A 56,216-nucleotide genomic window follows, 5' to 3' on the forward strand; every position below is an offset into this window, starting at 1 on the left:
GACCGCCTATCCGGGTCTCACCTTCGACTCCGCCCGCGCCGCGCAGGACTGGCTCTACTCCGAGGCCAACTGCCTGATGGCCTGCGTACGGCAGTCCGCCCACGACCGGAGTCTGCGGCGGGCCGTCGACCTCCTGTGGGCCACCAAGGATCTCGCCGAGTCGGGCGCCAACGCCCGCGTGTACGAACTGGCCGCGCTGACCGTCCGGGACGCCGCCCACGAGGTCGGCAACGCCCACGCGGAGGGCCGCGCCCGCACGGTGCTGACGACCGTCCACCTCATCGCGGGCCGCTTCAAGGAGGCCGACGAGGAGGCCCAGCTCGCCATGGCCCTGGCGGCCGACGCGAACGACCCGCTGCCGAGCTGCTGGGCCCCCAACGACCGGGGCATCATCGCCCTCTACGAGAACCGGCACGCCGACGGCGAGCGCTATCTGCAGCTGGCGATCGACAACTTCCGGGCGGACGGCAGCGATGTCGGCGAGGCCAGCGCGCTGTGCAACCTCTCCCGGATCCGGCTCGCCATGGGCCGCACGGCGAGCGCCATCGAACTCGCCCAGCAGGGCATCGACATCTACGACCGGATGGGCCTCACCCTGCGCCTGGCCAACGGCCGTTACGCCCTGGGCATCGCGCTGACCGAGGCCATGCGCCTGCCCGAGGCGCTCCACCAGCTCACCGAGGCACTGGCGTTGTTCCACGAGCACCGCCAGCCGCTGTGGGAGGGCGTCACCCACTTCCGGATCGCCGAGATGCACCTCGCGGCCCAGCAGCCCACCCTCGCCGCGAGCCACGCGGAACAGGCGATCGCGCTGCGCGGGATCGGCGGCGAGTGGCGGCGCGGGACGGTCCTCACCGTGCTGGGCAGGGCCCTGGCCCGGCTCGGCCAGTCCGACCGCGCCCAGGCCTGCTGGCAGGAAGCCCTCAGCATCTACGAGCAGTTGGGCTCGGCCGAGGCCGTCGAGGTCCGCGCGCTGCTGTCGTCGAAGGCCGCCGCATAGTGCGTTCATCGTTCGTTTATCGCCGCGCGCCAGTCTTGCCTCAGTCGATCCGTCGCGTCGGGGGGCAGACGGATCTCGATGAGGGCGCCCCATTAGGGTGAACGGCCCGCGACGGCCCGTCCGACAGCCCCCGGGGGAGCAGTCGGGCGGGCCGCTCAGATTTCGTGCACCGTCTCGCAGGAGTTGATGATCATGACCCAGCCCGAGCAGAACGACGACGTCGTCAAGCCACTCGACAACCACGCCTCCCTGGTGGAGGAGAACCTCATCACGGCCGCGAAGGACAAGGCGCCGCAGGCCACGGCCCAGACCCCGGGGCAGGTGACCACGCTGGACAACCACGCCTCCAGCGAGGAAGCCCGTCTCCTGGACAACCACGCCTCGGACGAGACCGTCTGACCCAGTACACGCGAGGTCCCGACGGGGGACCCGGCCGCGGTGGCACCGAGGGGGAGCCACCGCGGCCGAGCCATGTCCGGCGCCGGTCCACAGGGCCCGGCTAGCGTGCCCGCAGCTCCCGCTTGAGCACCTTCCCGCTCGCGTTCCGCGGCAGCCCCGCCACGAACTCCACCGACCGCGGCACCTTGTAGTTCGCCATCTCCCGCCGCGCCCACGCGATCAGGTCCTCGCCCGTGGTGACCGCCCCCGCGCGCCGCACCACGTACGCCTTGCCGACCTCGCCGAGCCGTGCGTCCGGGGTGCCGATCACCGCCGCGTCGGCCACGTCCGGGTGCAGGCCGAGGAGTTGCTCTATCTCCGCCGGGTAGGCGTTGAAGCCGCCGACGATGAACATGTCCTTGATCCGGTCGGTGATACGGAGGTTGCCCGCGCCGTCCAGGACGCCGACATCGCCCGTGCGCAGCCAGCCGTCCGGCGTCACCGCCTCCGCGGTCGCCGCCTCGTCCTCGTAGTAGCCGCGCATGACGTTGAAGCCGCGGACCAGGATCTCGCCGGGCTGTCCGGGGAGCGCGTCGACCCTCACCTCCGTGCCGGGGATCGCGCGGCCCGAGGTCGAGGCGATCACCTCGGGCGGATCGCCGCGGCGGCACATGGTGACGATGCCGCTCGCCTCGGACAGGCCGTAGGCGGTGAGGACGGTGCCCACGCCGAGTTCGCCGCGCAGGCGTTCCACCAGGCGGAGGGGGACGACGGCCGCGCCGGTCACCACCAGGCGCAGGGCCGAGAGGTCGTGGGTGTCGCGGGCCGGGTGGTCCAGCAACGACTGGTGCAGCGTGGGCGGGCCGGGCAGGACCGACACCCGCTCCGCCGCGATGTTCGCCAGCACCGTGTCGATGTCGAAGACCGGCTGCGGGATCATCGTCGCGCCGCGCATGAGGCAGGCGATCACCCCCGCCTTGTAGCCGAAGGTGTGGAAGAACGGGTTCACGATCAGGTAGCGGTCGCCGTGCCGCAGGCCCGCCAGCTCGCTCCAGATCTCGTAGCCCCGCAGCGTCTGCCCGTGGGTGATCACCGCGCCCTTGGGGCGGCCCGTGGTGCCGGACGTGAAGACGATGTCCGACGGCGCCGAGCCGTCCAACGCCGAGGCCCGGGCGGTGACTTCGGCCTCCGGCACCTTGTCCCCGCTCGCCAGGAAGTCCTTCCAGGAACGGAAGTCGGCCGGAGCGTCGTCCGAGAGCACCACCACCTGCTCAAGGGCAGGCAGCCCCGGCAACGGCCCGTCCCCCACGCCCTCCCCCGCCGCCCGCCGCAGCGCCGCCACGTACGAGGTCCCGAGGAAGGTGCCGGTGACGAACAGCAGCCGCGTCCCGCTGCGGCGCAGCACGTCCGTCGCCTCCGTGCCCTTGAAGCGGGTGTTGAGCGGGACCAGCACCCCACCGGCCGAGACCGCGCCCAGCGCCGCGACCATCCAGTCAAGGGAGTTGGGCGCCCAGATGCCGACCCGGTCCCCCGGCGTCACACCGTTCGCCACACAGGCCGCCGCGGCCCGCTCCACCCGCGCGCCCAGCTCGGCGTACGAGACGCGGGTCCGCCCGTCCACCACCGCCTCGGTGTCCGCGTACCGCTCCGCCGCCGCACGGACCAGCTCCGGGATGCTGCGCCACTCCACAATCGGCCTCCCCGCACCTGAACTTCCAACGTCCGACGCATTAGCTGACTACCCGTCAGATTAGCTGTAGCCTGACGGGCTGTCAGCAGGCCTCACAAGGTGCGGAGGTGCGTGCAGCGTGACCATCAAGGACGCCACGGCGATCGTCGGCATCGGCCAGACCCCGTTCGCGAAACACCTCGCGGACGACGAACGGACCCTGGCCTGCCGGGCCGTGCTCGCCGCGCTCGACGACGCCGGCATCGACCCCGGCGAGGTGGACGCTCTCGCCTCGTACACGATGGAGGAGACCGACGAGGTCGAACTGGCGAAGGCCGTCGGCTTCGGCGACCTCACCTTCTTCAGCAAGGTCGGCTTCGGCGGCGGCGGTTCGTGCGCCACGGTCGCGCATCTCGCCGGTGCGATAGCCACCGGCCAGGCCACGGTCGGCGTCGCCTGGCGCTCCCGCAAACGCGGCAGCGGGCCCCGGCCGTGGAGCAACACGACCCGCCAACTCCCCACCCCGGGCCAGTGGACCCGCCCCTTCGGCCTGCTCCGCCCCGCCGACGAGATCGCCATGCTCACCCGCCGCTACCTCCACGAGTACGGCGCCACCCGCGACCACCTCTTCAACGTCGCCCTCGCCTGCCGCAACCGCGCCAACCAGAACCCGGCCGCGATCATGTACGAGCGCCCGCTGACCCGCGAGATGTACATGACCTCCCGCTGGATCAGCGAGCCCCTCTGCCTCTTCGACAACTGCCTTGAGACCGACGGGGCGTTGGCCTGCGTGGTCGTCAGTGCCGACCGGGCGCGGGACTGCCGGCAGCGGCCCGTCCTCGTCCACTCCGCCGCCCAGGGCCTGCCCGCCCAGCACCACGGCATGGTCAACTACTGGAACGACGACCCGCTGACCGGACCCGCCTGGGCCGCCGCCCGACACCTGTGGAAGCACGCCGACTTCACGCCCCAGGACGTCGATGTGGCCCAGATCTACGACGCGTTCAGCGCGCTGGTCCCGCTCTCCCTGGAGGGCTACGGCTTCTGCGGGCGCGGCGAGGGCGGCGCGTTCACCGAGCAGGGCGCCCTGGAGATCGGCGGCCGGCTGCCGCTCAACACCGGCGGCGGCGGTCTCAGCGAGGCCTATGTGCACGGCTTCAACCTCATCAACGAGGGCGTCAAGCAGCTCCGCGGCACCAGTACCGCCCAGGTCCCGGGCGCCGCGACCTGTCTCGTCACCGCCGGCGAGGGCGTCCCGACCTCCGCGCTGCTGCTCACCAACAGGAGCTGATCCATGCTGACTCCGGTCACCGACGCCGACGGCGCCCCCTTCTGGCAGTACGCGGCCCAGGGCGAACTCCGCGTCCAGACCTGCGCCGAGTGCGCCGAACCCCGCTTCCCGCCGCGCCCCTGCTGCCCGCACTGCCACTCCTTCGCGAGCGAGTGGCGCCGGGTCTCGGGCCACGGCCGCGTCTGGTCCTACGTCGTCCCCCACCCCCCGCTCCTGCCGGACTACGCCGAGCAGGCCCCGTACAACGTGATCGTCGTCGAACTCGCCGAGCACCCACGGATCCGGCTGGTCGGCAATCTGGTCGCGGAGGCGGGGGCGCGGCTGGACTCGGTACCGCCGGAGCGGATCCGGATCGGGGCGAAAGTGCAGGTCGTCTTCGACGGTTCCGGGTTGCCGCAGTGGGTTCTGGAGCGGGCATGAGCACTGTGCGGGTCAGCGCCGACAAGGACACCGGGGTCGCCGTCGTCACCCTCGACCGGCCGGAGCGGCTCAACGCCATCGATCTGGCGATGCGGGACGAACTCCAGGAGGTCTGGCGGGAGTTGCGGTTCGACGACTCGGTGCGGGCGGTCGTGCTCACCGGGAGCGGGGACCGTGCCTTCTGCACCGGGCTCGACCGCGACGCGGACGTCCCCCAGCCCAACTCCCCGTACATGGCGGACGATCCGCTGCTGCGCGTCGGCCCCAAGGCCAACGACCTGTGGAAGCCGGTCGTCGCCGCCGTGCGGGGCATGGCGTGCGGGGGCGCGTTCTATCTGCTCGGGGAGTCGGAGTTCCTGATCGCCGAGCCCAGCGCCTGCTTCTTCGATCCGCACACCACGTACGGCATGGTCAGCGCGTACGAGTCGGTGCTGATGGCACAGCGGATGCCGTACGGGGAGGTCGCGCGGATGATGCTGATGGGGACCGCCGAGCGGATCGGGGCGCAACGGGCGTACGACATCGGTCTGGTCTCCGAACTCACCGAGCCCGGTGGGGCGTTGGCGGCGGCGACGGCATGCGCGACCGTGCTCGCCGGGTATCCGCCCGAGGGCGTCCAGGGGACCGTGCGGGCGCTGTGGGCGGCGCGGGAGAGTGCGGTCGCCGCCGGGTTCGCGCAGGCACCGCACCTGGTCTCGCTGGGGAATCTGCCGGGGGAACGCCAGGCGGAGCTGTTCGCGCACCGGGGGCGGGAGTTCCGTATCCGCTGACCCCCGGCACTGACCCCCGCCATGGATCCGCTGACCCCCGGCACCGACCCCCGCCATGGATCCGCTGACGTCCGCTACGACGTCCGCGCCGTCCCCGTGCCCTTCTCCGCGTCCAGCGCGTACACGCAGCGGTCCTTGCTGCACGCGTACACCACACCGTCCTTGACCACCGGGGAGCCGGTGATCTCGCCGCCGGTGGCGAGTTTCCAGCGCAGGCGGCCGTCGTCGGCCTTGAGGGTGTAGAGGAGGTGGTCGGTGGAGCCGAAGTGGATCCGCCCCTCGGCGACCGCCGGGGCGCCCACGATGTCGCCGCCCGCCTGGAACCGCCATTTGGGTGTCCCGGTGACCGCGTCCAGGGTGTAGAGGCCCTTGCCGGACCCCACGTGGACATGGCCCGCGGCCACCAGCACCGGCTCGATGGAGGCCCGGGACTCGGTGGCGATGCGCCAGCGGTCGCGGCCGTCGGTGGCGTCGAGGGCGTAGACCGTGCCGAGGTAGTCGGCGAGGTAGATGCCACCGCCGGTGACGGCCGGGCCCGGCGCGAAGGTGGGCGCGCACAGGAAGGCTGCGGGGGCCTCGAAGTGCCACTTCACCCGGCCGCTCGCCACGTCGATGGCCAGCACGCGGGTGCCGGCACTGGCGTACACGAAGCCGTCGGGCGCGTACGTCAGCCGGACCGGGACCCCGCCGCAGGAGGCCGCGTCGCCGATCGGGTAGGACCAGCGCTCGTCACCCGTGCGGGCGTCCAGCGCGCGCAGCCGGGCGTCCTGCCAGACGAACACCGTGCCCTCGTGGACGGCGGGCCCGGCCTCCGGGGACTCGAAGTCCGTCTGACAGCCGTTGAGCTCCCAGAGTTTCTGACCGTTCGAGGCCTCCCAGGCCTGGACGCCGCCGCCGCGGGTGCCGGTGACGACCGTGCCCCGGTCGGCCTTGAGGGAGTACACCCAGGCGTCCAGGGACAGCCGCCACAGATCCCCGCCCTCGCGGGCCTCCAGGGCGTACAGCGTGGGCCCGTCGGAAGCGTGGATGCGGCCGTCGGCGACCGCCATCGACCAGGCCACGTCCCGCGTCTTGAAACTGCGCCGGCCGGTGGCCACGTCCAGGGCGTGCACCTCGAAGGAGGTGACGTAGACGAGCGTGTCGGAGACGGCGGGCGTGCCCCAGACGTCGTTCGACATGCGGAATCGCCAGGGGCGCCAGCCGCCGGCGCTCTCCGCGGGCAGGGGCGGCGGGGCGGGCACGCCCAGGCCGGGGTCCGCGCCGTTGACGCCGGGTCGGGCCTTGGCCCAGGAGGCGGCCAGGGCGGTCTCGGGGCGCGGGGCCTGTACGGCGGCGGCGCGGACGTCGGAGACGCGGGGCCCGGGGCCGATGGGCACCTGGGCGCCGGCCAGCCGGACCGGGCCGGTGTCGGGGGCGCCGACCGGGGCCGGGATCACCGGATCGTGCGGGGGCGGGGGCGGCAGGGCGCCGCGTCCACCGCTGCGGCCGCCGCCGGGACCGCCGGGGCCCGGCTTGGCCGGCGGGCGTCCGTTGCGGCGGGCCTCGATCAGACTGACCGCCCGCTCGGGCAGCCAGGCGGAGGCGGTGCCGCTGTCGTCGGAGCCGGAGCCGAAGAGGTGCGGGGCGAGCTGGGACTGGAGGTCGGCGGGGTTGGGCCGGCCGGTCGCCTCCATCTGCATGCAGGACTCGATCAGCGGGCGCAGCTCGGCGGGCAGGCCCTCCAGGTCCGGGCCCTCGCGCAGCAGCATGAAGACCGTCTCGACGGGGTTGGCCCCGTGGAAGGGCGGATGCCCGGTGGCGGCGAAGACCAGCATCGAGCCGAGCGAGAAGACGTCACTCGCGCCGGTGACGCTGCGGGAGTCCTTCGCCTGCTCGGGAGACATGTAGGCGGGCGTGCCCACCGCCACGTTCGTCATCGTCAGACGCGTGTTGGACACACCGGAGGCGATACCGAAGTCGATCACCCGGGGGCCGTCCTCGACGACGAGGACGTTGGAGGGTTTCAGGTCCCGGTGCACGAGCCCGGCGCCGTGGATGGACTGCAGCGCCTCCGCGACCCCCGCCGCGAGCCAGCGCACCGCCTGGGCCGGCATGGGTCCGCACTCGTTCACTATCTCCTCGAGCGAGGGCGCGGGCACGTACGCGGTGGCCAGCCAGGGCACGGCCGCGCGGGGATCGGCGTCGACCACGGCCGCCGTGTAGAAGCCGGAGACCGCCCGGGCCGCCTCCACCTCACGCGTGAAGCGGACGCGGAAGAGCTGGTCCTCGGCGAGCTCCGTGCGGACCGTCTTGATCGCCACACGCCGGCCGGACGCCGAGCGCGCGAGATAGACCAGCCCCATGCCGCCCGCACCCAGCCGTCCCAGCACCTCGAACGGACCGATCCGCCGCGGATCGTGCTGCGTCAGCTGATCCACCACTTGCCTGCCACCTCCCCGTACGGGCCGCGCCACCCACATATGTACGCGACCCCGTGCAGCGTCTCACCACCGCACCGCCCTGGCGGCACGCACCCTGATTCTTCCTGTCCGGGCCACAGGTTGCGAACCCGGGAACATATCGGGATGTCTCGCGCCAAAACGGCATGATCCAGCACCGATCCGCCCCGGACGTCACCCCGATTCCGTGCCGATACCGCCCCGATCGACCCCCGACTACCCCTGGACCCGCTCCAGGACAGCGAACGACGCCCCTTGATTGTCCGTGACGACCGCCACTTTTCCGTACGACGTCTCGAATGGCGGAGCCTGCACCCGACCGCCCAGCCGCCGCACGACCTCGATCACGGCGGCGCAGTCCTCGACGGCGAAGTGGACCAGGAAATGCGGCGGCATCTCGGCCGGGAAGACGTCGGAGACGGCCGCGCGGCCGAAGTCGGGCTCGGCGTCGGGACCGAACAGGGCGTCGTGGAAGAGCCCGCCGTAGAAGTCGTTAGCGGCCTCGGTGTCCCGGGCGTACAGCTCGGCCCAGGCGAAGGTGCCCGGCTCGTGGCGGCGCCCGAAGCCGGGGTGCCCGGCCGGTTCCCACAGCCCGAACACGGCCCCCTCCGGGTCCGTGACCAGCGCCGTCGTGCCCAGCTCGGCGACCGGCAGGGGCGCGGTGACGACCTGGCCGCCGGCCGCCCAGACCCGGTCGGCCAGGGCCTCCGCGTCCGGGGTGGCGAAGTACACCGTCCAGACGGTGGGCATCCGCCCGTCCGTCTTGCGCGCGAGCGCGGCGACGGGCTCCCCGTCCTGGCGGGCCCACACCGACCCCCCGTACGCCGCTTCGAAGGTCCACCCGAAGAGCCCACCGTAGAACCGCTTGCCCGCCTCGACGTCCGGCAGCTGCGCGTCCACCCAGCAGGGGACGCCCTCTCCGTACGCGGATGCCCTGTTTTCGGCCATACCGCCAAGCTAACGGCGACTCACGCACCCCGCAGACCAGGCACACCCGCCTCTGAGCACCCGTGCACCCCATTTGCAGTCGGCCGAATCGCGCTCCGATCACCCCTCGGTAAGCTGACGGCATGACAGGACAAGTGCGTACCGTCGACGGCCGCGTGGCCGGCCGGCGTGGGCAGGCGACCCGGCAGAAGCTGCTCGACTGCCTTAGCGAGATGCTCAGCTCTTCCCCCTACCGGGACGTCAAAGTCATCGATGTCGCCCGGAAGGCGGGTACTTCACCCGCGACCTTCTACCAGTACTTCCCGGACGTCGAAGGTGCCGTCCTGGAGATCGCCGAGCAAATGGCCACGGAGGGCAGCCAGTTGACGGCGCTGCTCGACGGCCGGTCGTGGGTCGGCAAGGCCGGATGGGCCACCTCGCAGGAACTCGTGGACGGTTTCCTGGAGTTCTGGCGAAGGAACGACGCGATCCTGCGCGTCGTCGACCTCGGTGCGGCCGAGGGCGACAAGCGCTTCTACAAACTCCGCATGAAGATCCTCAACTCGGTGAACAACTCCCTCGCGGACGCGGTCACGGAGCTGCAGGCCAAGGGCAAGGTCGACAAGGACGTCAGCCCTGCCGCGATGGCCGGTTCGATCGTGGCGATGCTCGCCGCCGTGGCCTCGCACCAGAAGGGCTTCCAGACCTGGGGCGTCAAGCAGGCCGAACTCAAGCCGAACCTGGCGCTGTTGGTGCACCTCGGCGTGACCGGCAAGAAGCCGACCAAGTAGTACTCGACCAGTACTCCGGCTCAAGTCCTGTCTGACAGGCGGTGGTTCACCCCGGTGGACCACCGCCTGCCGCGTCATTCCCTACGATTCTGAAGTCCCGACGATCCTGAAGACCCGGATCTCCCGGTCGACGCGTTTCTGATAGGTCGCGTACGGCGGCCAGAACACGAGCAGCTTCTTCCAGACCTCCGCCCGTTCCTCCCCCTCCAGCAAGCGGGCCGTGACCGGGATGTCCGTGCCCTTCCAGCTGATCTCGGCATCGGGGTGGGCGAGGAGGTTGGCGGTCCAGGCGGGATGACCCGTGCGGCCGAAGTTGGAGCCGATGAGGATCCAGGTGCGCGCCTTCCCCTCCGCCCCCTCCTCCGGCATGCAGGCCAGTGGAGTGCGCCGGACCCGTCCGCTCCTGGCACCGGTCACCGTGAGAATCACCCCCGGCAGCATCTGCGCGCTGAGCAGCACTCTCCCCCGCGTCAGCCGGTGCACGGCCCGGTCGAGGGCGGGGATCACATGCGGGGCGACCTTCGCGAACCCCCGCGTCGACGACACCTTCTGCACCACCCGGACGCCGATCACACCGCCACCTCCCGTCCCTCGAAGAGCCGCGCCGCGTCCGCCGCGTGCGCCCGCAGCCGGTGCGCGGGACCGAACAGCAACTCGTCGCCACAGGCCCGCTTGAAGTACAGATGCGCCTCGTGCTCCCAGGTGAACCCGATGCCCCCGTGCAGCTGGATCCCCTCGGCGGCCGAGTCCCGCAGCGCCTCCAGGGCCTGCGCGAGCGCGACCCCGCCCACCCGCTCCCCGTGCACGGTCGCCCAGGCCGCGTAGTAGGCGGCCGAACGAGCCGCCTGGACCTGCACGTACACATCGGCCAGCCGGTGCTTGACGGCCTGGAAGGACCCGATGGCCCGCCCGAACTGCTCGCGCTGCTTCACGTACTCGACGGTCCGCTCCAACGCCCGGTCGGCCGCCCCCACCGCCTCACAGGCCAGCGCGGCGGCGGCCCGGTCACCGACGGAGGAGAGCGCGGGGAGCACGTCGAGCCCGTCCCCCTCCCCCAGCAACTCGGCGTCCACATCCCTCAGTTGGACGCGGGCCTGGGGCCGGGTGGCGTCCAGGGTGGTCTGCCGCGCCCGCACCACCCCGTCCGCCTCCCCCTCCACCAGGAAGAACAGCGTCCGGGACCGGGCGAACCCCCCGGTGTGCGCGGCGACCAGCAACAAGCGCGCGCTGTGCCCGTCCAGCACCTGGTCGGCCTGCCCGTACAACCGCCAGCCGTCCCCCACCCGCCGCGCCTGCACCCCGCCCGCCCGTCCGCCGCCGGCCCACTCACCGCCGTTGTCGCCGGTCAGGGCGAGGGCGGCGGCCAGGGCGGTGCCGGGGACGGCGAGGGCGGCGGTGAGGTCGCCGGCGGCGAGGCGGGGCAGCAGGTCGGCACGCTGGGCATCGGTGCCGAGAGCGAGGACGAGGGGCGCGGCGAGCACGGCGGTCGCCAGCAGCGGCGAGGGGGCAAGGGCCCGGCCCGTCTCCTCGCAGGCGAGGGCGAGTTCGGTGGCCGAGCAGCCGACACCGCCGTAGGCCTCGGGCAGGGCGAGGCCGGGCAGGCCGAGTTGCCGGGCGAGCGCGGTCCACAGGGCGGGGTCGTGCCCGCGGGGCAGGTCGACGGCGGCCCGCAACTCCTCGTAGCCGCACCGCTTGTCGAGGAGTTCGCGCAGGGTACGGCGGATCTCGTCCTGTTCGGCGGTGAAGCTCGCGTCCATGGCACTTCCCTCCGTATCTGACGGTCCGTCATATTAGGAGTCCGGGAACGATATGCACAGAGGAAGGCGGGCACCTCATGACACCGGTCGGGACATCGGTCGGCACTTCAGCCGTGACACCGGTCGGGACAGGGGGGAGCCGGAAGGTCGCCGTGGTCGGCGTGGCCCTGTCCGACTGCGGCCGGGTCGACGAGGCGACCCCGTACGCGCTGCACGCCCAGGCGGCCCGGCGCGCGCTGGCGGACGCGGGCCTGGAACGCCGGCACGTCGACGGCTTCGCCTCGGCGGGCCTGGGCACGCTCCCGCCGGTCGAGGTGGCCGAGTACCTGGGCCTGCGCCCCACCTGGGTCGACTCGACGGCGGTCGGCGGCTCGACGTGGGAGGTCATGGCGGCCCACGCGGCGGACGCGATCGCGGCGGGCCACGCGAACGCCGTCCTCCTGGTCTACGGCTCCACGGCCCGCGCGGACATCAAGGCGGGCCGCCGCACCGGCAACCTCTCCTTCGGCGCGCGCGGCCCGCTCCAGTTCGAGGTCCCCTACGGCCACACGCTGATCGCCAAGTACGCGATGGCGGCCCGCCGCCACATGATCGAATTCGGTACGACGATCGAGCAGTTGGCGGAGGTGGCGGTGCAGGCCCGGGCCAACGCGGCGCTCAACCCCGAGGCGATGTTCCGCGACCCGGTCACCGTGGACGACGTCCTCTCCGGCCCGATGATCGCCGACCCCTTCACCAAGCTGCACTGCTGCATCCGCTCCGACGGCGGCGCGGCGGTGCTGCTGGCGGCCGAGGAGTACGTACGGGACTGCCGTACCGCGCCCGTGTGGGTGCTCGGCACCGGGGAGCACGTCTCGCACGCCGCGATGTCCGAGTGGCCCGACTTCACGGTGTCGCCGGCGGCGGTGAGCGGCCGCCTTGCCTTCGAGCGGGCCGGGGTCACCGCGGCGGAGATGGACTTCGCCCAGCTCTACGACGCCTTCACCTACATGACCCTGGTGACGCTGGAGGACCTCGGCTTCTGCGCGAAGGGAGAGGGCGGGGCGTTCGTGGAGAAGGGGCGGCTGCGGGTGGAGGGCGGGAAGCTGCCGGTGAACACGGACGGCGGCGGCCTCTCGGCCCAACACCCGGGGATGCGGGGGCTGTTCCTGCTGGTGGAGGCGGTACGGCAGCTGCGCGGGGAGGCGGGGGCGCGGCAGGTGCGGGGGCGGGACGGGGAGGTCGCGCGACTCGGGGTGGCGAGCGGGACCGGGGGGTGGTTCTGCTCGGCGGGGACGGTGGTGCTGGGGCGGTGAGGGCGGCGGGCGGGTCCAGGTTGGGTCGACGAGGGGACGAGCCGGTGTGAGGGACAGGCCGGTAGGAGGGACAGGCAAGCCCGTCTAAGCTCGCCGGATGACCTTGGAATGGGAACAGGTAATCGTCCACTCGCTGGATCCGGCGGCCCTGGGACAGTGGTGGGCGGACGCGCTCGGCTGGGTCGTCGTGTACACGTCCGACGACGAGTTCGAGATCCGCCCGGCGCCGGACCGCCTGCCGGGGCTGGACTTCGTACGGGTCGAGGAGACCAAGAAAGCCAAGAGCCGACTGCACCTCGACTTCCGGCCCGACGACCAGGCCGCCGAGGTGGCCCGTCTGGAGGCGCACGGGGCGCGGCGCGTGGACATCGGTCAGGGCGATCAGTCGTGGGTCGTCCTGGCGGACCCCGAGGGCAACGAGTTCTGCGTGCTGGGCGGGCGGAGCCAGTAGGGCGACACTGAAGGGGGGACACGGGGAGGGAACACGGAGCTGATCGTCGTCCGTTGTACGGATGTACGCGACGCCGAGCCGCTGGAGGAATCCGCATGGCCCTCACCCGCGAAGAGCGCGAACAGTTCCTGGCCGAGCCGCACGTCGCCGCGCTGGCGGTGGACGCGGGAGCGGGCCGGGCCCCGCTCAACGTGCCGATCTGGTACCAGTACGAGCCCGACGGCACCGTCTGGATCATGACCGCGCTGGACTCCCGTAAGAACGAGCTGATCCAGGCGGCGGGGCGGTTCTCCCTGATGATCGACCGGCTGGAGCCCACGATCCGGTACGTGTCGGTGGAGGGCCCGGTGATCGCGACCGAGCCCTCCACGATCGACCGCCTGCGGGAGATCAGCGCGCGTTATCTGCCCGCCGAGAAGGTCGACGGCTACGTGGAGTTCGCCTCGAAGAACCACGGCGAGCAGGTGCTCGTCCGGATGCGCCCGGAGCGGTGGCTGTCGTCGGACCTGGGGTCGGTCTGACCCTGCCCGGTCCGACACAGTGATCCGCGGGACAATCGACCCATGGGAACGGATCTGCACGAGCTGCTGAGGTCACTTCGGGTGTGGGACCCGGAGGTCACCTCGCTGCCGCCCCTCGACCCGACGACGGCCCCCGCGACCCCGCTCGCCCTCTTCACGGCGTGGTTCGCGGAGGCGGTCGCGGCGGGTCAGCCGGAGCCGCACACCATGTCCCTGGCCACCTCGGACACCGCCGGCCATCCCGACGTGCGGATCGTCATGCTGCACGGCGCGGACGAGGACGGCTGGTCCTTCGCGACCCACGCGACCAGCCGCAAGGGCGCCCACCTGGCCGCCCACCCGCACGCCGCGCTCGCCTTCTACTGGCCCCTGCTGGGCCGCCAGGTCCGCGTCCGCGGCCCGGTGACCGCGGCCCCGTCCCAGGACGCCCAGGCCGACCTCCACGCCCGCTCCACCGGCGCCCTGGCAGCCGCCCTGACCGGCCGGCAGAGCGAAGTCCTGGGCTCGTTGGAGGAGTTGGCGAGCGCGTCGCAGGCCGCGTGGGAACGGGCCCAGCGGGAGCCGGACGCCCCGGTCCCGTCCTGGACGCTCTACCGACTGCGGCCGGACGCGGTGGAGTTCTTCCAGGGGGACGAGCGGCGACAGCATGTACGGGTGAACTACCGCCGCACGGACGAGACTTGGGAGCGCGAGCTGTTGTGGCCGTAGGGAGCGTCGGGGCCGCGGAGACCGCAGAGCGGTTCACGTCTGCGCACTACGGCCCCGCCGGATCCGTCGCCAGCCGTCCGTGCAAGTGGCTGTCGCGGAACGTGTCGTGCCGGCCCGCCTCGAACATCGCGCCGCGCAGGGTGCCTTCGTAGCGGAAGCCGCAGCGTTCGGCGATGCGGCAGGAGGCTTCGTGGCCGAGGGCGTGGCCGAGGTCGAGGCGGTGCAGGCCGAGGTCGGTGAAGGCCCAGTGGGCGGCCAGGCGCAGGGCACGGGTGGCGACGCCCTGGCCGCGGGCCTCGGGCAGGACCCAGTAGCCGACGTGGGCGTTGCTGAAGACATGGCTGATGGAGTTGACGCTGATGTGCCCCAGCGTCGTACCGCTCGACTCGTCCGTGATGCAGTACGACGCCGTCGTGCCCTCCGCCTGCTGCCGGACCCGGTCGCGCAGCAGCCCGCGGGCGCCGTCCAGGTCGCTGATCAGTGTGAGCGGGGTGTTCCAGCGCTGGAACTCCGGGTCGCTGACCCCGCGCAGCCAGTCCTCGGCGTCGGCGTCCGAGTCCGCGTCCCAGGAGCGCAGGCGGAGGCCTTGGCCTCGCAGGTCGGGGAAGGGGGACGAGGAGGGGACGGGGTCTGTCGTGTGATGGGCTTCTGGTGGGGCCATTGGGCCATTCAAGTCGTCGGCGCCGTTTCGTGCGGCCGGAATTTCGGGACACCGTCCGGGAAGGTCGCCGTCAGGGGCATGCCCGCCCGCAGTTCGCCCTCACCGCACTCCACGATCTCCGTCATCATCCGCGGCCCCTCCGCCAGGTCGACCACGGCGGCGATGTACGGGGTGCGGGCGGAAAAGGGCGGGAGGTCGTTGCGGTGGACGGTCGACCAGGTGTACAAGGTCGCTCGGCCTGTCGCCGGCTCCCAGGTCACGTCCTCGCTCCAGCAGTGCGGGCAGAACTCGCGGGGGTAGTGGTGGGCGCGGACGCAGGTCGTGCAGCGACGGATCAGGAGGCGACCCTGTGCCGCCGCCTCCCAGTAGGGGCGGGTGAAGGCGTCCGGTTCCGGGACGTCGTAGCCGTGGGGGGATCCTGTCGCCTTCATGCGCCGAACCATCCCAACGCGCCGTCGATTGACCACGTCTGCCAGGCCATCCCGAACAGGGCGACCAGGGAGATCAGCGCCATCATCGCGTTCTGCCCCTGCTCGGCCCAGTCGTGGATCATGAGGGTGAAGTAGAGGACGTTCAGGAGCAGTCCGCCGATCAGGGCGACGGGGGTCAAAAAGCCGGCCACCAGGCCCAGGCCCAGGGCCAGTTCGGCGTAGACGACGACGTACGCCATCGTGCGGGGGCGTGGGCGGACAACGACGTCGAAGCCCGAACGGACCGCGTTCCAGCGGTGTTTGGCCGCCACGCCCGCCGCCCACTCGATCCCGGTCCCGCGCTCGAACCAGCCCTTCTTGTCCTTGTGCCGCCAGCTCTCCAGCCACCACAGGCCGAGTCCTACGCGCAGGACCGCGAGCCATTCCGCCCCGCTGAGCCAGATCGTGTCCATGGCATCTGACGGTACGTCAGATATGTGCGGAAGCCGAGGGGAGCGTCGGAAAAACCTGTGAGTCCAGCAGCGGGCCGTGGGGTGCCCATGAAGGTGTCGCAGATTGTTGACGATTTTGTTGTCGCTCGCCTACGTTTGCAAGCGCAAGGCCAGGAAGTCAGGGCAGGACATCGGAACGGCGAGAGGCAGCACGGTGAAGCACAGGGCAGTGAAGCGCAGGACAGTGGTCATGGGGCTCGGCGCCACCGCCGGTGTCGCGGCGGTCGGCGGCATCGCGCTCAGCGCGAACGCGAGCGACGCGCAGTCCTCGGCGTCCTCCTCATCCTCGTCGTCCTCCTCCTCGGACGCCCTGGTCTTCGACCCGGACGCCTACACGAAGCTGACCAAGACCGTCACGGACACCGACGGCGACGAGCACACGGTCGTCTACCACTTCTGGAAGGCGATCACCTACGTCGCCCACCCGGTGGACGCCACCTACCAATCCCTCATCGTCAGCGCCCCGGTCGAGATCGACGGCACGACGGTCGACCCTGCAAACGCCCCGATTCTGCTCGCGAACTCCATCGGCGGCTACCTGCCCGCCTCCGTGGCGGACGCGACCGAGGTCGGCGCCGGGGGTCCGGCGATGGGCGGGGGCGGCGCGGCACCCAGCGGTGCGCCCAGTGCCGCGGCTTCGGCCTCCGCCTCCGCCTCGGCGCCCGGCGCCAACGGCAACACCAACGCCTCCGGCGGCGCGACCTCCAGCAACCAACTCCTCGCCCTGGCCGCCGGCTTCGTCGTCGTCGAGCCCGGCGCCCGCGGTCGTACGCTCAAGAACTCCAGCGGCGAGTACTACGGCACCGCCCCCGCCGCGATCGTCGACCTCAAGGCCGCCGTCCGGTACGTGAAGGCCAACAAGGGGCGCATCCCCGGCGATGTCGAGCGGATCGTCTCCGCCGGTACGAGCGCCGGTGGCGCCCTGTCCTCGCTGCTCGGCGCGTCCGGTGACAGCCCGATCTACGACAAGTACCTCAAGGAGATCGGCGCCGCCGACGCCTCCGACGCGGTCTTCGCGACCGGCGCCTGGTGCCCGATCACCGATCTTGAGCACGCCGACGGCTCCTACGAGTGGAACTGGGGCGGCAACGACCTCAGCACCGGCAAGCAGGTCGACCAGACGGTGTCGAAGGCACTGCGAGCTCAATTCGCCGAGTACCAGGCCTCGTTGAAGCTGCGCGGCCTCGACGGCTTCGGACCGCTGAGCGCCCGCAACCTCGACGAGTACCTGGTCGAGCAGTACCTGGAGCCGTCGGCGACCACATATCTCGCGGCTCTCTCGGACTCCGCCCGCGAGACGTACCTCGCCGCCAACCCCTTCATCACCTGGTCCGGCGGCAGGGCCACCTTCACCTGGGCCGACTTCCTCTCCCATGTCGGCGCCCGCAAGAAGGACGTCCCCGCCTTCGACGCCTTCGACCTGTCGGCCGGCGAGAACAACGAGTTCGGCGCGGGCACGACGTCGGCCCGGCACTTCACGGCGTACGGCGCGAAGAACGACTCGACCGGCCTGAGCGGCAAGCGGGTCGCGAGCGACATCCCCGAGCTGCTGCACCTCATGAACCCGATGTACCACCTGGTGGAGAAGGTCAACTCCAAGCGCTCCAGGCACTGGTGGATCCGCCTCGGCACCAAGGACTCGGACACCTCACTGGCGGTCTCCGCGAACCTGGCCGCCCGCCTGGACAACCTCGGCGACGACGTGAACCACCTCTACTACTGGGACGAGGGTCACGGCGCCAACACCGACCCCGGCGACTTCATCAAGTGGATCGCCCAGGTGACGGGGCATCGGGGCGCGAAGAAGTAGCCCTTCCGCACGGCGCCTGCCCTAGTACCCTCCCGGTGGGGGTGGTGCACAAGTGGAGGAACTGCGGGTGTCGGTCACGGCGACGAGCGATCGCTTCGCCGCCGATGACGACAGATGGCTGTCCCAAGTACGGGTCCTGCACGGGGACTTGGGGCGGGAGACTCGGGTGGTGACCGGGCGGCCGACCGCTGCCCGGCCCGGCACCAAGGGCGGCTGGCTGCCGGACGTGGCCGTGCTGCTCAGTCCGGCCGTGGTGGCCGGTGTGGTGGCGGTGGTGAAGGCCTGGCTGGTGCGCGACCGCGACCGCACGGTCCACCTCGCCTGGGAAGTGAACGGCCGGAAGGGCGAGTTCACGGCGACGGCGTCCACCGCGGACAACGCCACGTTGCAGGCGGCGCTGGAGCACGGGTTGCGGGCGGCGGCGGGGACGGACGCGGTGGCAGGGACCGATGCGGGGGCGGTGGCCGAGTCGGCGGAGCCCGGTGCGTCAGGGGGCTCCGAGCCGGACGGCAACTCCGTTGGCTGAGACCCCCGTCGTCTACCGCGCCCTGCTCATCGGCAACGCCGAGTTCCCCGACGAACCGGCACTGCACCGGCTGCGCGGCCCGGCGAACGACCTCCCGCAGCTGCGCGCCGCGCTCAACGATCCCGAGGCCGGGCTGCCGTGGGAGGTGACCTCGGTACTGAACGGGACGGCCCAGCAGGTCCAGGAGGCCCTGTTCACCTTCTTCCACCGGGCCACCGCACGCGAGCAGTTGCTCCTCTACTACAGCGGCCACGGCCGCCTCGACCTGCACAACCGGCTGCACCTGTGCACCCACGACACCACCCTCGACTGGCTGCGCACCCGCTCGGTCCGGCAGTCGTACGTCACCGAGCTGATGGACGACTGCGCGGCCCGTGCGATCGTCGTCGTCCTGGACTGCTGTTTCAGCGGACGGGCGGCCACGGCCAAGGGGGGTGAGGCGGCAGCCCGGTTCGCCGGTCGGGGTCGGTTCGTGATGACGGGGTGCGGGCTGCTGGAGACGGCGGCGGACGCGTCCGGGGAGGACGAACCGAGCCCGTTCACCGCCGCGTTGGTGGCGGGGTTGCGGCACGGGACGACGGGCGCGGACGGGTATGTGACGGTCGAGGACGTCTATCGATACGTGGACTCCCGTATGCGCGGGTCCGGTCAGCACCCGGAGATGAAGGCGGAGGGGCGGGCGGGTCATGTGGCGCTCGCGCGGCGGGTGGGGGCGGCTTCGGTCGAGGGAACGCCGGATTCGACCGCCGTCCCCGGATCGCCGGACCTGCGGCCCCTGTTCACCGACGCCCACGGCGTGAGCGAACGACCGCGGATCGAGAGCCATTTCAGCGGAGTGCTGCACGTCCTGCTGACCGAACCGGCGGGGACGCTGACCGTGCACCGGGACGACCTGGTCGCGGCCGGGGGTGACGGTGAGCGTGTGGTTCAGGGCTGGTGGTTCGCCCACGGGCAGTTCGGGATCCGCCGAAAACCCGTACGGCCGACGGCCATCACGACCCCGGCGCGGGACGTGCGGTTCGAACTGCCCGACGGTGCCGGAACGTTGGTCTGGTCGGCGGAGCAACTGGCCGCCTTCGACCGGGCGCGGCTCGCCGGCCGCTGGCCCACCGCGACGCGGCCCACCCTGACCGAAGCCACCCACACCGTCCTCAAGTCACGTGACCCGGTCTACCGCAGACTCACGCGCGAGGCGTGGTTCGTGCTGGCGGCACTGATCGGCTGCGCGGTGTCGGTGAGCCTGTTCGTGTGGCTGCTGACAGCGGGCGGGGACGGTGTGTGGCGGGGCACCACGTTGGTCGTCCTGTTCCTCCTCGCGGTCTTCTCCCTGACACTCCTGAGCGCCTCCGCCGGCGTCTTGTGGGTCTTCCTCCGCCTGCGCCGCTTCCTCCGGCTCCCCTCCCTGCCGGTCACCCCCATGCTGCTGAAGGTCCATAACCCGCCCCCGATCACGGGCATGGACGACGCCGGACTGGTGACCGTCCACCTGAAGCGGAGCATCGTGCTGTGGTCCGAGGACCTCAGCCTGACGCTCCCCCACTCCTACTACGCCAACCGCGTCCAGAGGAGCGACCCGCCCTTCAGCACCGGGTCCCCGACCCCCGTCGAGGTCATCGGCCTCCCCGCCCCCGGCCAGTGGGTGGTCGTCCGCACCCCCGACGGCCTCCTCTGGCCGAGCGGTCGCGCCAAGTCCGTATCGGCGTCGACCCTCGCCGCGGTGACCGGTCGCTCCTAGCCGAGTGTCCTGGTCTCCTGGCGCCCTGGTGTCCTAATGCTCTACGCCACGCATCCCACCCGCTCCTCCTCCACCCGTGATCAATCCGCAACCAATTCCCCTCTTGACCGAGACCCATCAACGAGGGGTGTGATTACGCTCGCGCTCATGGCCGACTCCACAGCGACCGCACCAGCCGCCGCATCCACGCAGACGAACCGCCCCGTATACGTCATCGGGGGCGGTCCAGGCGGCCTGGCCGTCGCGTACGCGCTGCGTGCTCGGGGCATGCGCGCGGTCGTGCTGGAGAAGTCCGACAGCGTCGGAGCGTCCTGGCGGCGGCACTACGACCGGCTGCACCTGCACACCACCCGGCGCCTGTCGTCCCTGCCGGGGCTGAAGATGCCGCGCCGGTTCGGGCGCTGGGTGTCACGGGACGACGTGGTGCGATACCTGGAGAAGTACGCCGAGCACCACGAGCTGGAGATCGTCACCGGCGTCGAGGTGTCCCGCGTCGAGCGTTCCGCGGACGGCGACGGCTGGCTGCTGCACGCCACCGGCGGTCGCGAACTGACCGGCGCCGCCGTGGTCGTGGCCACCGGATACAACCACACCCCGAACGTCCCGGACTGGCCCGGACTCGACACGTACAAGGGCGATTTCCTGCACGCGGGCGCGTACCGCAACGCCGAGCCGTACGCCGGTCGTGACGTGCTGGTCGTCGGTGTCGGCAACACCGGTGCCGAGATCGCCGTGGACCTGGTCGAGGGCGGGGCCTCGCGCGTGCGGCTGGCCGTGCGCACCACCCCGCACATGGTGCGCCGTTCGACGGCCGGCTGGGCCGCCCAGTACACGAGCGTGCTGGTACGACGGCTGCCGGTCCGCCTGGTCGACCGGCTGGCCCGGCCGATGGCGAAACTCAGCATCCCGGACCTGTCGGCGCACGGGCTGCCCAGACCGGACACCGGGCTCTACAGCCGGGTCAAGGAGGGCGCCGTGCCGATCCTGGACGTCGGTCTGATCAACGCCGTGCGCAAGGGCCAGGTCGAGGTCGTGGCCGCCGTCGCCGGTTTCGAGGACGGCAAGGTCGCGCTCGCCGACGGGAGCCTCATCTCGCCGGACGCGATCGTCGCCGCCACCGGTTACGCCCGTGGTCTCGAAGACCTCGTAGGCCATCTCGACGTACTCGACGAGCGCGGCAAGCCCGTCGTCCACGGCTCGCGCACCCCGGACCAGGCGCCCGGCCTGTACTTCACCGGCTTCACCAACCCCATCAGCGGCATGCTCCGCGAGATGGCCATCGACGCGGAGAAGATCGCGAAGGCCGTCGTGAAGGACCGCCGGCGCCGACGGTCGTGAGAAGCCGGTCCCGTACCGAGAAGTAGTTTCCGTCAACTCCCCCACCTGCGACTCCTGTTACGTCCGAGACGGATGTGGCCAAGGAGCTGTACCGCGCCCCGCCATGGGTCCAGAATGTGAGCGCTGCTCAGCTTTCTGCGCCCGTTCCCCCACCCGGTGCGCATCTTTCAGCTCCGCCCACCTCTCGCTCATCGACGGAGGACGCACGTGGCACGTGAAAGACAGCTCTCGCTCTCCCGACGCTCCCTGATCGGCGGCGCGGCCGCCACCGCCGGAGCCGTCGCCCTCACCGGCACCGCCGCCGGCACGGCCGCCGCCGCCACCCGTGACGTGGACGTCGCCATCGTCGGCGGCGGACTCGCGGGGCTGACGACGGCCCGCGACCTGGTGGCCGCCGGCAGGACCGTGGCCGTCCTGGAGGCCCGGAACCGCGTCGGCGGCCGGGTGGTGAACCTGGCCCTGGCGAACGGCGGGGTCACCGAGGGCGGCGGCGAGTTCATCGGCCCCACCCAGGACCGCATCAAGGCGCTGGCCGACTCGCTCGGCGTCGCGACCTTCACGACGTACAACACCGGCAAGAACCTGCTCTACAAGGACGGCAAGAAGACCCCGTACGCCACCGACGGACTCCTCGGCTCGGTCCCGCCGATCGACGTGGCGGGCCTGGCCAACGCCGCGATCGTGCAGGCGTCTTTGGACGACATGGCCAAGCAGGTGCCGGTGGGCGCCCCCTGGACCGCGCCGAAGGCCGCCGAGTGGGACAAGCAGACCTTCGAGAGCTGGCTGAACGCCAACGCGATCGTGCCGTCGGCCAAGTTCCTGCTCGACGTGGCCACCACGTCCATCTTCTCGGCCCAGCCCCGCGAACTCTCCCTGCTCTTCGTGCTGTTCTACATCGCGGCCGCGGGCAACGAGTCCACCCCCGGCACCCTGGAACGCCTCACCGACACCGCGAACGGCGCCCAGGAGTCGCGTTTCGTCGGCGGCTCCCAGCAGGTGCCGATCAAGCTCGCGGCCACCCTCGGCGACCGCGTGGTGCTGAGCGCGCCGGTGCGCTCGATCACGAAGTCCGGCGCCAAGTACGTGGTGACGGCGGACGGCGTGACGGTGACCGCGAAGAAGGTCGTGGTCGCGGTGCCGCCCCCGCTGGCCGGCCGCATCACCTTCGACCCTCTCCTCCCGGCCGCCCGCGACCAGTTGGGCCAGCGCCTCCCGATGGGCTCCATCGGCAAGGCCATTGCCGTCTACGACACCCCGTTCTGGCGCGCCGACGGCCTCAACGGCCAGGTCGTCAGCGACACCGGCGCCGTCCGCTCCACCTTCGACAACTCCCCGCCCGACGCCTCCTACGGCGCCCTGATGGGCTTCATCGAGGCCGATGAGATGCGCGAGTTCGACGCCGCCTCGGTCGCCGACGTGAAGGCGGCCGTCCTCAAGGACTACGCCACCTACTTCGGCGACAAGGCCAAGGCCCCGACGTCCTTCGTCCTCCAGCGCTGGGACAACGAGGGCTTCACCCGCGGCGGCCCGGTCGCCTACGCCCCGCCCGGCGTCCTCACCGAGTACGGCACCGCCCTGCGCACCCCGGTGGACGGCATCCACTGGGCCGGCACGGAGACGTCGACGTACTGGAACGGGTACATGGACGGAGCGGTCCGTTCCGGGGAGCGGGCGGCCAAGGAGGTGCTCGCGGCGCTGTGAGTCGACACGCCCGCCTCGGCGGGAGCCGTTGCGTGAGCCTCCGGGGGCGCTGACCCACACCACTTAGTTCAACTTTGCACGCACGCCCGTTCCTGACACCGCGTCAGTTCAGTAATCTGACAGAGCGTCAGTTATTTTGGCTGTCTCACAGGAGCGGGCGGACGATGCTTGGATCAACCCACGGCACTCTCACCACCGACTCCCGCCGGGCCAGGGTCATCGCCTGCGGCGAGCAACCCGCGCCTGCCGTGCACGGCAGGCCCGCCGAGGTGGACGACCTCGATGTCGGCGGGCGGCCGCTGTACGCGGGCGTACCCGATCTGGACCGGTTCTTCCGGCCCGAGTCCGTCGCCGTGATCGGCGCCTCGGACACGGAGGGACGGCCCAACACCGGTGTCACCCGGCAACTGGTCGCCTGGGCGGAGCGGGTGGGGGCGCGGCTGCACCCCGTGCATCCCACGCGCCCGTCCGTCTTCGGCCTGCCCTGCGTCCCGGCCGTCGCCGACCTGCCCGAACAGGTCGACCTCGCCGTCCTGCTGGTCGCCGAGCCGCTGCCCGTGATCGAGGAACTCGCCGAGGCCAAGGTGAAGTTCGCGGTCGTCTTCGCCTCCGGGTTCGCGGAGACCGGCGCCGAGGGAGCGGCCGCACAGGCCCGACTCGCGGCCGCCGTACGGCGGTCGGGGATGCGGCTGCTGGGGCCCAACACCAACCTCAACGCCTTCGAGCGGTTCCGGGACGACCTCGACGGTCCCGCGATCGCGCTGATCACCCAGTCCGGGCACCAGGGGCGGCCCGTCTTCGCGCTCCAGGAGCTCGGCATCCGCCTCTCCCACTGGGCGCCCACCGGCAACGAAGCCGATCTGGAGACCGCCGACTTCCTCTCCTACTTCGCGGAGCTGCCGGAGGTCGGCGCCATCGCCTGTTACGTCGAGGGCCTCAAGGACGGCCGTTCCTTCCTGCTCGCCGCCGACCGGGCCGCCCGCCGCGGGGTCCCGGTCGTCGCCGTCAAGGTCGGCCGCACCGAGACCGGCGCCCGCACGGCCGCCTCCCACACCGGCAAGCTGACCGGCGCGGACACGGTGGTGGACGCGGCGATGCGGCAGTTCGGGGTGATCCGGGTCGACGGTCTCGACGAACTCCAGGACACCGCGGCCCTGTTGGCCCGCGCCCGTCCACCCGTCGCCGACGGAGTCGTCGTCTACTCCATCTCCGGCGGCACGGGCGCCCACTTCGCCGACCTGGCGACCGGCGCGGGCCTGACCCTGCCGGTGCTGTCCGAGGCCAAGCAGGCCGAACTGCACCAGTGGATACCCGAGTTCCTGAGCGTGGCCAACCCCGTCGACAACGGCGGCCACCCGGTCGGCGACCACCGCGGCCGCAAAATCATCGACGCGATCCTCGACGACCCCTCGGTCGGGGTGCTGATCTGTCCGATCACCGGCCCGTTCCCGCCGCTCAGCGACCGGCTCGTACGGGACCTGGTGGACGCGGCCGAGCAGACCGACAAGCTGGTCTGCGTGGTCTGGGGCTCCCCCGTCGGCACCGAACCGGCCTACCGCGAGGTGCTGTTGGGCTCCTCCCGGGTCGCCACCTTCCGCACGGCCGGCAACTGCGTCACCGCCGTCCGCGCCTACCTCGACCACCACCGCTTCACCGCCCGCTACCGCTCCCCCTTCGACGAGGCCCCCCGCACCCACTCCCCGTCCTTCCGCAAGGCACAGGCCCTGATGCGCCCGGGCCAGCAGCTGAGCGAACACGCGGCCAAACAACTGCTCCGGGCATACGGCATCCGCGTCCCCCGCGAGCAACTCGTGACCAGCGCGGCAGCGGCCGTCCGCGCGGCAGGCCTGGTCGGCTACCCGGTGGTGATGAAGGCCTCCGGCGCGCAGATCGCCCACAAGACCGAGCTGGGCCTGGTGAAGATCGGCCTCACCTCGGCCAGCCAAGTACGGGACGCCTACCGCGAGTTGACGGACATCGCCCGCTACGAAGGGGTCACGCTGGACGGTGTCCTGGTCTGCCAGATGGTCGAGCGGGGCGTCGAGATGTTCGTCGGCGTCACGCACGACGAGCTGTTCGGACCGACGGTCACGGCCGGGCTCGGCGGGGTGCTGGTCGAGGTCCTGCACGACGCGGCCGTACGCGTGCCGCCCTTCGGCGAGGAGCAGACCCGGGACATGCTCGCGGAGCTGCGCGGACGCGCCCTGCTGGACGGGGTGCGGGGACGGCCGCCGGCCGACCTCGACGCGCTCGTCGAGGTGATCCTGCGGGTGCAGCGCATGGCGCTCGAACTCGGGGACGATCTCGCGGAGTTGGACATCAACCCGCTGATGGTGCTGCCCCGGGGACAGGGCGCGGTGGCGTTGGACGCGCTGGCGGTGTGCCGATGACGGAGGGCATGCGAGCACCGGCCGACCAGACCACACCACCGACGGCCGACCTCGTCCACACGGTCACCGACCACGTCACGTACCTCACCCTCAACCGCCCCGAGGCCCTCAACGCCCTCACCCCGGACCAACGGGACCGGCTGATCGGCCTGTTGGCGGAGGCGTCGGCCGACCCGTCCGTACGGGCGGTGGTCCTCACCGGCACCGGGCGGGGCTTCTGCGCGGGCGCGGACCTGCGGGCAGGCGGGGCGGCGACCGGCGAACGGCTGCCCGGAGACGTGGCCCGCACGATCCGCCTCGGCGCCCAACGCCTGATCGCGGCCGTCCTGGACTGCGAGAAGCCGGTGATCGCGGCGGTCAACGGGACGGCGGCGGGCCTGGGCGCGCACCTCGCCCTCGCCTGCGACCTCGTACTGGCGGCGGAGTCGGCGCGGTTCATCGAGGTGTTCGTGCGCAGGGGGCTGGTCCCGGACGGCGGCGGCGCGTATCTGCTGCCGCGGCTGATCGGCCCGCAACGGGCGAAGGAGCTGATGTTCTTCGGCGACGCGCTGGGCGCGGCGGACGCGGAACGCCTCGGCCTGGTCAACCGGGTCGTCCCGGACGAGGAGTTGGCGAAGACGGCTCAGGAGTGGGCGATCCGTCTGGCCACCGGCCCCACCCGCGCCCTCGCCCTCACCAAACAGCTGGTCAACGCCTCCCTGGACAGCGACCGCGCCACCGCGTTCGCCGCGGAGGCGGCGGCGCAGGAGATCAACATGACGACGCGGGACGCGCAGGAGGGGGTGCGGAGCTTCGTGGAGCGCAGGACTCCGGACTACCAGGGCCGCTAGCCCTTTCACTCTGATGAACCGTCAGCTCTAATGGGAACGGTGATGGAATCGTGATGGGACACGCAGGGGCAGCAGCGGCAGCCGTTCGCTACCTCAAGTCGGCCGGGACCCCGGCCGGCGTGGAGGCGCTGCCCCGACCGGAGTTGCGCTGCGTCGGCGAGGACGAGCGAGCGCCACTGGACCCGACCGAGTTCCGCCGCGTCCTGGGCACCTTCGCGACGGGCGTCACGGTCATCACCGCCACCGACACCGAGACCGGCCCCGCCGGCTTCGCCTGCCAGTCCTTCTCCTCCCTCTCCCTCGACCCGCCCCTGATCGCCTTCATGGTCGGCCGTACGTCCACCACCTGGCCTCGCATCGCCCGCGCCGGCTCCTTCTGCGTCAACGTACTGGGCGCCGGCCAGGGCGAGTTGTGCCGCGGCTTCGCGGTGCGCGGGGCGGACAAGTTCGCGGGCGTGGAGTACGACGCGTCCCCGGTCTCCGGCTCACCCCGCCTCGCGGGCACCGTCGCGTGGATCGACTGCGCGATCCACGCGGTCCACACCGGGGGCGACCATCTCATCGTGGTGGGCCGGGTGGAGGCGCTGGGCACGGGCGACGAGACCGACGTGGCGCCGCTGCTGTTCCACAAGGGCCGGTTCCTTTGACCACTCTTGAGTAGCCCGCGTCCCGCTTCTGAGTCCACGTACTCATGAGGGGTCCGCCGTCCTCGGGCAGCCTTGCTCCCAGACCGATTCGAGCCTTCGAGCGGCTGACCGAGGAGCCTTCAACCATGAGCAAGCGCACGCGAGTTGCCGTACTCGCTTCTGTTGTGATCAGCACCGCCGGGCTGCTGTCCGCCTGCTCGTTCTCCACGGCGGACGCCATCTGCAACACGGGCGAGTATCCGGTCATGGCCGTGGGCAGCTCCGCCGGCGGCGCCTGCGTGACGAACGGCGACGCGGCGCCGAGCGGCTACGTGCGCTACCCGAAGGGGAAGGTGCCGCAGCACGTCGGGGACAAGTGGGACACGTACTGGGACTCCCACGCGGTGGACGCACAGGGCAAGGTCGTCTCGGCTCCGTAAGCCGCACGTGAGCGCCGTCCCGATCCGGAGGCGCTACGCGACCGCCACCGACGGGACCGCCGCGACCGGCCTGCGCCGGATCACCAGCGCCATCAGCGCCGCCACCGCGCACAGCGCCCCGGAGGCGTACCAGACCATGTCGTAGGAGCCAAAGGCGTCGCGGGCGACTCCGCCCAGGAAGGCGACCAGGGCGGCGCCGACCTGGTGGGAGGCGAGGACCCAGCCGAAGACGATCGCGCTGTCCTCGCCGTACTGCTCACGGCACAGGGCGACGGTGGGCGGGACGGTGGCGACCCAGTCCAGGCCGTAGAAGACGATGAAGAAGAGCATCGGCGGGTGGACCGAGGGGGCCAGCAGCATCGGCAGGAACAGGAGCGAGACGCCGCGCAGGGCGTAGTAGACGGCGAGCAGGCGGCGCGGTTCGAAGCGGTCGGTGAACCAGCCGGAGGCGATCGTGCCGACCACGTCGAAGACGCCGATCACCGCGAGCAGCGAGGCCGCCGCCGTGACGGGCATGCCGTGGTCGTGGGCGGCCGGCACGAAGTGGGTCTGGATCAGGCCGTTGGTGGAGGCACCGCAGATCGCGAAGGTGCCGGCCAGCAGCCAGAAGGTGCCGGTGCGGGAGGCCGAGAACAGGACGTTGATCGTGCGCCGGGCGGCGCCCTGCACGGGCGCCGGTTTCGGTACGAACTCCGTTGCCCCGTACGGCTTCTGGCCCACGTCGGCCGGGTGGTCGCGCAGCAGCAGCCAGACGAAGGGGACGACCGCGAGGGCGGCGAGGGCGACCGTGACCGCCGCCGGACGCCAGCTGTGCTTCTCGACGATCCAGGACAGCACCGGCAGGAAGATCAGCTGGCCGGAGGCGGACGCGGCGGTGAGGATGCCGGTGACCAGGCCCCGGCGTTCGGTGAACCAGCGGTTGGTGACCGTGGCCGCGAAGGCGAGCGCCATCGAGCCCGAGCCGAGGCCCACCAACAGGCCCCAGCACAGCATGAGTTGCCAGGCCGCCGTCATCCACACGGTCAGCCCGGCGCCGAGCGCGATCACGCTCAGGGCCACCGCGACGACCCGGCGGATGCCGAAGCGGTCCATCAGCGCCGCCGCGAACGGCGCGGTGAGCCCGTACAGCGCGAGGTTCACGGAGACCGCCGCGCCGATCGTGCCGCGCGACCAGCCGAACTCCTGGTGCAGCGGGTCGATGAGCAGGCCGGGGAGCGATCGGAAGGCGGCGGCACCGATGATCGTCACGAAGGTGACGGCGGCGACGAACCACGCCCGGTGCAGTGACATTTTGCGGCTCCGCCGCGGGCGGTTGCGCTTCTTGATCGGCTTGCCCGGCCGGGTGTCCTCTGCGGCGGCGCCCGCCTCGGTTGTCTGGGTCACGACATACAGCTTCTGACCTCCGCCCTCTCCGGACTACTGGCCCGAAGGACAGCATTCGTTAGGATCGGGCCATGAGTCAGGAGCCGGAGTACCCCCAGGAGCCGGACTACCCCCAGAAACCGGAGTTCCGCCCGCACCGCGTCGTCGTGCTCGCCCTCGACGGCCTGCTCCCCTTCGAGCTGGGCATCCCGCACCGCATCTTCGGCCGCCCCAGGGACGCCGAGGGACGACTGCTGTACGAGGTCGTCACCTGCTCGATCCGGCCGCCGGGCCCGGTCGACACCGACGCCGACTTCGCCATCCACGTCCCGAACGGCCCGGAGGCCCTGGCCACCGCCGACACCGTGATCGTCCCGGCGTCGTACGAGCTCGGCCCGGTCTTCGAGGAGGGCGTCCTCACCCCGGAACTGGCCGACGCCCTCGCCCGCATCCGCCCCGGCACCCGCCTCGCCTCGATCTGCACCGGCGTCTACGTCCTCGCCGCCGCCGGCCGCCTCGACGGCCGCCCCGCCACCACGCACTGGGCCGACGCCGAACGCTTCCAGCGGCTCTTCCCGCGGATCGAGGTCGACGCGGACGTGCTGTTCATCGACGACGGCGACGTCCTGACCTCGGCGGGCGTCGCGGCCGGCATCGACCTGTGCCTGCACATGGTCCGCCGGGACTTCGGCACGGCGGTCGCCAACGACGTGGCCCGCCGCACCGTCGTACCGCCGCATCGCGACGGCGGTCAGGCGCAGTACATCCACCGCCCGGTCCCCGACCCGCAGTGGGCGACCACGACGGCCGCGCGGGCCTGGGCGCTGGGCCGCCTGCACGAGCCGATCCAACTGCGCGACATGGCGGACCAGGAGGCGATGTCGGTACGCACCTTCACCCGCCGCTTCCGCGAGGAGGTCGGCGTCAGCCCCGGCCAGTGGCTCACCCAACAGCGCGTCGAACGCGCCCGCCACCTGCTGGAATCCAGCGACCTGTCCATCGACCAGGTCGCCACGGACGCGGGCTTCGGCACCGCCCAGTCGATGCGACAGCACCTCCAGGCGGCGCTCGGCGTCACGCCCACGACGTACCGCCGCACGTTCCGCACCGGAACCCAGGGCAACGGGTCCGAGAGTTACGGCAGTGTCGGCGCCGCCCCCTGAACCCGCGCCCCGGCTGTCCCCTGGCTCAGCCCGCGACGATCCCCTCGCCGCCCACGGCACCCGGCACCACGACCGACCCGATCGCGGTGAGCGAGCCGTTCCTGTTCACCCGGAACTCGTCCACGATGCCCTTGGCGCCGGCCTGGACGTAGAGGTACCGGCCGTCCGAGGAGGCCGCGGCGTCCACCGTGCCGGCGTCGGTGGCCGTGTTGCCCAGCGCGGTCAACTCGCCCTGGGGGCCCACCCGGTAGCCGGACAGCGTGCCGCTGGCGGCGTTGGAGGCGTAGACGTTGCCGCCCGCGGTCACCGCCCAGCAGGTGGCGGCCTGGCCGGTCGGGACCGTGCCCTTCGCCGTCAACTTCCCGTCCCGGCCGACGACGAAGGTGCCGACGGAGTTCGTCCCGGCCTCCGTCACGTGGATCCGCCCGGCGGAGTCGAAGTCGAAGCCGAACGGCACCGCTCCCGGGAGCGAGGTCACCACGGGCTTCGCGGACGGCCCGCCGTGGCTGCCGTACCCGCCGACCGGGAAGACGTCGATGCTCTGCCCCGAGGCCTTGGTGGTGACCACGAGCCACGAACCGTCGGGCGTGAAGGAGATCTGCCCGACGGCCGAGGCAGCAGCGTCCAGACCGAGCTCGCGGTGCCAGGAGGCCACCTTGACCAGCCGCTCGCCGGTCCGCACGAAGCCCTGCACGGAACCGCCGTCGAGCGCGTTGGCGACGTAGACCTGGTCGCCGTGGAAGGTGACGCTGACCGGGAACTTCCCGCCGCTGGAGATCTCCTGGACCCGCCGGAGGTGGGTGCCGTGCACGGCGAAGACGGTCACGGTGTCGCTGCCCGCGTTGACGGCGTAGAGCAGGTGGTGGCGCCGGTCGTAGGCGAGCGACCCCTGCGAGGCCAGGTGGTCCACGACGGTCCCGGCCAGCACGCCCCCCTTGCCCCCGGTGCGGAAGACACCCTTCTGGTGAAGGGTGCCGTCGGCGGCGCGCTCGTAGGAGACGACGGTGTTCGCGCTCGTGTCGTCGGTCTGCACGAACACGGCCGAACTACCGCCGTGCGTACGGGAGTCGGCGGCGCGCTGCCCACCTGCGGCACTGGCGGAGGGAGCGGCGAAGAGGGCGGCTGCGGCTATGGCGACGGCACCCGCACCCGCCGTACGGGCGATGCGGGAGACACGAGCGGCGCGGGACCTGGCGAGAGCCATGGGAGTACTCCTCATGCGGAACGCGGAATCAGAGGCCGGCACGTTCTTCGCCGGACGACCGCAACGCTAGGCCGCGCCAGAGGAACACAAGCGGGCAAACAGCGCATGAGGGACCCGACGTCCGGGCTTCGTAAGAATCAGCGCCAACTCCGCGCCAAGGCACACCACTTCGCCAAGACGGTGAGCACCCCAGGGCCCTCAGAACGTGAGCACCCCCCGAGCCACCCGCCCCGCCTCCGCATCCGCGCGCGCCTTCTCGAAGTCCTCGACCGGATACGTCTCCGTCACCAGCTCGTCGAGCAGCAACCGGCCGGCCCGGTACAACTCGGCGTACAGCGCGATGTCCCGCTGCGGCCGCGAGGACCCGTACCTGCAGCCGAGGATCGACTTGTCCAGGTACATCGAGGAGACGAGGAAGGACGCCTCGGCGCTCGCCGGCGGCACCCCCAGCAGCACCGCCTGCCCGTGCCGGTCCAGCAGGTCGATGGCCTGGCGGATCAGCTCCACCCGCCCCACGCACTCGAAGGCGTGGTCGGCCCCGGTCGGCAGCAGGTCCTTCACACCCTCCGTCGACGTCAGGAAGTCCGTCGCCCCGAACTGCCGCGCCACCGCCTCCTTCGCCGGGTTCGCGTCCACGGCGACGATCCGCAACGCCCCCGCGATCCGGGCGCCTTGGATGACGTTGAGCCCGATGCCGCCGGTCCCGATGACGAGCACGGACTCGCCCCGGTCCACCTTGGCCCGATTGAGCACGGCGCCGACCCCCGTCAGCACACCGCATCCGATCAACGCGGCGGACGGCAGCGGAATGTCCTTGGGGATACGAACCACCTGTACGGCCTTCACCACGGTCCGTTCCGCGAAGGCGGAGTTGGACGCGAACTGGTAGACCGACCGACCGCCCTGCGTGAACGGCTTCCCCGGCCGCCCGATCGCCTGCCGGCACATGGTCGGCCGTCCCCGGTCGCACTCGGCGCAGGTCCCGCAGTTGGCCAGCGTGGACAGCGACACATGGTCACCCGGCGCCACATGCGTGACCCCGGCCCCCACCGCCTCCACCACCCCGGCCCCCTCATGCCCGAGCACCACCGGCACCGGAAAGGGAATCGTCCCGTCCACCACGGACAGATCGCTGTGGCATAGCCCCGCGGCCGAGATCGCGACCAGCACCTCACCGGGCCCCGGATCCCGTACGTCGAGGTCGTCCACGACCTCCACCTGCTTGCCGTCGAACACCACACCGCGCATCACACGACCCCCTTGGGCTCTCTCGGCAGACCGAGCACCCGCTCGGCGATGATGGTGCGCTGGATCTGGTCCGAGCCGCCGTAGATCGTGTCGGCCCGCGAGAACAGGAACTGCCGCTGCGCGACGTCGAGTTCGTACGGCGCCGCAGCCGACCAGTCCCCCGGCCCGACCGTCGCCCCGGCCCCCCGCACGAGCATCGCGACCTCTCCGAGCCGCTGATGCCACCCCGCCCACAACAGCTTGGCCACGCTGGGCGCCCCGGCGTCCCCCGAACTCCCCAGCGTCCGTAATGCGTTCCACCGCATCACCCGCAACTCACCCCACAGCCGCAGCAACCGCTCCCGCACGACGGCATCCCCCACGGCCCCACTCGCGACGGCGGCCCGCACGACTCGCCCCAACTCCTCCGCGAACCCCACCTGTTGGGCCAGCGTGGATACCCCCCGCTCGAACCCGAGCAGACTCATGGCAACCTTCCAGCCACCCCCTTCACCCCCCACAACGTGCTCCGCCCGAGCCACCGCCCCATCAAAGAACACCTCGTTGAATTCGCTGGTCCCAGTCATCTGCCGAATGGGCCGCACCTCGATCCGCCCCGGCTGATCCATGGGCACGAGCAGAAAAGTCAGCCCGTGATGCCGCACGGACCCCGCCTCGGTCCGCGCCAGCACAAAACACCAGTCGGCCTCATGGGCGAGCGAGGTCCAGATCTTCTGCCCGGTGACCCGATATCCCCCACTCCCCTCCCGCTCACCCCGAGTCCGCACCCCGGCCAGATCCGACCCGGCCCCCGGTTCGCTGTATCCCTGACACCACAACTCGTCCCCGGCGGCGACGGCCGGCAGGAACCGCCCTTTCTGTTCCTCCGTCCCATGAGCAATGAGTGTCGGCCCCAACAAATTCTCCCCGATATGCCCGGACCGGGGAGCCGCCCCCGACCGCGCATACTCCTCGGCCCAGACAACCTGCTGAGTCAGACCGGCAACCCGATTCCCATATCCGGCCTCAGACCATCCGAGCCCGATCCACCCGGCTTTACCAAGCTCCCGCTCCCAGTCCCGACGATCCCGCCCCGGCTCGACGTGCTCCGAGAGCCAGGCCCGCGCTTCCGCCCTGAACGCCTCATCCTCAGCGGTGAACCCGAACTCCACGCCGGTCTCCTCTCAAGGCACGTTTTTCCGACCCACCCAGGGGCGCGGGGAACTGCGCGACCAGCCACAACGAGCCCGCACCCGCCACCGAACAACACCCCCCGAACCATTAGGCGTTAGGCCGATCTCCACCCCGCGCGGCCTTCTCCATCGCCGACAACTGCAAAAGCATCGGCATCGGATCCACCCCAACGGACCCAGGCAGAAACTCCGCAATCTTTTCCGGCGTCCACCCGCCGGAGGCATACGCCGCGCGCAGCTCCCGCGGCTGTGCCCACACCGCGATCTTCGCCCCCGCCACCGTGTAAACCTGCCCAGTCACACCCTCAGCCCGCTCGGACAGCAGATACACAACAAGCGCCGCCACATCCTCCGGCTCCCCCATCTCCGCCAATTCCACAGGAACGTTCGCCGACATCCGCGTACGCGCCACGGGGGCGACCGCATTGGCCCGCACCCCATATTTGTGCAGCCCAAGCGCGGCACTACGGACCAGGGAAATAATCCCGCCCTTCGCCGCGCTGTAGTTCGCCTGCGAAACCGACCCCTGATGATTCCCGCTGGTGAACCCGATCAGAACCCCCGCCCGCTGCTGCCGCATCACCGCGGAAGCCGCCCGGAAAACAGTGAACGTGCCCTTCAGATGCGTGGCGATCACCGGATCCCACTCCTCCTCGGACATGTTGAAAAGCATCCGCTCCCGCAGAATCCCGGCGACGCACACGACCCCGTCGATCCGCCCGTACGTCGCCAGCGCGACGTCCACGACCCGCTGTCCGCCCGCCATCGTGGAGATGTCGTCGGCGACCGCGACGGCCTCGCCGCCCGCCGCCTCGATCTCCTTCACCACCGCCGAGGCGATCTCGCTCGCGGGGGACGCACCGTCCACGGAGACGCCGTAGTCGTTGACGACGACCTTGGCCCCCTCGGCCGCCGCGGCCAGCGCGACCGCCCGCCCGATGCCCCGCCCGGCGCCGGTCACGGCGACGACCTTGCCTGCCAAGAAGTTCCCCACGCCGGCCCCTTCCCGCGGTTTCTGACGGACCGTTAGATTTTATGTCGCGTCGGATGCACGGACACAAGCCCCAGGGAGGAACCGGATGTCACTGCCGGCCGAGTTCCACGACATCGCCAAGCGCGTGAACAACTGGGGCCGTTGGGGACCGGACGACGAGATCGGGACGCTCAACCTGATCACCGACGAGGTCGTACGGGAGGCCGCCGCGACCGTCCGCACCGGCCGCCGCGTCCCCCTCGCCCTCCCCCTCAAGCAGGACGGCGTGCAGACCGGAATGATCCCGGGCCGGGTCAATCCGCTGCATGCGATGGTGCAGATCAACCAGGAGCTGTTCGGCCCCGGCACGGTCGCGTGCAGCGACGACGCCGTGACGATGGGCCTCCAGGCGGGCACGCACTGGGACGCGCTGCCCCACGTCTCGCACTCGGGCCGGCTCTACAACGGCCGCCCGGCGACCACCGTCACCCCGCACGGCGGCGCCGAGTTCAGCGGGATCGACAAGGCACGGCACATCGTCTCGCGGGGTGTGCTCCTCGACGTGGCACGCGCACGCGGGGTGCACCGGCTGGAGGGCGGGCACGCGGTCACGCCGGAGGACCTGGAGGCCGCCGAGGAACTCGCCGGGACGCGCGTGCGCGCCGGCGACATCGTGCTCGTACGGACCGGGCAGGTGCAGGTCTATCTCGCCGGGAACAAGGAGGCGTACGGCTATCCCTCGCCCGGTCTGTCGGTCCGGACGCCGGAGTGGTTCCATGCGCGTGATGTCGCCGCGGTCGCCAATGACACGCTGACGTTCGAGATCTTTCCGCCCGAGATCGAGGACCTGTGGCTGCCCGTGCACGCGCTGGACCTGGTGGAGATGGGCATGCTGCAGGGCCAGAACTGGAATCTCGAAGAGTTGTCCACAGCCTGTGGAGAAGTCGGCCGGTACGCGTTCCTGCTGTCCGCGATGCCCGAGCCCTTCGTCGGCGCGACGGGCACTCCGGTGGCTCCGGTCGCCATCCTGTGAACGATCCGGAGGGCAGCGGGGGGAGCCATCGGCCGGCGGCGCGTCTTCCCCCCACCCCTCGATCGCGCCGCCGGCCCGACTCCGGCGCTCCCGCCCGACGCCGAACCACGACCCACACTCGCCGAGGGCTCCCCGTCACGAAACCCTCGCCGTCCCCTCGCGGCGAATCGCTGACCACCAGGGTGATCAGACGGTCACGACGCGTCAACAGCCCTACGGGGATTTGTCACTTACGCCCTCTTTGCCGTGGGCGCGCACAGAAGCACGTCCCGGCGCATCGCCTCACCCCGGGGGATCACACGACGTCGAAAGCCAGCACCTCGTACGTCGACACGCCACCGCCGTACGCCGTCGCGGTCTCCCCGGGCTCGGTACATCGGTCGAGTTCGCACCAGATGCGCTTGCCGCCGCCCTCGGGGCTCCAGCCCCAGCGGTCGGCGAGCCCGTCGACGAGGGCCAGGCCCCGGCCGCCGGTCGCGTCGCCGTCCACACAGCGGGGCACCGGAGCCCGGTCGCTGGCGTCGGCCACCTCCAGGCGGACGGTGGCCGAGTCGGCCGCGGCCAGGGGCAGCGAAAGCCGCAGGACGGCCGGACAGCCGGTGTGCACCACGGCGTTGGTGACCAGCTCGGAGACGAGCAGGATCAACGTCTCGGCGAGCGACTCGTCGGCCGCTATGCCGGACCCCGCCAGGCGGGAACGAGCCCAGCGCCGGGCGCGCCCCACCTCGGCGGGGTCGGGCCGGATCTCCAGCTGCACTTGAAGCACCTGCACCGCTCACACCATCCGAACCGGCGGACACATGACCCCGCGCCACGCACGCGCCGCGACGAGGGCCACGATCGTAGCCATTTTCTGCATGGCCAGAACAATGGCCAGAACAGTGGCCAGAGCAAGGGTCACGGAACGTGAATCCCTTGCGAGACAGCATGGTTGACGTTCAGTCACCCCAACAAGCGCTTCGGGCATATTCCAGCGCGAAGGAGTACCCGTGCGGCATACTGTGCGACGCTCGCCCTGGGGAGTCGAACAGGCGGGGGTGTCGGCCTCTCCCGCCCCGCGAGCAGCGGCGCGCACCGCCCGGTCCGGAGTCGCCCCAGAGGCAACACCGGCATGGCTCATGCTCGGAACCACTCGCATCTCACACAAGGTACCGGAGCTGACACCCGACTCCGGGCCGTGACGAGTCACACGTAGGACACAACCCGATATCAACGCTCTGTGATTCGTCCTGTGATTCGTGCATGCCACGATCCGCGACATGAAGTGGGAGCGGTCCCGCACCCGTCGCGGGCCGCGACCGGGCCGGGCCCCTCAAGCCACGAGCTCCGCCGCGAGCAACTCCTCTCCCTCCGCACCTCCACCGCCACGCTGTTCCCGCACCCACGCCCGCTTCAGGTGCAGGTGCACCTCGGACTCCCAGGTGAAGCCCATGCCGCCATGCACCTGGAGGCAGTCGCGGGCGCCCCGCACGGCGGCCTCGTCGGCGAGCAGCCGGGCCGCGGCGATGTCGGTCCGGTCGGCGGTCACGGCCGCCGCGTAGACCGCGGCCCGGGCCACCTCGGCCCGCACCAGCAGCCCCGCGCACAGATGCTTGACGGCCTGGAAGGCGCCGATGGGCTGCCCGAACTGCTCGCGGGTCCGCGCGTGTTGCACCGCCAGCTCGCACACGCGCGTGGCCGTTCCCAGCTGCTCGGCGGCGGTGAGGAGCACGGCGACGGGGTCGGTACGCGCCGGGGCCGGCACCCGGTGCAACGGCGTCAGCGGATCCACCGACCGCAACGGCACGGCCCCCTCGGCCCCCGCCCGCACGACATCGGCCTCGTCCAGCCACTCCACGAGCCGGCCATCGGCAGCGGCGACCACGGTCTCCCCGGTAGCCGCTCCCGGCACCACCCCGGCCGCGAGATGAGTGGCGACCAACGGCCCCACCACCAACGCCCGCCCGACTTCCTCGAACGCCAACACGGCTTCGGGCAAGCCGAGTCCAGCGCCTCCGTCAGCTTCGGCCAACCGCAGAGAGAACAACCCAAGGTCACCGAGGGCCTGCCACAAACCCCGGTCCAGCCGAGGAGCTTTTAGGGGCGCGGGGCTGTGTACATCAGCGGCTCCGCCGCGGGGCGCGACCAGCCCCCACGAACCCGCAGCCGACCGACTACCGATCACGGCTCGCACCGCATCCCGCAAATCCTTCTGCTCAACGGTCAGTTGAAACCGCACCACTCACCTCCCCTTCGGCAACCCCAAAATCCGCTCGGCCACAATGTTCCGCTGAATCTGCGAAGTACCCGCGGCAATCGTGTACGACAGCGACGACAACCGATCAAGCACCCAAGCCCGCTCCAGATCCAGCGACTCCGCCCCCAGAACCTCCGCCGCCACGTCGTACAACTCCTGACGTGCGTGCGAGTACCGCAACTTGAAGACCGAGCCCCCGACCCCCGGCACTCCCCCACTCGCCTCCGACTCGCTCACATTCCACTGAGTGAGCCGCCACAGCGCCCGGAACTCGGCGTTCAACCGGCCGAGTTGCCGCCGGAGCACGGGATCGTCCCAGCGCCCGTTCCTCCGCGCCTCGCGAGCCAGCTCACCCAACACCCGCCGACAGGCGACGACCTCACCCACGAAAGCCGTCCCGCGCTCGAACGACAGCGTCACCATCGTCACGCGCCAGCCGTCGTTCTCGTCCCCCACCCGGTTGCCGACAGGCACCCGCACCTCGTCGAGGAACACCTCCGCGAACTCGGCCGACCCGGCAAGCGTCCGCAACGGCCGTACCGTGATCCCCGCCGCGTCCATCGGCATCGCGAGCCAACTGATCCCCCGGTGCTTCGGCGCGTCCGCATCCGTCCGCACCAACAGCTCGCACCAGTCGGCGACTTCCGCGTGCGAGGTCCAGATCTTGGAACCGGTCACCACGTACTCGTCACCGTCCCGCCACGCACGCGTGCGCAGCGAGGCGAGGTCGGAGCCGGCGCCCGGCTCGCTGAAGCCCTGGCACCAGACCTCCTCGCCGCGCAGGACCGGCGGCAGCCAGCGGTCCCGCTGCTCGGGCGTCCCCTCGGCGGCGATGGTCGGCCCGGCGTGCAGCAGCCCGACGAAGTTGGCGCCCACGTAGGGCGCGCCCGCCTGCTCGGTCTCCTCCAGGAAGATCAGCCGGATGGTCGGGGACGCGTCCCAGTGGACGTCCGCGTACCCGGCGTCGTACAGCATCCGCTGCCAGCCCAGGTCGTAGGCGCGGCGGCCGGGCCAGTCGGTCGGGGACGGCTTCGGTCCGAGCGTCGGCAGGACCTTCGCCAGCCACTCCCGCAGCCGCGCGCGGAAGTCCTCCTCCTCGGGCGTGCAGGAGAGGTCCATCAGCGGTCGAGGTCCAGGCCCAGCATGCGGATCGCGTTGCCCCGCATCAGCTTGTAGACCGTCTCGTCGTCGAGGCCCTTCACATGGTCGAGGGCGACGTCCTTGGTGTGCGGGAAGGTCGAGTCGACGTGCGGGTAGTCGGTCTCGAAGGTCGCGTTGTCCCGCCCCACCACGTCCAGCGAGGCGACCCCGTGCTTGTCGCGGAAGAAGCAGCAGAACATCTGGCGGTAGTAGTACGTGGAGGGCGGGTCGGGGACGATGTCCCGCACCCCGCCCCACGCCCGATGCTCCTCCCACACGTCGTCGGCGCGTTCCAGGGCGTACGGGATCCAGCCCATCTGGCCTTCCGAGTAGGCGAGTTTGAGGGTCGGGAACTTCACCAGGACCCCGCTGAAGAGGAAGTCCATCATCGAGGCCATCGCGTTGTTGAAGGAGAGCGAGGCCTGTACGGCGGGGGGCGCGTCCGGGGACGCCGCGGGCATCTGGGAGCTGCTGCCGATGTGCATGTTGACGACCGTCCCCGTCTCCTGGCAGACCGCGAAGAACGGGTCCCAGTAGCCGGAGTGGATGGAGGGCAGTCCGAGGTAGGTGGGGATCTCGGAGAAGGTGACCGCGCGGACCCCGCGTGCCGCGTTGCGCCGGATCTCCTCCACCGCCAACTCGACGTCCCACAACGGGATCAGGCACAGCGGGATGAGCCGGCCGCCGCTGTCGCCGCACCACTCCTCGACCATCCAGTCGTTGTAGGCGCGCACGCAGGCGAGGGCGACCTCCTTGTCGTGCGCCTCGGCGAAGGTCTGGCCGCAGAAGCGGGGGAAGGTCGGGAAGCAGAGGGAGCCCTCGACATGGTTGAGGTCCATGTCCGCGAGCCGCGCCTTGGGGTCCCAACAGCCCCTGCGCATCTCCTCGCGGGTGATGCCCTCCAGGGTCATCTCGTCGCGGTCGAAGCCGACGGCGGCGATGTTGCGCTTGTACGGGAACTTGAGGTCCTCGTAGATCCACCAGTCGGTGGGCGGGCCGTCCGGGTCCATCGTGATCTGGTACTTGCCTGCCACGTAGGCGAGTTCGCCGATGCCCGCGGTGAGCGGCTGGGGGCCGCGGTCCCGGTACTTCTTCGGCAGCCAGGTCTCGAAGAGGTGCGCGGGTTCGATCACGTGATCGTCGACGCTGATGATGCGGGGCAGTTCGGTGGCCATGGGTTCCCCTCCGCCGGGACGGTACTTATCTGATGACCCGTCAGATAGCATGTCACCTGACGAGTCGTCAGCCAAGGAGGGGGACCATGAACGAGACGCCGCACTCCCTGAGTTCCTCCCGCACCCTGTGGGAACTGGTGGACCGCCGCGCCGGCCTGACCCCCGACCGCCCGGTCTTCCTCCAGGACGACCGCGCCCTGACCTTCGGCGAGCTGCGCGACCGCTCCGAGCGGGTCGCGGCCGGGCTGTACGACATGGGCGTACGCCCCGGCACGGTGGTCGCCTGGCAGCTGCCCACCCGGATCGAGACGGCCCTGCTGTCCTTCGCGCTGGCCCGCCTGGGTGCCGTGCAGACGCCGATCATCCCGTTCTACCGGGACCGCGAGGTCGCCTTCGCGCTGCGGGAGTCGAAGGCGGAGTTCTTCGCCGTGCCGGGCACCTGGCGCGGCTTCGACCACGCGGACATGGCACGGCGGCTGGGCGCGAAGGGGGTCTTCGAGGCGTACGACGATGCCCAGCTCCCGGACGGCGACCCGGGCACGCTCCCTCCGCCGCCCGCCGACGGCACCTCGGTCCGCTGGATCTACTGGACCTCCGGCACCACCTCCGACCCCAAGGGCGTGCTGCACACGGACCGTTCACTGCTCGCGGGCGGCTCGTGCCTGGCGCACGCGCTGCGCCTGACGGCGGACGACGTGGGCTCGATGGCCTTCCCCTACGCGCACATAGCAGGCCCCGACTACACGGTGATGCTGCTGCTGTACGGCTTCCCGGCCGTCATGTTCGAGCAGTTCGCGCTGCCGGACGCGCTGGAGGGCTACCGCAAGCACGGGGTGACGGTGGCCGGCGGGTCGACCGCCTTCTACTCCATGTTCCTCGCCGAGCAGCGCAAACAGCCGGGCGAGAAGGTCATTCCGACGCTACGGCTGCTCGCCGGCGGCGGCGCGCCCAAGCCGCCGGAGGTCTACCACTCCGTCGTACGGGAGATGGGGGTGCAGCTCACGCACGGGTACGGGATGACCGAGGTGCCGATGATCACCATGGGCGCGCCGGACGACACCACGGAGAACCTCGCGACGACCGAGGGACGGCCGCCGGAGGGCATGGAGATCCGGATCGCGGAGGGCGGGGAGGTGCGGCTGCGCGGGGAGGCGGTGTGCCAGGGGTATCTCGACCCGGCGCAGAGCGCGGAGGCCTTCGACGAGGAGGGGTTCCTGCGCACCGGTGACCTGGGACGGCTGACGGAGAGCGGGCATCTCGTGCTCACCGGGCGGCTCAAGGACGTGATCATCCGCAAGGGCGAGAACATCTCGGCCAAGGAGATCGAGGACCTGCTGGCCGCGCACCCGGCGGTCGGCGACGCGGCCGTGATCGGGCTGCCGGACGCCGAGCGCGGGGAGTTGGTGTGCGCGGTGGTGGAACGGCCGCCGGGCTCCGGGGAGTTGACCCTGGAGGCGGTGACGGCCTACCTGCGCGCGGAAGGGCTGTCGGTGCACAAGCTGCCGGAGCGGCTGGAGCTGGTGGACGCCCTTCCGCGCAACGAGACCCTGCGCAAGGTGCTCAAGTACAAGCTGCGCGAACGCTATTCGGGGACCGTGAAGTAGCGGGCGAAGGCGGGCACGATCTCGGCCTCGCCGACCTTGCCGTCACCGTCGGTGTCGAGGGTCGCGGCGGCCGTCCGTGCGATGTCCTCGCTCGCTCCGAGGGCCCGCAGCACGCGCGCGGTGTCGTCGACCGTGACCGCGCCGTCGCCGTCCGTGTCGGCGACCGCGAGGGCCGCGTGCAGGAAGGGGCGGGCGATCTCCGCGAAGCGGTCGGGGGTGTCGCGCAGGCGCTTGACCGCGCCGTTCACGAACTCCTCGCGCGTGATGCGCTGGTCGCCGTCCCGGTCCGCTATGCCGGCCATGCCCTGCCAGAACGCCTCCGCGCCGGCGTACAGCTCCTGGCCCTTGTCGGACCGGGCCGCCGTGCCGAACTCGGTGAGCAGCGCCTTGGCCGCCGTACTGAAGTCCGCTCGGTCGATGTAGCCGTTGCCGTCCTGGTCGAAGACGGCGAACCGGGCGGCGATCCTGCGCTCGTACTCGCTGCTGACCATGTCTTTTCGTGCCGCCTCACGTCACGTCGGGTGCATCGATACGGAGCGTACGACGGCAAGGTGTCCCGGGGAGCGGGAAAGCGGCGCTTGTGCCAAGACCGGGGGAATTTTGGGGCAACGATGTGGCAAAGAACAGGCCGCGGAGTGAGCGGGGTCACGCCGACAGCGGGTCGGCCTCCGCCGTGATCGCGGCCTCCACATCGACGTACACGTCGAAGAGCCGGCGGACGCCGAGGGCGCCCAGGACCCGGTTGACGTGCGAGCCGTCGGCCGCGCCGCGGGCGGGCAGTATCAGGCGCAGGCTGCCGTGGCAGGAGCGGATGAGACGGCGGGAGGCGATCAGCACGCCGACACCGCTGGAGTCGCAGAAGAACACGTCGGAGAGGTCCAGGACCAGGCTGTGCCGGCCCTCGGCCACCGCGTCGTGCACCCGCTGGCGCAGCGCGGGCGAGGTCACCAGGTCCAGTTCGCCGCAGACCCGGAGCACGGTCCAGTCGCCCTGTTCGTCGTCGATCACGTAGAACGCCACCACCACGCCTTTCGCTCGCCGTCACCCCCACAAACGGAAGCCTGACCTTCGCTTCCTTGCAGCGCGGCTGCCCACCGGCCGTTCCCTGAAACACGACAGGAGAAACGGGAAGCGAACGAAAGAGGCTTGTTTTAGTCGACTTCGATCCTGTTCGATCAGGTGTGGAACGGAAGGTGAAGGTCCACTACCACCTGCGGCCCCTCAGGGGGCGCGCATTGCACCAAAGGGGCGTGCGCTCACAGACGTGCCGACTACATTCGAGGTGACAGTGGACGCAGGCTGGGCACACACACGGTCAGGTGAGGGGGCCCGCATGACGAAGAAGGACGCACCGCCCCGCTGGGACCGCAAGATGCAGCAGCGGCTCGCACGCGGAGAGGCGGCCGCCCTCGGCGAGCTCTACGACCGCTTCGCCTCCCTCGTGCACGGCCTCGCCCACCGCGTCCTCGGCGACGAGGTCGCGGCCGACGGCATCACCCGCGAGGTCTTCGCCCACGTCTGGGAACACCCCGAGACCTACGACCCCAAGCAGGGCCCCCTGCGCTCCTGGGTCGCCGCCCTCACCCACCGCCTCGCCGTGCAGCGGCTGCGCGTCACCGAGACCGCCGCGCTGGCCGAGGGCGGCGGGGGTTCCACCGAGGAGCTGGAGCGCAAGGTGCGCCGGGCGGCCGTCGCCGCCCGCGCCGACTACATCGTCACGTCCATGCCCGCCCCGCTGCGGGCCGCCCTGGACCTGGCCTATTTCCAGCGCCGGGACTACCGCCAGACCGCCGTCGACCTGGGCGTCACCGAGGACGAGGCCCGTCGGCGGCTCCGCCTGGGCCTGCAGCTCCTGTCCACCGCCCACGACGCCGGCACGGCCGCAGCTCCGCCGGGGTACGGGGGTGCGGTGTGAGCAGCGCGTTCCGTTCCGACGACGGAGACGAGGAGGAGCGGCGAGAAGGTGACCGACAGCCCGGCCGGGGCGGCCCGACCGATGGGAACGGCCCCGGCGGCCCGACCGACGGCACCGGCGCCGACCGGTCCCCCTCGCCCGACCACCCGCCCCGCATACCCACGCCCCGCGCCTCGGTCGAGGACGGCGAGCGGCCCCTGCCGACCCTCTCGGCCGAGGAGAACCCGCCCGTCCCGGCGACGCTCGTGCTGGCGCACCCCGTGCTGAAGTCGCTGCTCGGGGCGTGGGCGCTGGCCGCGTGCTCGGCGGCGGAGGCCGTGGCCGTCGAGGAGCACCTCGGCGAGTGCGGAAGCTGCGCGGAAGAGGCCCTGCGGCTGCGCGACGCGGTCGGGCTGCTGCACCCGCCGGAGAGCCTCGACCTGGACCCGGCCCTGCGCACCCGCGTCCTGGAGGGCTGTCTGGACCGGCGCCCGCCGCGCATCCCGGTGCCGGAGTGGGCGGCCCCGTACGACGCCGAGACGGCCCGTCTGGACGCCCTGCTGCAGGACATAGGGGACGCCGAGTGGCACGCGCCGGTACGGCTGCGCTGGTTCGACGGCGAGGGCCCGACCAGCCGTCGTACGACCGTCGCCGGGGTCATCGCCCACCTGCTGTCCGTCGACGGCCTGGTCGCCCTCGCGCTCGGCCTCGACGACCCGCTGGCCGACATGAAGGCGGCCACGCACGCGCCGGCCGACCGTACGGAGACGTACTGGCAGACCTCGCACTTCCCGCCCACGAGGTCCGTCCGGACGCCGTGGCGGGAACAGAGCCACGACCTGGTCCGTACGGTGTCCTTCGCCGGCGGCTCCGACTCCGGCTCGGCCAAACTCGCCGTCTCCTACGGCGACTTCACGCTGCCGCTGCATGACGCGATGGTGGACCGGGCGTTCGAGTGCTGGGTCCATGCGGAGGACATCGCCGAGGCGGTGGACTATCCGTACGAGCCGCCGTCCGGGCGGCACCTGAACCGGATGATCGACCTCGCGGCGCGGATGCTGCCGGTTGCCATCGCGGCGCGGAGGCGTCCCTTGGTTGGCGCGGGTACGGCCGGCCGGACTCTGAGGTTGGAGATCGAGGGGTTGGGGGGTGGGGAGTGGTTGATCCCGCTGGACGGCCCGGTCGGCTCCGCGGTCGGCTCCGCCGGGGAGGAGGTGGCTCATATCGCGTTGGACGGGGTGGAGTTCTGTCACCTCGCGGCGGGGCATGTGCCTCCGGCCGAGGCGGCGGCGGGGCAGCTCGGGGATCGTGAGGCGATCAGGGATGTGCTGTTCGCGGCAGCGTCGTTGAGCCGGATGTAGGAGGGCGGCTGCGGGTGCGTGGGGGCTGGTCGCGCAGTTCCCCGCGCCCCTTGAGTACGTGCAGCTAACCGACCTGCTTTTAGGGGCGCGGGGAACTGCGCGACCAGCCACGAACCACCCGCAGCCGCCCACGCACCAGCACCGCCCACCCCACTAGGCGAAAACCACCGTCCGGCGTCCGTTCAGCAGAATCCGGCGTTCCGCATGCCACTTGACGGCACGCGCCAGCGCACCGCACTCCACATCGCGCCCCACCGCCACCAACTGGTCCGGCGTCACCTCGTGCCCGACGCGCTCGACCTCCTGCTCGATGATCGGGCCTTCGTCGAGGTCCGCGGTCACGTAGTGCGCCGTCGCCCCGATCAGCTTCACGCCCCGCGCATGCGCCTGGTGGTACGGCTTCGCGCCCTTGAAGCTCGGCAGGAAGGAGTGGTGGATGTTGATGATCTGCCCGTTGAGCTGCTTGCAGAGGTCGTCCGAGAGGACCTGCATGTAGCGCGCGAGCACGACCAGTTCGACGTTCTGCTCGCGCACCAGGGCCAGCAGCCGCGCCTCCGCGTCCGCCTTGGTGTCCTTGGTGACGGGGATGTGGTGGAAGGGGATGGTGTACGAGCCCACCAGCTCCGCGAAGTCCGTGTGGTTGGAGACGACGGCCGCGATCTCCACCGGCAGGGCCCCCGTGCGGGCGCGGAACAGCAGGTCGTTCAGGCAGTGCCCGAACTTGCTGACCATGAGGACGATGCGCATCTTCTCGTCGGCGCGGTTGAGCTGCCAGTCCATGTGGAAGGAGTCGCCGATCGCGGCGAAGCTGGCCCGCAGCTTGTCCACCGTCACCGGTGCCTCGGCCGAGAAGTGGACGCGCATGAAGAACAGACCCGTGTCGTGGTCGCCGAACTGCTGGCTGTCCTCGATGTTGCAGCCGGTCATGAAGAGATAGCTCGACACGGCGTGCACGATGCCCTGTTTGTCGGGGCACGAGAGGGTGAGGACGTACTGCTCGGACGCGACCGCCACTCGGCCGGACTGCTCATTCATGCAGGACAGGGTCCCACACCTGACCGGACCCCCAGCCGAGCCGTCCGCTACGCGGACCTCGTCATGATCCGCAGCACCTCCAGCGTGCGCGGCGGTACGTCCGGGTCGTCGCCGTCGGCCACGGCCAGCCGTACGTGCGCGTCCCGCGCCGCCCGTACCGCGTCCGGCCAGGCCTGGTGCTCGACGTACGCCGAGACATGGGCGTCCGGGCCGACCTGGTGCATGATCCGCAGCACCCGGAGCACGGCGGTGTCGACGAGGGCCGCCTCCTGGGAGTCCCGGAAGATCGTGCCGACGTATTTCTCGGCGGACCAGTTGTCCAGCCAGGTGTCCTCGACCAGGCGGTACACGGCGTCGGTGACGTCACCGTATCCGTCGACGCCGGCGAGCCAGACGTTCTGCTGGAAGGCCGGGTCGGAGAGCATGTGCAGCGCGGAGCGCACATTGCTGCGCCAGCGCCACCACGGCATGTCGTTCTGTGGCATGTCGCCCATGGTGGATGAGCGACGGCCGCGACGGGAAGAGTTCTCCGAACCTTGCACGGTCACCGATCGTACGTTCTTACCGCACGGCCCCTCACCGACCCCCGTAATTCACCTGCGGGTCACCGCTCGCTAACCCTGGGTCACCCGGGCATTGGCGGGGTCCCGGAAGCGTGTGCGTACATGACCGGCAGTCGACGCAACCGCAGCACCTTCCTCCCCAGGTTCACCGGGGCCGGCACGAGAACCGCCCGCGCGGCGGGGGCCCTGGTCGCGTGTGCGTCGCTGGCCGTCGGCTGCGGGGTCATCCCCGGCACCGCGGCGGCCGGGGACGACTCGATCACCGTCATGACCTGGGCGCCCTCCGACACGAAGGCGACCAACAAGCCCGGCATGCCCGCCTTCGCGCAGGCCTACGCCCGCTGGATCAACTCCAAGGGCGGGATCAACGGCCGCAAGCTCAAGGTCCTCACCTGCAACGAGCACAACGACAGCGTGGCCGTCGCGAAGTGCGCCCGTATCGCCGTCAAGCGGAACGTCGCCGCCGTCGTCGGCTCCTACAGCCAGTACGGCGACTCCTACCTGCCCACCCTCGAAGGCGCCGGCATCCCCTACATAGGCGGCTACGGCATCACCAACGCGGAGTTCACCAGCCCGCTGTCCTACCCGGTCAACGGCGGCCAGCCGGCCCTCCTGGCCGGTCTCGGCAAGGAACTGGCCGCGGGCTGCGGTCCCGTGGTGCTCGTGCGGCCTGACACCATCGCGGGCGACGAACTGGCCCCCATGCTCGACTCGGGCCTGACGACGGGCAAGCACGCGGTCGCGATCGACCAGCGCGCGGCGGACGACACCACCGAGTACTCCACGCCGACCGAGCGGGCCCTGGAAGCGGCGAGCGACGACCCCGAGAAGAAGGGGTGCGTGATACCCACGCTCGGGGACCGGACCGGCACGTTCATGGACTCCTTCCGGCGTTCCCGCGACCAGTACCCCGGGGTGAGCACCGCGGCCACGCTCGGCAACGTCGACCAGACGGTGGTCAACGAGTCGGGCGGGGAGTCGAGTCCGTACGAGGGGTCGTACATCACCAGTTGGTACCCGGCGGCCACCGACAGGCTCTGGGACCCGATGAAGAAGGTCATCAGCGAAGAGGCCTTCGGCGACAACCGCATCGACGCGACGGACGCCGGGGTGCAGACGACCTGGATCGCGTACACCGTTCTCAAGGCCGTCGTGGAGTCACTGGACGGCGGCGAGGTGAGCGCGGAGACCATCCGCCGGACCCTGAACAACGGGCTGGAGGTGACGACGGGCGGGCTCACGCCGACGTTGAAGTGGGGCTTCCAGGGGAAGCTCGCCACGATCGGCTTCTCCCGCATGGTCAACGCCGACGTGACTCTCCAGGTGGTCCGCAAGGGTCAACTCGTCGCGGCCCGCAAGGGTTTCCTGGACGTCACCAAGACCCTGCAGACCGCCGAGGTGAACTGACCCTCCGGGGTTGCCGGTTCCTACAGCTGGGTCGGCTGCCGCTGGGTCAGGCCGTACGTCTTCGCGATCGCGTTCCACAGCTGCGCGGCCTTGGCCTTCTGGGCGCTGGCGGTGCCGCTGTCGCGGTTGCCCGCCTGGGTCTGGCCGGTGGTGCGGGCCTGGCCCTTGCGGCAGCCCTTCTTGCCCGCGGTCTGGTCGGCCCAGGCCGCGTAGTGGTTGTCCGCCGACGCGGACGCCTGCCAGGCCTGGGTGAGGGCGCTGGTCAGTTCGTCGTGGTTCGCCAGCTTGTCGACGGACAGGCCGGAGAGCCGGGTGACCAGCTGGGTGCGCTGCTTGGCCGCGTCACGCAGGTTCGAGGCGGCCTGGCCCAGGTTGTCGCAGCCCTTCACGTCGGAAACTGCCTTGATCACCGAGGCCCGGCTGGCACCGCTGTCGGACAGCAGCTTGTCCAGGGCCACCGCCTGCGCCTTCGCCGGGTCGGCGGCCGATGGGCCGGAGCTGTCGTCGGTCACGGGTGCCGTCGCGGAGACGGTCTGGTTCTTGTCCTTGGAGTCGTCGCTCCCGCCACCGAGCAGCGCGCCCGCCCCGACGCCGAGCACGACGATGCCGATGCCCACGGCCGCGATGAGCGGCACACGGGAGCGCGAACGCCCGCCGCGGCCCGGGTCCTGCGGTTCGTAGGAGTTCTGGTGGTACCCGTTCTGGGGCGGCTGCTGGCCGTATCCCGGACCACCGGCCTGCGCGTACGGCTGTGCCGGGGGCCTCGGCTGCTGCGCCTGGGGCTGCGCGAAGCGCGGCAGTTGCTGCGTGGCGGGCGCGGGCTGCACGCCGCCGGGGCCGCTGCGGAAGAGGTTGTCGAACTCGGCGGGCGGCTGCCGCTCGCCGTACGCGGCGCCCGGGTGCTGGTCGGTCACCGGCGGGATGTACTGCGTCGCCTGCGCGTCGGGCCCGGTGGCGGGCGGCAACGGCCCGGCCCCGGCCTGCGGCGGCCGTCCCAGGAAGCGCGTCTCCTCGCCCTGCGCGGGCCCGCCCACCTCGGGCGGCAGCGCCCCCGGCCCCACCGGGGGCAGGAGCTGGGTCGCGCCTTCGTTGTCCAGGGGCGCGGCCGGCACGGGCGCGATGAACTGCGTGGCCCCCTCGTCCCCACCGGGGGTGCCCATGGCGGGGACCGGCGGGATGAACTGGGTGGCACCCTCGTCGACGGCGGGCGGGAGCGGGGAGGCGAAGGCACCGGGGGCGGACGGGACCACGGCGGAACCGGGTTCCGGAGTGCCGTACGGGCCGTCGGCGGCCGGGGGCAGGGGCGCGCTCGGGTTCGAGGTGCCGTAGCCGTTGGTGCCGTAGGTGTCCGCGGGGTTGGCGTAGGACGGGTTCTGGGTGTCCGCGTCCGGTAGGGGCTGGGCGCCGGGTGCCTGGTCCCGCGTGCCCCAGGTGTCGGGGGCCGGCGGCTGGTGCTGTTCCTGGGAGCCCCATGTCTGGGTCTGCGGGGCGGCCCAGCCCTGGTCCTGTGCCGGGGCCGGGGGCTGGTGCTGGTCGGGGCCCCACGGGGTGCCCCAGGCCTGGCCGCTGGGCGGGGCCTGGGCCGGTATCGGCCCGTTCTGCTGCTGGCCACCGGCGTAGGAGCCGCCCTGCTGACCGCCGTACGGGCCGGGCTGCTGCCCCGGGTAGGGGCCGCTCTGCTGGTCGCCGTAGGAACCTCCCGGCTCGGCGCCGTGGCTTCCGGCCTGCTGGTCCCCGTAGGTCCCCGACTGCTGGTCCCCGTAGGTTCCGGACTGGCGGTCGCCGTAGGAGCCGGACTGCTGAGCGGGGTACGAGTCGCCCTGCCGGTCGCCGTACGGGCCGGGCTGCCGGTCGCCGCCGTAGGAACCGCCGGAGCGGTCACCGTAGGAACCGCCGGAGCGGTCACCGTAGGAACCGCCCGGCTGTGCGCCGTACGACCCGTCCTGCTGGGCGGAGCCGTAGGACGGACCCTCGTGCTGGGTGCCGTAGGTCCCGTCCTGCCGGCCGTCGTAGGAACCGGCGCGCGGGCCCGGTGGGATGGGGGTCGCCATGCCCGCCATGCCCGGGAGCAAGGGCTCTCCGCCGTCGGAGGGCAGCACGATGCCTTCGCGCGGCTGCCGCGCCGAGGGCTCCTCGCCCTGTCCACTCTGCGTCACCGGGACTCCTACGTATGGGGGACCTTCGGAATCATCGGCTCACGCTACCGGGTCCCCAGAGCCGGGTGCCACGCAGCTCAGACCTCAACCTCCTTACCTGTGACAGCATTAACAGCGGGCCTGTACAGGCCGTGGCATCTGTCCACCCGCCGCTCACTCCTGCGCGTCAACCGGCCGTTCCCCGCGTGTTCACGCACCGGCCGGTCCCGCGTCAACCTCCCTCACGCAGCCGCCTGCAGCTCCATCCGGGCCCCGAACTCCCTTACCACCGGCTCCTCCTGGTACGGCTCCAGGCGCTGCTGGAAGTCCTCCAGGTACTCGGCGCCCCGGTTGGAGCGGACGGATTCGAGCAGTTCGACGGCCTTCAGGCCGGTGTTGCAGGCCTGTTCGATCTCCCGCTGCTGCACCTGCGCGGTGGCCAACAACACGTATCCGATGGCCCGTCGGCGCGCCTTGGTCTCCGGTAGCCCCGCCAGCGCCTCCTCCGCGCGCCGGGCCGCCGCCTCGGCCTGGCCCAGGTCGCGGTGACAGTGCGCCAACTCGTCGGCCAGGTACGCCTCGTCGAAGTGCGTGATCCAGGCCGGGTCGTCACCGGAAGCGGGGTCGGCGGCCTCCAGCGCCGAGACCGCCCGCCCGGACGCCGCCTGGGCCGCCCGCGCGTCACCCATCAACGCGTGCCCCCGGGCCTCCGCCGCGTGGAACATCGCCTCCGCGCGCGGGGTCACCCGACCACGCGCCCCCTCCTGCGCCGCCCGCGCCAACTGCGCGATCTCGCGCGGGTTTCCGAGCTGCGCGGCGAGGTGGCTCATGGACGCGGCGAGGACGTACCCGCCGTAGCCGCGGTCGCCCGCCGCCTGGGCGAGGCGCAGCGCCTGGATGTAGTACCGCTGGGCCAGGCCCGGTTGACCGGTGTCGATCGCCATGTACCCGGCCAGCTCGGTCAGTCGGGCCACCGCGGCGAACAGATCGCGGCCCACCGCCTCCCGGTAGGACCCGGCCAGCAGCCCGGAGACGACACTGTTGAGGTAGTGCACGACGACCGGGCGCACATGCCCGCTGCCGTACTGGTGGTCGAGGTCGACCAGCGCCTGGGTCATCGCGCGCACGGCCGCCACGTCGGACTGGCCCACGCGCGGTCCCGCCGAGCGGGCCACCTGTGAGTCCGGTGAGGAGATCAGCCAGTCGCGGCTGGGCTCGACCAGCGCGGACGCGGCGACCGAGGAGCCGGACAGGAAGTCCCGGCGCCCCACGTCACTGCGCCACAGCTCGCAGACCTGCTCGATGGCGCCGAGGACGGTCGGGGAGAACTGGAGCCCGACACCCGAGGCGAGGTTCTTGCCGTTGGCCATGCCGATCTCGTCGATCGTGACCGTACGGCCGAGCTTGCGGCCCAGCGCCTCCGCGATGATCGCCGGCGCGCGGCCCCGCGGTTGCTGTCCGCGCAGCCAGCGGGCGACGGACGTCTTGTCGTAGCGCAGGTCGAGCCCGTGCTCCGCACCGCACATGTTGACCCGGCGGGCGAGCCCGGCGTTCGAGCACCCCGCCTCCTGGATGAGCGCCTGCAACCGTTCGTTCGGCTGTCGCGCGACGAGAGGCCTTGCGGCCATGGCGTAACCCCCTGCGAACCTCTGGAGCGAAAAGATCCGGCCGTGAAGATCAATGCCCCGCGGACATACCGACAATGCGAGACATGCGAGGATTGCCGGGGTAAAGGCATCAGCCGACCCCCCACTCCTGGCTACCCGGCCCACGCCGCGGTTCCTCCCGCGCGCCCCCTCACGTGCATCCATGCGCCCCAGGTGCGGAATCGATGCCCCTCCCCCGCGCGCGCTACGCCCGTAACTCCAGGTGGGTGCGGGAGTTGTGTTCACCGTGGAAGAGACGATCGCGGGCACCGAAGCCGCTCAGATTCCGAAGCAGCGCGGGGAATCGCTGCTGGAGACCGCCGTACGCTACGCCGAGGAGCGCCACTGGGACGTCTTCCCCGGCACCTGGCTGGAAGCCGTCGACGGGGTGCAGCGCTGCTCCTGCGGCGACGCCGCGTGCGCCGCCCCCGGCGCGCATCCGGCGCGTGAGGACTGGGCGACGCAGGCGACGGGCAGTGCGACCGTCGCCCGGCGGATGTGGCAGAAGCAGCCGACGGCTTCGATTCTGCTGCCCACGGGGCGGACCTTCGACGCGGTGTCCGTCCCGGAGACGGCGGGGTTTCTCGCGCTGGCCCGGATGGAGCGCATGGAGTTGACGCTGGGTCCCGTCACGTTGACGCCTGATCGTCGGATGCGGTTCTTCGTGTTGCCGGGTGCGTCGGTGAAGTTCCCGGAACTGGTGCGCAAGCTCGGCTGGTCTCCCTCGTCTCTTGATCTGACGGTGCTCGGGGAGGGGGCGTATGTGGCTGCGCCGCCCACGCGGTTCGGGTCCCGGGGTGCTGTGCAGTGGGCCTGCCGGCCGACTGCGGCGAATCGGTGGCTGCCTGATGCGGAGGAACTGGCGTCTCCGCTCGCCTATGCGTGTGGGCGGGATCGGTAGGTTCGCGGCCCCAGGCCCGTGGGGGCTGGTCGCGCCCCGCGACGGAGCCGCAGATGGGCACAGTCCCGCGCCCGTTGACGTCGGACGCCTGCCCGTAGGGTTCTGCCATGACGTCTGCTGTACGCGTTGAAGGGCTCTGGAAGCGGTTCGGGCAGCACATTGCCGTCGCCGGGATCGATCTTGAGTTGCCCGCCGGGAAGTTCATCGGGCTCGTCGGGCCGAACGGGGCCGGGAAGACCACCACACTGTCGATGGTGACCGGGCTGCTTCGGCCCGATCAGGGCACCGTCGAGATCGGTGGGCACGACGTCTGGCGCGACCCCGTTGCCGTCAAGGCACGGATCGGGGTGTTGCCGGAAGGGCTGCGGCTGTTCGAGCGGCTGTCGGGGCGTGAACTGCTGGCGTACAGCGGGCGGTTGCGGGGGCTGCCCGGTGGCGAGGTGGACAAGCGGGCCACGCAACTCCTCGATGTGCTCGACCTGGCCGGGGCCCAGCACAAGCTCGTCGTCGACTACTCGACCGGTATGCGCAAGAAGATCGGGCTCGCCGCCGCGCTCCTCCACAACCCCGAAGTGCTCTTTCTCGACGAGCCGTTCGAGGGCGTCGACCCGGTCTCCGCGCAGACCATCCGCGGGGTCCTGGAGCGGTACACGGCCTCCGGCGCCACCGTGGTCTTCTCCTCCCACGTCATGGAGCTGGTCGAGTCCCTGTGCGACTGGGTGGCCGTGCTGGCCGCCGGCCGCATCCGCGCCCACGGCACCCTCGCCGAGGTCCGCGGCGACGCTCCCTCGCTGCAGGAGGCGTTCCTCGAACTCGTCGGTGCGGGTGGCCGGGACGCGGGATCCGACCTCGACTGGCTGGGGGGCGGGGCGCGATGACGGCGCCGCTCGCACCGGCCCCGCGCGCACAGGACCCCCTCGTACCGGCCGACATCACGCCCGTCTTCGTCCGGCTGAAGCTGTCCCTGTTGCGCAACGGGCTGCGGCAGTCCGGCGGTCGGCGGGCCGCGTACGTCGCGTCCGCCGTCGTCGTGCTGCTGCTCGGGGCGCTGTTCCTGCTCGGGCTGACCGCGCTGCACGGGCACGCGCACGCCGAGTCGCTGGTCGTGCTGCTGAGCGCCGTGCTGGCGCTTGGCTGGGCGGTGATGCCGCTGTTCTTCCCCGGCGGCGACGAGACCCTCGACCCGACCCGGCTCGTGATGCTGCCGCTGCGGCCCCGGCCGCTGGTGCGGGCGCTGCTCGTGGCCTCCCTGGTCGGCATCGGGCCGCTGTTCACGCTCTGTGTGCTGGCCGGTTCGGTGATCGCGGTCGCGCACGGCGGAGCGGCCTACGTCGTCGGGGTGTTCGCCCTCCTGCTCGCGCTGCTGGTGTGCGTGGCGCTGGCGCGGACCGTGGCCGTCGCCAACATCCGGCTGCTGACCAGCCGCAAGGGCCGGGATCTCGCGGTGCTGAGCGGGCTGGTCATCGCGATCGGGGCGCAGTTGGTCAACTTCGGTGCGCAGCAGCTCGGTTCGTCCGGGCTCGCGCACCTCGACCCGGTGGCCGACGTGCTGCGGTGGGTGCCGCCCGCGTCGGCGATCGGTGCGGTGGACTCGGTGAGCGACGGCTCCTACGGGGTCGCGGTCGCCCAACTCGCGCTCAGCGCGGCCGCGTTGGTACTGCTGCTCGGGGTCTGGTCACGGCATCTGACCCGGCTGATGACCGCGCCCGACGGCTCCACCCTGCAGAGTGCCGAGTCCGTGAGCCGCGACCGTACCGCCTCCGGCGGCCTCGCCCGGCTGCTGCCGGCCGGGCGCACCGGCACGGTCATGGAGCGCAGTCTGCGGTATGTGTGGCGCGACCCCAAGACCAAGGCCGCGTGGGTGACTTCGCTGGCGATCGGGCTGATCGTGCCGGTCTTCAACGCACTGCAGGGCACCGGCTCGATCTACTTCGCCTGCTTCGCCGCGGGGATGCTCGGCATCCAGATGTACAACCAGTTCGGGCAGGACACGTCCGCGTTCTGGATGGTCGCGACGACCATCTCCTCCGCCCGCGACGCGTACGACGAACTGCGCGCCCGAGCACTGGCGTTGCTGGTGATCACCCTGCCGTACGCCACGCTCGTGACCGTCGTGACGACCGCGATGCTCGGCGACTGGCCGCGCCTGCCCGAGGTGCTGGGACTGTCCTTCGCGCTGCTCGGCGCGATGCTGGCGACCGGCGCGTGGACCTCGGCCCGGTTCCCGTACTCCATCCCGCAGGACGGCTACAAGAACGTGGCCCCCGGCCAGTCCAGCATCGCCTGGATCTCCATCTTCGGCGGGATGATCGCCTCGGCCCTGCTGTGCGCCCCCGTCATCGTCGCGACCATCGCCCTGAACGTGACCGAGGGCGGTGACCGGTGGAGCTGGGTGCTGCTGCCCCTGGGCGCCGTCTACGGAGCGGGCCTCACGTGGTCGGGTCTGCGGCTGGCGGCTCCGCGGACGGCGGCCCGGCTGCCGGAGATCCTGTCGGCGGTGAGCAAGGGCTGACGGCACCGGTGTCGATGCGGTAGCCGACGCCGGGCACCGTCGCGATGAGCCAGGGTTCGCCAAGGCGTTTGCGCAGGGCGGAGACCGTGATGCGGACGGCGTTGGTGAAGGGGTTGGCGTTCTCGTCCCAAGCCCGGGTCAGCAGTTCCTCGGCGCTGATGACACCGCCCTCGGCGGCGACGAGGACTTCGAGCACGGCGAACTGCTTGCGGGTGAGCGCGACATGGCGTCCGTCCCGGGAGACCTCCCGGCGGAAAGGGTCGAGACGCAGACCCGCGATCTCGCTGACCGGGGGCCGGGCGTACGCGCGCCGACGGTCCAACGCCCGCAGCCGCATGACGAGTTCGCGCAGCTCGAACGGTTTGGTGAGGTAGTCGTCGGCGCCCAGCTCGAACCCGGAGGCCTTGTCGTCGATCCGGTCGGCGGCGGTGAGCATGAGGATCGGGATACCGCTGCCGGAGGCCACGATGCGGCGGGCGATCTCGTCACCGGAGGGGCCGGGGATGTCACGGTCGAGGACCGCGAGATCGTAGGAGTTGATGCTCAGCAGCTCCAGGGCCAGGTCTCCGTCACCGGCGATGTCCGCGGCGATCGCTTCCAGCCGGAGACCGTCACGGACGGCCTCGGCCAGGTAGGGCTCGTCCTCCACGACTAGCACACGCATACCCGCAGCCTAGGCAGGACGGGATATCGCCGACGTATGCGAACCCGACACGCCCTTGAGTTCTACGAAGATTCGGCCGTCGCATGCCACCACGGTCGTGACGCCAGCGCGGCCAGCCCGGCGCCGGCCGCGTTGAGCAGCACGTCGTCCACGGAGGACACCCGGTCGAGGCGCAGGACGTACTGCGCGCTCTCGACCAGCACAGAGCAGGCCGCCCCGAGCGCCAGGACGCGCCAGAGCGACGCCAGAGCCGTGAACCGCAGCGGGACGAGGAAGCCCAGGGCCGCGAAGACCAGCAGGTTGCCGATGATCTGGCCCGCGTCCATCGTGGCCAGGTCCCGCAGCGGTACGAGGCTCAGGACGGCGCCGTCCTCGTCGCCCGGCAGCAGGATC

53 protein-coding genes (2 of these 53 only partly in view) are annotated in these 56,216 nt (G+C 71.4%); 28 read left to right on the top strand and 25 right to left on the bottom strand.

The window, feature by feature from the left end; all coding sequences use genetic code 11:
• Both ACIQI8_RS33450 and ACIQI8_RS33455 read left to right on the top strand, forming a co-directional pair.
• Positions 1-1,000, top strand: partial view of a BTAD domain-containing putative transcriptional regulator gene (locus ACIQI8_RS33450; protein ID WP_402358815.1) — the 3' portion only. Its footprint begins 1,943 nt before the window's first position; 1,000 of the gene's 2,943 nt are visible here — the last part of the coding sequence; its start codon lies beyond the left edge, outside the window; it ends in the stop codon at positions 998-1,000.
• Positions 1,001-1,192: 192 nt separating this feature from the next.
• Positions 1,193-1,399, top strand: coding sequence for a hypothetical protein (locus ACIQI8_RS33455; protein WP_402358818.1), 207 nt, complete (start codon positions 1,193-1,195; stop codon positions 1,397-1,399).
• Between the two features lie 100 nt (positions 1,400-1,499).
• Here the strand turns inward: ACIQI8_RS33455 and ACIQI8_RS33460 are convergent, their stop codons facing one another.
• Positions 1,500-3,068, bottom strand: a complete 1,569-nt coding sequence (locus ACIQI8_RS33460; RefSeq protein ID WP_402358821.1) for a FadD3 family acyl-CoA ligase — start codon at positions 3,066-3,068, stop codon at positions 1,500-1,502.
• Between the two features lie 118 nt (positions 3,069-3,186).
• On the opposite strand from ACIQI8_RS33460, the gene ACIQI8_RS33465 reads away from it, so the two are divergent.
• The 3 genes from ACIQI8_RS33465 to ACIQI8_RS33475 are packed head-to-tail and all read left to right on the top strand — an operon-like array spanning position 3,187 to position 5,528.
• Positions 3,187-4,338, top strand: coding sequence for a lipid-transfer protein (locus ACIQI8_RS33465; protein ID WP_402358824.1), 1,152 nt, complete (start codon positions 3,187-3,189; stop codon positions 4,336-4,338).
• A 3-nt stretch (positions 4,339-4,341) separates the two neighbouring features.
• A complete protein-coding gene (locus ACIQI8_RS33470; RefSeq protein ID WP_402358827.1) occupies positions 4,342-4,758 on the top strand; it encodes a Zn-ribbon domain-containing OB-fold protein in 417 nt (138 codons plus the stop codon).
• Entirely contained in the window at positions 4,755-5,528 is a 774-nt protein-coding gene (locus ACIQI8_RS33475) for an enoyl-CoA hydratase/isomerase family protein (protein WP_402358829.1), read from the top strand. Before ACIQI8_RS33470 ends, ACIQI8_RS33475 begins: the two co-directional genes overlap by 4 nt.
• Positions 5,529-5,602: 74 nt before the next feature.
• On the opposite strand, the gene ACIQI8_RS33480 is transcribed toward ACIQI8_RS33475, so the two are convergent.
• Both ACIQI8_RS33480 and ACIQI8_RS33485 read right to left on the bottom strand, forming a co-directional pair.
• Entirely contained in the window at positions 5,603-7,948 is a 2,346-nt protein-coding gene (locus ACIQI8_RS33480; protein ID WP_402358832.1) for a PQQ-binding-like beta-propeller repeat protein, read from the bottom strand.
• 234 nt (positions 7,949-8,182) lie between these two features.
• A complete protein-coding gene (locus ACIQI8_RS33485) occupies positions 8,183-8,914 on the bottom strand; it encodes a VOC family protein (protein WP_402358835.1) in 732 nt (243 codons plus the stop codon).
• A gap of 134 nt (positions 8,915-9,048) precedes the next feature.
• Here ACIQI8_RS33485 and ACIQI8_RS33490 point away from each other — a divergent pair, with 134 nt between their 5' ends.
• A complete protein-coding gene (locus ACIQI8_RS33490; protein ID WP_402359714.1) occupies positions 9,049-9,684 on the top strand; it encodes a TetR family transcriptional regulator in 636 nt (211 codons plus the stop codon).
• Positions 9,685-9,765: 81 nt separating this feature from the next.
• On the opposite strand, the gene ACIQI8_RS33495 is transcribed toward ACIQI8_RS33490, so the two are convergent.
• Positions 9,766-10,257: a nitroreductase/quinone reductase family protein gene (locus tag ACIQI8_RS33495; RefSeq protein ID WP_402358838.1), complete on the bottom strand. Its 492-nt coding sequence runs from the start codon at positions 10,255-10,257 to the stop codon at positions 9,766-9,768.
• Positions 10,254-11,441, bottom strand: coding sequence for an acyl-CoA dehydrogenase family protein (locus ACIQI8_RS33500; RefSeq protein ID WP_402358841.1), 1,188 nt, complete (start codon positions 11,439-11,441; stop codon positions 10,254-10,256). The genes ACIQI8_RS33495 and ACIQI8_RS33500 overlap by 4 nt, the downstream gene beginning before the upstream one ends.
• Positions 11,442-11,518: 77 nt before the next feature.
• On the opposite strand from ACIQI8_RS33500, the gene ACIQI8_RS33505 reads away from it, so the two are divergent.
• From ACIQI8_RS33505 to ACIQI8_RS33520, 4 genes are all read left to right on the top strand, one after another.
• A complete protein-coding gene (locus ACIQI8_RS33505) occupies positions 11,519-12,736 on the top strand; it encodes a thiolase C-terminal domain-containing protein (protein ID WP_402358844.1) in 1,218 nt (405 codons plus the stop codon).
• Between the two features lie 97 nt (positions 12,737-12,833).
• Entirely contained in the window at positions 12,834-13,187 is a 354-nt protein-coding gene (locus ACIQI8_RS33510; RefSeq protein ID WP_402358847.1) for a VOC family protein, read from the top strand.
• A gap of 95 nt (positions 13,188-13,282) precedes the next feature.
• A complete protein-coding gene (locus ACIQI8_RS33515) occupies positions 13,283-13,708 on the top strand; it encodes a pyridoxamine 5'-phosphate oxidase family protein (protein WP_402358850.1) in 426 nt (141 codons plus the stop codon).
• A gap of 42 nt (positions 13,709-13,750) precedes the next feature.
• Entirely contained in the window at positions 13,751-14,416 is a 666-nt protein-coding gene (locus ACIQI8_RS33520; RefSeq protein ID WP_402358854.1) for a pyridoxal 5'-phosphate synthase, read from the top strand.
• A 46-nt stretch (positions 14,417-14,462) separates the two neighbouring features.
• Here ACIQI8_RS33520 and ACIQI8_RS33525 read toward each other — a convergent pair whose 3' ends face one another.
• The 3 genes from ACIQI8_RS33525 to ACIQI8_RS33535 are packed head-to-tail and all read right to left on the bottom strand — an operon-like array spanning position 14,463 to position 15,960.
• Positions 14,463-15,077 (bottom strand): GNAT family N-acetyltransferase, encoded by a 615-nt coding sequence (locus tag ACIQI8_RS33525; RefSeq protein ID WP_402358857.1) that lies wholly within the window; start codon positions 15,075-15,077, stop codon positions 14,463-14,465.
• Between the two features lie 8 nt (positions 15,078-15,085).
• Positions 15,086-15,508 carry a Zn-ribbon domain-containing OB-fold protein gene (locus ACIQI8_RS33530; protein ID WP_402358860.1) on the bottom strand — a complete coding sequence of 141 codons (423 nt, stop codon included), beginning with the start codon at positions 15,506-15,508 and terminating at the stop codon, positions 15,086-15,088.
• Complete coding sequence (locus tag ACIQI8_RS33535; RefSeq protein WP_402358863.1) at positions 15,505-15,960, bottom strand: DoxX family protein; 456 nt, start codon at positions 15,958-15,960, stop codon at positions 15,505-15,507. Before ACIQI8_RS33535 ends, ACIQI8_RS33530 begins: the two co-directional genes overlap by 4 nt.
• A 229-nt stretch (positions 15,961-16,189) precedes the next feature.
• Between ACIQI8_RS33535 and ACIQI8_RS33540 the strand changes: the two genes are divergently transcribed.
• The 9 genes from ACIQI8_RS33540 to ACIQI8_RS33580 all read left to right on the top strand — a co-directional run bounded on the left by ACIQI8_RS33540 (position 16,190) and on the right by ACIQI8_RS33580 (position 27,395).
• Positions 16,190-17,809: a subtype B tannase gene (locus ACIQI8_RS33540; RefSeq protein WP_402359717.1), complete on the top strand. Its 1,620-nt coding sequence runs from the start codon at positions 16,190-16,192 to the stop codon at positions 17,807-17,809.
• A 52-nt stretch (positions 17,810-17,861) separates the two neighbouring features.
• The gene (locus ACIQI8_RS33545) at positions 17,862-18,335 is read left to right on the top strand and encodes a hypothetical protein (protein WP_402358866.1); all 474 of its coding nucleotides are present in this window, start codon (positions 17,862-17,864) and stop codon (positions 18,333-18,335) included.
• On the top strand, positions 18,328-20,070 hold the full coding sequence (locus ACIQI8_RS33550; protein ID WP_402358869.1) for a caspase domain-containing protein: 1,743 nt from the start codon (positions 18,328-18,330) through the stop codon (positions 20,068-20,070). The genes ACIQI8_RS33545 and ACIQI8_RS33550 overlap by 8 nt, the downstream gene beginning before the upstream one ends.
• Before the next feature lie 147 nt (positions 20,071-20,217).
• Positions 20,218-21,408: a flavin-containing monooxygenase gene (locus ACIQI8_RS33555; RefSeq protein WP_402358872.1), complete on the top strand. Its 1,191-nt coding sequence runs from the start codon at positions 20,218-20,220 to the stop codon at positions 21,406-21,408.
• 207 nt (positions 21,409-21,615) lie between these two features.
• Positions 21,616-23,109 (top strand): flavin monoamine oxidase family protein, encoded by a 1,494-nt coding sequence (locus tag ACIQI8_RS33560; RefSeq protein ID WP_402358874.1) that lies wholly within the window; start codon positions 21,616-21,618, stop codon positions 23,107-23,109.
• A 164-nt stretch (positions 23,110-23,273) separates the two neighbouring features.
• Positions 23,274-25,499 carry an acetate--CoA ligase family protein gene (locus tag ACIQI8_RS33565; RefSeq protein WP_402358877.1) on the top strand — a complete coding sequence of 742 codons (2,226 nt, stop codon included), beginning with the start codon at positions 23,274-23,276 and terminating at the stop codon, positions 25,497-25,499.
• Positions 25,496-26,329, top strand: a complete 834-nt coding sequence (locus ACIQI8_RS33570; RefSeq protein WP_402358880.1) for an enoyl-CoA hydratase/isomerase family protein — start codon at positions 25,496-25,498, stop codon at positions 26,327-26,329. The genes ACIQI8_RS33565 and ACIQI8_RS33570 overlap by 4 nt, the downstream gene beginning before the upstream one ends.
• 53 nt (positions 26,330-26,382) lie before the next feature.
• Positions 26,383-26,976 carry a flavin reductase family protein gene (locus ACIQI8_RS33575; protein ID WP_402358883.1) on the top strand — a complete coding sequence of 198 codons (594 nt, stop codon included), beginning with the start codon at positions 26,383-26,385 and terminating at the stop codon, positions 26,974-26,976.
• Positions 26,977-27,101: 125 nt separating this feature from the next.
• Positions 27,102-27,395, top strand: coding sequence for an SCO0607 family lipoprotein (locus ACIQI8_RS33580; RefSeq protein WP_402358886.1), 294 nt, complete (start codon positions 27,102-27,104; stop codon positions 27,393-27,395).
• Positions 27,396-27,428: 33 nt separating this feature from the next.
• Here ACIQI8_RS33580 and ACIQI8_RS33585 read toward each other — a convergent pair whose 3' ends face one another.
• Complete coding sequence (locus ACIQI8_RS33585; RefSeq protein WP_402358889.1) at positions 27,429-28,778, bottom strand: MFS transporter; 1,350 nt, start codon at positions 28,776-28,778, stop codon at positions 27,429-27,431.
• A 71-nt stretch (positions 28,779-28,849) separates the two neighbouring features.
• Between ACIQI8_RS33585 and ACIQI8_RS33590 the strand changes: the two genes are divergently transcribed.
• Entirely contained in the window at positions 28,850-29,920 is a 1,071-nt protein-coding gene (locus ACIQI8_RS33590; protein ID WP_402358891.1) for a GlxA family transcriptional regulator, read from the top strand.
• 25 nt (positions 29,921-29,945) lie between these two features.
• Here the strand turns inward: ACIQI8_RS33590 and ACIQI8_RS33595 are convergent, their stop codons facing one another.
• The 4 genes from ACIQI8_RS33595 to ACIQI8_RS33610 form a co-directional block, all read right to left on the bottom strand.
• Complete coding sequence (locus ACIQI8_RS33595; protein WP_402358895.1) at positions 29,946-31,124, bottom strand: lactonase family protein; 1,179 nt, start codon at positions 31,122-31,124, stop codon at positions 29,946-29,948.
• A 198-nt stretch (positions 31,125-31,322) separates the two neighbouring features.
• Positions 31,323-32,372: a Zn-dependent alcohol dehydrogenase gene (locus ACIQI8_RS33600; RefSeq protein WP_402358898.1), complete on the bottom strand. Its 1,050-nt coding sequence runs from the start codon at positions 32,370-32,372 to the stop codon at positions 31,323-31,325.
• Positions 32,372-33,523, bottom strand: coding sequence for an acyl-CoA dehydrogenase family protein (locus ACIQI8_RS33605; protein WP_402358901.1), 1,152 nt, complete (start codon positions 33,521-33,523; stop codon positions 32,372-32,374). Before ACIQI8_RS33605 ends, ACIQI8_RS33600 begins: the two co-directional genes overlap by 1 nt.
• A gap of 109 nt (positions 33,524-33,632) precedes the next feature.
• Positions 33,633-34,538, bottom strand: coding sequence for an SDR family oxidoreductase (locus ACIQI8_RS33610; RefSeq protein ID WP_402358904.1), 906 nt, complete (start codon positions 34,536-34,538; stop codon positions 33,633-33,635).
• Between the two features lie 85 nt (positions 34,539-34,623).
• Between ACIQI8_RS33610 and ACIQI8_RS33615 the strand changes: the two genes are divergently transcribed.
• Complete coding sequence (locus ACIQI8_RS33615; RefSeq protein ID WP_402358907.1) at positions 34,624-35,550, top strand: cyclase family protein; 927 nt, start codon at positions 34,624-34,626, stop codon at positions 35,548-35,550.
• A 295-nt stretch (positions 35,551-35,845) separates the two neighbouring features.
• On the opposite strand, the gene ACIQI8_RS33620 is transcribed toward ACIQI8_RS33615, so the two are convergent.
• The 4 genes from ACIQI8_RS33620 to ACIQI8_RS33635 form a co-directional block, all read right to left on the bottom strand.
• Positions 35,846-36,307: an ATP-binding protein gene (locus ACIQI8_RS33620; protein WP_402359720.1), complete on the bottom strand. Its 462-nt coding sequence runs from the start codon at positions 36,305-36,307 to the stop codon at positions 35,846-35,848.
• Between the two features lie 555 nt (positions 36,308-36,862).
• Complete coding sequence (locus tag ACIQI8_RS33625; RefSeq protein WP_402359723.1) at positions 36,863-37,768, bottom strand: acyl-CoA dehydrogenase family protein; 906 nt, start codon at positions 37,766-37,768, stop codon at positions 36,863-36,865.
• Positions 37,769-37,771: 3 nt separating this feature from the next.
• Positions 37,772-38,905: an acyl-CoA dehydrogenase family protein gene (locus ACIQI8_RS33630; RefSeq protein ID WP_402358910.1), complete on the bottom strand. Its 1,134-nt coding sequence runs from the start codon at positions 38,903-38,905 to the stop codon at positions 37,772-37,774.
• Positions 38,905-40,101 carry an amidohydrolase family protein gene (locus tag ACIQI8_RS33635; protein WP_402358913.1) on the bottom strand — a complete coding sequence of 399 codons (1,197 nt, stop codon included), beginning with the start codon at positions 40,099-40,101 and terminating at the stop codon, positions 38,905-38,907. The genes ACIQI8_RS33630 and ACIQI8_RS33635 overlap by 1 nt, the downstream gene beginning before the upstream one ends.
• An 86-nt stretch (positions 40,102-40,187) precedes the next feature.
• Between ACIQI8_RS33635 and ACIQI8_RS33640 the strand changes: the two genes are divergently transcribed.
• Positions 40,188-41,705 carry a class I adenylate-forming enzyme family protein gene (locus tag ACIQI8_RS33640; RefSeq protein WP_402358915.1) on the top strand — a complete coding sequence of 506 codons (1,518 nt, stop codon included), beginning with the start codon at positions 40,188-40,190 and terminating at the stop codon, positions 41,703-41,705.
• On the opposite strand, the gene ACIQI8_RS33645 is transcribed toward ACIQI8_RS33640, so the two are convergent.
• A complete protein-coding gene (locus tag ACIQI8_RS33645) occupies positions 41,684-42,196 on the bottom strand; it encodes an EF-hand domain-containing protein (RefSeq protein ID WP_402358918.1) in 513 nt (170 codons plus the stop codon). The genes ACIQI8_RS33640 and ACIQI8_RS33645 overlap by 22 nt on opposite strands.
• A 154-nt stretch (positions 42,197-42,350) precedes the next feature.
• Positions 42,351-42,731: an STAS domain-containing protein gene (locus ACIQI8_RS33650; protein WP_402358921.1), complete on the bottom strand. Its 381-nt coding sequence runs from the start codon at positions 42,729-42,731 to the stop codon at positions 42,351-42,353.
• A gap of 307 nt (positions 42,732-43,038) precedes the next feature.
• Between ACIQI8_RS33650 and ACIQI8_RS33655 the strand changes: the two genes are divergently transcribed.
• Positions 43,039-43,620 (top strand): sigma-70 family RNA polymerase sigma factor, encoded by a 582-nt coding sequence (locus ACIQI8_RS33655; protein WP_402358924.1) that lies wholly within the window; start codon positions 43,039-43,041, stop codon positions 43,618-43,620.
• Positions 43,617-44,960, top strand: coding sequence for a zf-HC2 domain-containing protein (locus ACIQI8_RS33660; protein WP_402358927.1), 1,344 nt, complete (start codon positions 43,617-43,619; stop codon positions 44,958-44,960). Before ACIQI8_RS33655 ends, ACIQI8_RS33660 begins: the two co-directional genes overlap by 4 nt.
• A gap of 153 nt (positions 44,961-45,113) precedes the next feature.
• Here the strand turns inward: ACIQI8_RS33660 and purU are convergent, their stop codons facing one another.
• Positions 45,114-45,995 carry a formyltetrahydrofolate deformylase gene (gene purU / locus ACIQI8_RS33665; protein ID WP_402358930.1) on the bottom strand — a complete coding sequence of 294 codons (882 nt, stop codon included), beginning with the start codon at positions 45,993-45,995 and terminating at the stop codon, positions 45,114-45,116.
• Between the two features lie 47 nt (positions 45,996-46,042).
• Positions 46,043-46,543: a hypothetical protein gene (locus ACIQI8_RS33670; RefSeq protein ID WP_124004006.1), complete on the bottom strand. Its 501-nt coding sequence runs from the start codon at positions 46,541-46,543 to the stop codon at positions 46,043-46,045.
• Positions 46,544-46,660: 117 nt separating this feature from the next.
• On the opposite strand from ACIQI8_RS33670, the gene ACIQI8_RS33675 reads away from it, so the two are divergent.
• Positions 46,661-47,965 carry an ABC transporter substrate-binding protein gene (locus ACIQI8_RS33675; protein ID WP_402358933.1) on the top strand — a complete coding sequence of 435 codons (1,305 nt, stop codon included), beginning with the start codon at positions 46,661-46,663 and terminating at the stop codon, positions 47,963-47,965.
• Positions 47,966-47,985: 20 nt separating this feature from the next.
• Here the strand turns inward: ACIQI8_RS33675 and ACIQI8_RS33680 are convergent, their stop codons facing one another.
• Entirely contained in the window at positions 47,986-50,121 is a 2,136-nt protein-coding gene (locus tag ACIQI8_RS33680; RefSeq protein ID WP_402358936.1) for a hypothetical protein, read from the bottom strand.
• Between the two features lie 221 nt (positions 50,122-50,342).
• The gene (locus ACIQI8_RS33685) at positions 50,343-51,728 is read right to left on the bottom strand and encodes a transcriptional regulator (RefSeq protein WP_402358939.1); all 1,386 of its coding nucleotides are present in this window, start codon (positions 51,726-51,728) and stop codon (positions 50,343-50,345) included.
• A 256-nt stretch (positions 51,729-51,984) separates the two neighbouring features.
• On the opposite strand from ACIQI8_RS33685, the gene ACIQI8_RS33690 reads away from it, so the two are divergent.
• The 3 genes from ACIQI8_RS33690 (at position 51,985) to ACIQI8_RS33700 (ending at position 55,159) form a co-directional block, all read left to right on the top strand.
• Entirely contained in the window at positions 51,985-52,647 is a 663-nt protein-coding gene (locus ACIQI8_RS33690) for a bifunctional DNA primase/polymerase (protein ID WP_401716082.1), read from the top strand.
• A 107-nt stretch (positions 52,648-52,754) separates the two neighbouring features.
• On the top strand, positions 52,755-53,525 hold the full coding sequence (locus ACIQI8_RS33695; RefSeq protein WP_402358942.1) for an ABC transporter ATP-binding protein: 771 nt from the start codon (positions 52,755-52,757) through the stop codon (positions 53,523-53,525).
• Entirely contained in the window at positions 53,522-55,159 is a 1,638-nt protein-coding gene (locus ACIQI8_RS33700) for a transporter (protein ID WP_402358946.1), read from the top strand. The genes ACIQI8_RS33695 and ACIQI8_RS33700 overlap by 4 nt, the downstream gene beginning before the upstream one ends.
• Here ACIQI8_RS33700 and ACIQI8_RS33705 read toward each other — a convergent pair.
• Positions 55,077-55,823 carry a response regulator transcription factor gene (locus ACIQI8_RS33705; RefSeq protein ID WP_402358949.1) on the bottom strand — a complete coding sequence of 249 codons (747 nt, stop codon included), beginning with the start codon at positions 55,821-55,823 and terminating at the stop codon, positions 55,077-55,079. The two genes, ACIQI8_RS33700 and ACIQI8_RS33705, sit on opposite strands and share 83 nt — an antisense overlap.
• 62 nt (positions 55,824-55,885) lie before the next feature.
• On the bottom strand, positions 55,886-56,216 hold the 3' portion of the coding sequence (locus tag ACIQI8_RS33710; protein WP_402359726.1) for a VanZ family protein. The gene runs 212 nt beyond the window's last position; only the last 331 of its 543 coding nucleotides appear in the window; its start codon lies beyond the right edge, outside the window; its stop codon occupies positions 55,886-55,888.

The sequence above is a fragment of the Streptomyces sp. NPDC092369 genome (genome assembly GCF_044755245.1).
Lineage (GTDB): Bacteria > Actinomycetota > Actinomycetes > Streptomycetales > Streptomycetaceae > Streptomyces.

What these genes read in the sequence shown, in the direction of transcription:
- ACIQI8_RS33535 (WP_402358863.1), bottom strand. Translation starts at nt 15,960, where the DNA reads ATGGACACGATCTGGCTCAGCGGGGCGGAATGGCTCGCGGTCCTGCGC.
- ACIQI8_RS33645 (WP_402358918.1), bottom strand. Translation starts at nt 42,196, where the DNA reads ATGGTCAGCAGCGAGTACGAGCGCAGGATCGCCGCCCGGTTCGCCGTC.
- ACIQI8_RS33540 (WP_402359717.1), top strand. Translation starts at nt 16,190, where the DNA reads ATGGGGCTCGGCGCCACCGCCGGTGTCGCGGCGGTCGGCGGCATCGCG.
- ACIQI8_RS33635 (WP_402358913.1), bottom strand. Translation starts at nt 40,101, where the DNA reads ATGGCCACCGAACTGCCCCGCATCATCAGCGTCGACGATCACGTGATC.
- ACIQI8_RS33565 (WP_402358877.1), top strand. Translation starts at nt 23,274, where the DNA reads ATGCTTGGATCAACCCACGGCACTCTCACCACCGACTCCCGCCGGGCC.
- ACIQI8_RS33675 (WP_402358933.1), top strand. Translation starts at nt 46,661, where the DNA reads ATGACCGGCAGTCGACGCAACCGCAGCACCTTCCTCCCCAGGTTCACC.
- ACIQI8_RS33520 (WP_402358854.1), top strand. Translation starts at nt 13,751, where the DNA reads ATGGGAACGGATCTGCACGAGCTGCTGAGGTCACTTCGGGTGTGGGAC.
- ACIQI8_RS33630 (WP_402358910.1), bottom strand. Translation starts at nt 38,905, where the DNA reads ATGGACCTCTCCTGCACGCCCGAGGAGGAGGACTTCCGCGCGCGGCTG.
- ACIQI8_RS33470 (WP_402358827.1), top strand. Translation starts at nt 4,342, where the DNA reads ATGCTGACTCCGGTCACCGACGCCGACGGCGCCCCCTTCTGGCAGTAC.
- ACIQI8_RS33705 (WP_402358949.1), bottom strand. Translation starts at nt 55,823, where the DNA reads ATGCGTGTGCTAGTCGTGGAGGACGAGCCCTACCTGGCCGAGGCCGTC.
- ACIQI8_RS33615 (WP_402358907.1), top strand. Translation starts at nt 34,624, where the DNA reads ATGTCACTGCCGGCCGAGTTCCACGACATCGCCAAGCGCGTGAACAAC.
- ACIQI8_RS33595 (WP_402358895.1), bottom strand. Translation starts at nt 31,124, where the DNA reads ATGGCTCTCGCCAGGTCCCGCGCCGCTCGTGTCTCCCGCATCGCCCGT.
- ACIQI8_RS33555 (WP_402358872.1), top strand. Translation starts at nt 20,218, where the DNA reads ATGGCCGACTCCACAGCGACCGCACCAGCCGCCGCATCCACGCAGACG.
- purU (WP_402358930.1), bottom strand. Translation starts at nt 45,995, where the DNA reads ATGAATGAGCAGTCCGGCCGAGTGGCGGTCGCGTCCGAGCAGTACGTC.
- ACIQI8_RS33525 (WP_402358857.1), bottom strand. Translation starts at nt 15,077, where the DNA reads ATGGCCCCACCAGAAGCCCATCACACGACAGACCCCGTCCCCTCCTCG.
- ACIQI8_RS33590 (WP_402358891.1), top strand. Translation starts at nt 28,850, where the DNA reads ATGAGTCAGGAGCCGGAGTACCCCCAGGAGCCGGACTACCCCCAGAAA.
- ACIQI8_RS33505 (WP_402358844.1), top strand. Translation starts at nt 11,519, where the DNA reads ATGACACCGGTCGGGACATCGGTCGGCACTTCAGCCGTGACACCGGTC.
- ACIQI8_RS33695 (WP_402358942.1), top strand. Translation starts at nt 52,755, where the DNA reads ATGACGTCTGCTGTACGCGTTGAAGGGCTCTGGAAGCGGTTCGGGCAG.
- ACIQI8_RS33485 (WP_402358835.1), bottom strand. Translation starts at nt 8,914, where the DNA reads ATGGCCGAAAACAGGGCATCCGCGTACGGAGAGGGCGTCCCCTGCTGG.
- ACIQI8_RS33700 (WP_402358946.1), top strand. Translation starts at nt 53,522, where the DNA reads ATGACGGCGCCGCTCGCACCGGCCCCGCGCGCACAGGACCCCCTCGTA.
- ACIQI8_RS33580 (WP_402358886.1), top strand. Translation starts at nt 27,102, where the DNA reads ATGAGCAAGCGCACGCGAGTTGCCGTACTCGCTTCTGTTGTGATCAGC.
- ACIQI8_RS33510 (WP_402358847.1), top strand. Translation starts at nt 12,834, where the DNA reads ATGACCTTGGAATGGGAACAGGTAATCGTCCACTCGCTGGATCCGGCG.
- ACIQI8_RS33655 (WP_402358924.1), top strand. Translation starts at nt 43,039, where the DNA reads ATGACGAAGAAGGACGCACCGCCCCGCTGGGACCGCAAGATGCAGCAG.
- ACIQI8_RS33570 (WP_402358880.1), top strand. Translation starts at nt 25,496, where the DNA reads ATGACGGAGGGCATGCGAGCACCGGCCGACCAGACCACACCACCGACG.
- ACIQI8_RS33515 (WP_402358850.1), top strand. Translation starts at nt 13,283, where the DNA reads ATGGCCCTCACCCGCGAAGAGCGCGAACAGTTCCTGGCCGAGCCGCAC.
- ACIQI8_RS33685 (WP_402358939.1), bottom strand. Translation starts at nt 51,728, where the DNA reads ATGGCCGCAAGGCCTCTCGTCGCGCGACAGCCGAACGAACGGTTGCAG.
- ACIQI8_RS33640 (WP_402358915.1), top strand. Translation starts at nt 40,188, where the DNA reads ATGAACGAGACGCCGCACTCCCTGAGTTCCTCCCGCACCCTGTGGGAA.
- ACIQI8_RS33575 (WP_402358883.1), top strand. Translation starts at nt 26,383, where the DNA reads ATGGGACACGCAGGGGCAGCAGCGGCAGCCGTTCGCTACCTCAAGTCG.
- ACIQI8_RS33500 (WP_402358841.1), bottom strand. Translation starts at nt 11,441, where the DNA reads ATGGACGCGAGCTTCACCGCCGAACAGGACGAGATCCGCCGTACCCTG.
- ACIQI8_RS33600 (WP_402358898.1), bottom strand. Translation starts at nt 32,372, where the DNA reads ATGCGCGGTGTGGTGTTCGACGGCAAGCAGGTGGAGGTCGTGGACGAC.
- ACIQI8_RS33475 (WP_402358829.1), top strand. Translation starts at nt 4,755, where the DNA reads ATGAGCACTGTGCGGGTCAGCGCCGACAAGGACACCGGGGTCGCCGTC.
- ACIQI8_RS33455 (WP_402358818.1), top strand. Translation starts at nt 1,193, where the DNA reads ATGACCCAGCCCGAGCAGAACGACGACGTCGTCAAGCCACTCGACAAC.
- ACIQI8_RS33530 (WP_402358860.1), bottom strand. Translation starts at nt 15,508, where the DNA reads ATGAAGGCGACAGGATCCCCCCACGGCTACGACGTCCCGGAACCGGAC.